This is a genomic window from Lactiplantibacillus fabifermentans DSM 21115 (genome assembly GCF_000498955.2).
In the GTDB taxonomy this organism is placed as follows: domain Bacteria; phylum Bacillota; class Bacilli; order Lactobacillales; family Lactobacillaceae; genus Lactiplantibacillus; species Lactiplantibacillus fabifermentans.
This window is the reverse complement of sequence record NZ_AYGX02000017.1, coordinates 1-57671: the sequence shown is the minus strand read 5'-3', so window position 1 is coordinate 57671 and position 57671 is coordinate 1. Positions and strand designations below refer to the sequence as shown.

The 57671-nt window shown below is 46.1% G+C and carries 48 protein-coding genes and 1 other annotated feature (1 of these 49 running past the window's edge); of the genes, 13 read left to right on the top strand and 35 right to left on the bottom strand.

All coding sequences use genetic code 11. From position 1 onward, the window contains the following. A protein-coding gene (locus DY78_RS01195; protein ID WP_024626040.1) for a homoserine O-acetyltransferase/O-succinyltransferase family protein crosses the window boundary here: on the bottom strand, window positions 1-477 show its 5' portion. The gene continues 393 nt to the left of window position 1, outside the view; the window shows 477 of its 870 coding nt (coding positions 1-477); the start codon lies at window positions 475-477; the stop codon falls past the left edge of the window. A 1292-nt stretch (window positions 478-1769) separates the two neighbouring features. Here DY78_RS01195 and trpX point away from each other — a divergent pair. The 5 genes from trpX (at window position 1770) to DY78_RS01170 (ending at window position 12744) form a co-directional block, all read left to right on the top strand. Further along, complete coding sequence (trpX, locus tag DY78_RS01190; RefSeq protein ID WP_024626041.1) at window positions 1770-2765, top strand: tryptophan ABC transporter substrate-binding protein; 996 nt, start codon at window positions 1770-1772, stop codon at window positions 2763-2765. Next, window positions 2762-3697: an ABC transporter permease gene (locus DY78_RS01185; protein WP_024626042.1), complete on the top strand. Its 936-nt coding sequence runs from the start codon at window positions 2762-2764 to the stop codon at window positions 3695-3697. Before trpX ends, DY78_RS01185 begins: the two co-directional genes overlap by 4 nt. Beyond that, complete coding sequence (locus tag DY78_RS01180) at window positions 3694-4461, top strand: ABC transporter ATP-binding protein (RefSeq protein WP_024626043.1); 768 nt, start codon at window positions 3694-3696, stop codon at window positions 4459-4461. The genes DY78_RS01185 and DY78_RS01180 overlap by 4 nt, the downstream gene beginning before the upstream one ends. Window positions 4462-4725: 264 nt before the next feature. Next, window positions 4726-11163 carry a BspA family leucine-rich repeat surface protein gene (locus tag DY78_RS01175; protein WP_024626044.1) on the top strand — a complete coding sequence of 2146 codons (6438 nt, stop codon included), beginning with the start codon at window positions 4726-4728 and terminating at the stop codon, window positions 11161-11163. A 225-nt stretch (window positions 11164-11388) separates the two neighbouring features. After that, complete coding sequence (locus tag DY78_RS01170; RefSeq protein WP_024626045.1) at window positions 11389-12744, top strand: FAD-dependent oxidoreductase; 1356 nt, start codon at window positions 11389-11391, stop codon at window positions 12742-12744. Window positions 12745-13002: 258 nt separating this feature from the next. Here DY78_RS01170 and DY78_RS01165 read toward each other — a convergent pair whose 3' ends face one another. After that, window positions 13003-13860 carry an NAD(P)-dependent oxidoreductase gene (locus tag DY78_RS01165; RefSeq protein WP_024626046.1) on the bottom strand — a complete coding sequence of 286 codons (858 nt, stop codon included), beginning with the start codon at window positions 13858-13860 and terminating at the stop codon, window positions 13003-13005. A gap of 1 nt (window position 13861) precedes the next feature. Continuing rightward, window positions 13862-14608, bottom strand: a complete 747-nt coding sequence (locus DY78_RS01160) for a TerC family protein (RefSeq protein ID WP_024626047.1) — start codon at window positions 14606-14608, stop codon at window positions 13862-13864. A gap of 130 nt (window positions 14609-14738) precedes the next feature. On the opposite strand from DY78_RS01160, the gene DY78_RS01155 reads away from it, so the two are divergent. Beyond that, window positions 14739-15095 (top strand): hypothetical protein, encoded by a 357-nt coding sequence (locus DY78_RS01155; protein WP_024626048.1) that lies wholly within the window; start codon window positions 14739-14741, stop codon window positions 15093-15095. 27 nt (window positions 15096-15122) lie between these two features. Here DY78_RS01155 and DY78_RS01150 read toward each other — a convergent pair whose 3' ends face one another. Then, on the bottom strand, window positions 15123-15677 hold the full coding sequence (locus DY78_RS01150) for a sugar O-acetyltransferase (protein WP_024626049.1): 555 nt from the start codon (window positions 15675-15677) through the stop codon (window positions 15123-15125). Window positions 15678-15806: 129 nt separating this feature from the next. Between DY78_RS01150 and DY78_RS01145 the strand changes: the two genes are divergently transcribed. Then, the gene (locus DY78_RS01145; protein WP_024626050.1) at window positions 15807-16454 is read left to right on the top strand and encodes a hypothetical protein; all 648 of its coding nucleotides are present in this window, start codon (window positions 15807-15809) and stop codon (window positions 16452-16454) included. An 82-nt stretch (window positions 16455-16536) separates the two neighbouring features. Here DY78_RS01145 and hisC read toward each other — a convergent pair whose 3' ends face one another. Genes hisC through hisZ form a run of 10 tightly spaced genes read right to left on the bottom strand, consistent with a single transcriptional unit; the run spans window position 16537 to window position 24026 of the window. Further along, the gene (gene hisC, locus DY78_RS01140) at window positions 16537-17607 is read right to left on the bottom strand and encodes a histidinol-phosphate transaminase (protein WP_024626051.1); all 1071 of its coding nucleotides are present in this window, start codon (window positions 17605-17607) and stop codon (window positions 16537-16539) included. 13 nt (window positions 17608-17620) lie between these two features. Then, window positions 17621-17941 carry a phosphoribosyl-ATP diphosphatase gene (hisE, locus tag DY78_RS01135; protein WP_024626052.1) on the bottom strand — a complete coding sequence of 107 codons (321 nt, stop codon included), beginning with the start codon at window positions 17939-17941 and terminating at the stop codon, window positions 17621-17623. Then, window positions 17941-18276, bottom strand: a complete 336-nt coding sequence (gene hisI, locus DY78_RS01130; protein WP_024626053.1) for a phosphoribosyl-AMP cyclohydrolase — start codon at window positions 18274-18276, stop codon at window positions 17941-17943. Before hisI ends, hisE begins: the two co-directional genes overlap by 1 nt. Next, window positions 18273-19031, bottom strand: a complete 759-nt coding sequence (hisF, locus tag DY78_RS01125) for an imidazole glycerol phosphate synthase subunit HisF (RefSeq protein ID WP_024626059.1) — start codon at window positions 19029-19031, stop codon at window positions 18273-18275. The genes hisI and hisF overlap by 4 nt, the downstream gene beginning before the upstream one ends. Window positions 19032-19034: 3 nt before the next feature. After that, the gene (hisA, locus tag DY78_RS01120) at window positions 19035-19745 is read right to left on the bottom strand and encodes a 1-(5-phosphoribosyl)-5-[(5-phosphoribosylamino)methylideneamino]imidazole-4-carboxamide isomerase (protein ID WP_029779145.1); all 711 of its coding nucleotides are present in this window, start codon (window positions 19743-19745) and stop codon (window positions 19035-19037) included. Continuing rightward, complete coding sequence (hisH, locus tag DY78_RS01115) at window positions 19726-20352, bottom strand: imidazole glycerol phosphate synthase subunit HisH (protein WP_024626054.1); 627 nt, start codon at window positions 20350-20352, stop codon at window positions 19726-19728. The genes hisA and hisH overlap by 20 nt, the downstream gene beginning before the upstream one ends. Beyond that, window positions 20352-20936 carry an imidazoleglycerol-phosphate dehydratase HisB gene (hisB, locus tag DY78_RS01110; protein WP_024626055.1) on the bottom strand — a complete coding sequence of 195 codons (585 nt, stop codon included), beginning with the start codon at window positions 20934-20936 and terminating at the stop codon, window positions 20352-20354. Before hisB ends, hisH begins: the two co-directional genes overlap by 1 nt. A gap of 12 nt (window positions 20937-20948) precedes the next feature. Continuing rightward, window positions 20949-22235: a histidinol dehydrogenase gene (gene hisD, locus DY78_RS01105; RefSeq protein ID WP_024626056.1), complete on the bottom strand. Its 1287-nt coding sequence runs from the start codon at window positions 22233-22235 to the stop codon at window positions 20949-20951. Further along, on the bottom strand, window positions 22232-22882 hold the full coding sequence (hisG, locus tag DY78_RS01100) for an ATP phosphoribosyltransferase (RefSeq protein ID WP_024626057.1): 651 nt from the start codon (window positions 22880-22882) through the stop codon (window positions 22232-22234). Before hisG ends, hisD begins: the two co-directional genes overlap by 4 nt. Continuing rightward, the gene (hisZ, locus tag DY78_RS01095; protein WP_024626058.1) at window positions 22872-24026 is read right to left on the bottom strand and encodes an ATP phosphoribosyltransferase regulatory subunit; all 1155 of its coding nucleotides are present in this window, start codon (window positions 24024-24026) and stop codon (window positions 22872-22874) included. Before hisZ ends, hisG begins: the two co-directional genes overlap by 11 nt. Window positions 24027-24092: 66 nt before the next feature. Beyond that, window positions 24093-24328 (bottom strand) — a binding site (T-box leader). 123 nt (window positions 24329-24451) lie between these two features. Between hisZ and DY78_RS01090 the strand changes: the two genes are divergently transcribed. After that, the gene (locus DY78_RS01090; protein WP_024626060.1) at window positions 24452-25372 is read left to right on the top strand and encodes an IS30 family transposase; all 921 of its coding nucleotides are present in this window, start codon (window positions 24452-24454) and stop codon (window positions 25370-25372) included. Between the two features lie 50 nt (window positions 25373-25422). Here DY78_RS01090 and hisJ read toward each other — a convergent pair whose 3' ends face one another. The 4 genes from hisJ to DY78_RS01070 form a co-directional block, all read right to left on the bottom strand. Next, window positions 25423-26259: a histidinol-phosphatase HisJ gene (gene hisJ / locus DY78_RS01085; protein WP_024626061.1), complete on the bottom strand. Its 837-nt coding sequence runs from the start codon at window positions 26257-26259 to the stop codon at window positions 25423-25425. A 475-nt stretch (window positions 26260-26734) separates the two neighbouring features. Continuing rightward, on the bottom strand, window positions 26735-27625 hold the full coding sequence (locus DY78_RS01080) for a polysaccharide deacetylase family protein (protein ID WP_024626062.1): 891 nt from the start codon (window positions 27623-27625) through the stop codon (window positions 26735-26737). After that, window positions 27622-27906, bottom strand: a complete 285-nt coding sequence (locus DY78_RS01075; protein WP_024626063.1) for a hypothetical protein — start codon at window positions 27904-27906, stop codon at window positions 27622-27624. The genes DY78_RS01080 and DY78_RS01075 overlap by 4 nt, the downstream gene beginning before the upstream one ends. Further along, window positions 27906-29108, bottom strand: a complete 1203-nt coding sequence (locus DY78_RS01070) for a glycosyltransferase family 2 protein (protein WP_338043873.1) — start codon at window positions 29106-29108, stop codon at window positions 27906-27908. Before DY78_RS01070 ends, DY78_RS01075 begins: the two co-directional genes overlap by 1 nt. Window positions 29109-29372: 264 nt before the next feature. On the opposite strand from DY78_RS01070, the gene DY78_RS01065 reads away from it, so the two are divergent. The 3 genes from DY78_RS01065 to DY78_RS01055 all read left to right on the top strand — a co-directional run bounded on the left by DY78_RS01065 (window position 29373) and on the right by DY78_RS01055 (window position 31878). Further along, window positions 29373-30536 carry a VanZ family protein gene (locus DY78_RS01065; RefSeq protein WP_024626065.1) on the top strand — a complete coding sequence of 388 codons (1164 nt, stop codon included), beginning with the start codon at window positions 29373-29375 and terminating at the stop codon, window positions 30534-30536. A gap of 70 nt (window positions 30537-30606) precedes the next feature. Further along, the gene (locus DY78_RS01060; RefSeq protein WP_024626066.1) at window positions 30607-31515 is read left to right on the top strand and encodes a magnesium transporter CorA family protein; all 909 of its coding nucleotides are present in this window, start codon (window positions 30607-30609) and stop codon (window positions 31513-31515) included. A 15-nt stretch (window positions 31516-31530) separates the two neighbouring features. Next, window positions 31531-31878 (top strand): iron chaperone, encoded by a 348-nt coding sequence (locus DY78_RS01055; RefSeq protein ID WP_024626067.1) that lies wholly within the window; start codon window positions 31531-31533, stop codon window positions 31876-31878. An 86-nt stretch (window positions 31879-31964) separates the two neighbouring features. Here the strand turns inward: DY78_RS01055 and DY78_RS01050 are convergent, their stop codons facing one another. The 11 genes from DY78_RS01050 to DY78_RS01000 all read right to left on the bottom strand — a co-directional run bounded on the left by DY78_RS01050 (window position 31965) and on the right by DY78_RS01000 (window position 46073). Beyond that, window positions 31965-32153, bottom strand: coding sequence for a hypothetical protein (locus DY78_RS01050; protein WP_024626068.1), 189 nt, complete (start codon window positions 32151-32153; stop codon window positions 31965-31967). A 91-nt stretch (window positions 32154-32244) separates the two neighbouring features. Then, on the bottom strand, window positions 32245-33261 hold the full coding sequence (locus tag DY78_RS01045; protein WP_024626069.1) for a LacI family DNA-binding transcriptional regulator: 1017 nt from the start codon (window positions 33259-33261) through the stop codon (window positions 32245-32247). A 193-nt stretch (window positions 33262-33454) separates the two neighbouring features. Further along, complete coding sequence (gene uxaC / locus DY78_RS01040) at window positions 33455-34885, bottom strand: glucuronate isomerase (RefSeq protein ID WP_024626070.1); 1431 nt, start codon at window positions 34883-34885, stop codon at window positions 33455-33457. A gap of 24 nt (window positions 34886-34909) precedes the next feature. Beyond that, on the bottom strand, window positions 34910-36475 hold the full coding sequence (locus DY78_RS01035) for a tagaturonate epimerase family protein (protein ID WP_024626071.1): 1566 nt from the start codon (window positions 36473-36475) through the stop codon (window positions 34910-34912). Between the two features lie 32 nt (window positions 36476-36507). Further along, window positions 36508-37959 carry a glycoside-pentoside-hexuronide (GPH):cation symporter gene (locus tag DY78_RS01030; protein ID WP_029779147.1) on the bottom strand — a complete coding sequence of 484 codons (1452 nt, stop codon included), beginning with the start codon at window positions 37957-37959 and terminating at the stop codon, window positions 36508-36510. A 108-nt stretch (window positions 37960-38067) separates the two neighbouring features. Then, window positions 38068-39294, bottom strand: coding sequence for a condensation domain-containing protein (locus tag DY78_RS01025; RefSeq protein WP_024626073.1), 1227 nt, complete (start codon window positions 39292-39294; stop codon window positions 38068-38070). A gap of 28 nt (window positions 39295-39322) precedes the next feature. Continuing rightward, window positions 39323-40222 (bottom strand): phosphogluconate dehydrogenase (NAD(+)-dependent, decarboxylating), encoded by a 900-nt coding sequence (gnd, locus tag DY78_RS01020; RefSeq protein WP_024626074.1) that lies wholly within the window; start codon window positions 40220-40222, stop codon window positions 39323-39325. 33 nt (window positions 40223-40255) lie between these two features. Continuing rightward, window positions 40256-41782, bottom strand: a complete 1527-nt coding sequence (gene gntK / locus DY78_RS01015; protein WP_029779148.1) for a gluconokinase — start codon at window positions 41780-41782, stop codon at window positions 40256-40258. 19 nt (window positions 41783-41801) lie between these two features. Beyond that, complete coding sequence (locus tag DY78_RS01010; protein WP_024626075.1) at window positions 41802-42791, bottom strand: D-isomer specific 2-hydroxyacid dehydrogenase family protein; 990 nt, start codon at window positions 42789-42791, stop codon at window positions 41802-41804. A gap of 24 nt (window positions 42792-42815) precedes the next feature. After that, a complete protein-coding gene (locus DY78_RS01005) occupies window positions 42816-44462 on the bottom strand; it encodes a mannitol dehydrogenase family protein (protein WP_024626076.1) in 1647 nt (548 codons plus the stop codon). A gap of 549 nt (window positions 44463-45011) precedes the next feature. Next, window positions 45012-46073: an aspartate-semialdehyde dehydrogenase gene (locus tag DY78_RS01000; protein WP_024626077.1), complete on the bottom strand. Its 1062-nt coding sequence runs from the start codon at window positions 46071-46073 to the stop codon at window positions 45012-45014. Window positions 46074-46461: 388 nt separating this feature from the next. Here DY78_RS01000 and DY78_RS00995 point away from each other — a divergent pair, with 388 nt between their 5' ends. Further along, complete coding sequence (locus tag DY78_RS00995; RefSeq protein WP_024626078.1) at window positions 46462-47415, top strand: linear amide C-N hydrolase; 954 nt, start codon at window positions 46462-46464, stop codon at window positions 47413-47415. Between the two features lie 171 nt (window positions 47416-47586). On the opposite strand, the gene DY78_RS00990 is transcribed toward DY78_RS00995, so the two are convergent. Then, on the bottom strand, window positions 47587-47808 hold the full coding sequence (locus tag DY78_RS00990) for a hypothetical protein (protein ID WP_024626079.1): 222 nt from the start codon (window positions 47806-47808) through the stop codon (window positions 47587-47589). After that, window positions 47805-48443: a TMEM175 family protein gene (locus tag DY78_RS00985; RefSeq protein ID WP_081754423.1), complete on the bottom strand. Its 639-nt coding sequence runs from the start codon at window positions 48441-48443 to the stop codon at window positions 47805-47807. The genes DY78_RS00990 and DY78_RS00985 overlap by 4 nt, the downstream gene beginning before the upstream one ends. A 135-nt stretch (window positions 48444-48578) precedes the next feature. Here DY78_RS00985 and DY78_RS00980 point away from each other — a divergent pair, with 135 nt between their 5' ends. After that, complete coding sequence (locus DY78_RS00980) at window positions 48579-51179, top strand: MMPL family transporter (protein WP_024626081.1); 2601 nt, start codon at window positions 48579-48581, stop codon at window positions 51177-51179. 230 nt (window positions 51180-51409) lie between these two features. On the opposite strand, the gene DY78_RS00975 is transcribed toward DY78_RS00980, so the two are convergent. The 4 genes from DY78_RS00975 to DY78_RS00960 all read right to left on the bottom strand — a co-directional run bounded on the left by DY78_RS00975 (window position 51410) and on the right by DY78_RS00960 (window position 57194). Next, on the bottom strand, window positions 51410-54445 hold the full coding sequence (locus DY78_RS00975; RefSeq protein ID WP_024626082.1) for a SpaA isopeptide-forming pilin-related protein: 3036 nt from the start codon (window positions 54443-54445) through the stop codon (window positions 51410-51412). A gap of 342 nt (window positions 54446-54787) precedes the next feature. Beyond that, on the bottom strand, window positions 54788-55900 hold the full coding sequence (locus DY78_RS00970; protein WP_024626083.1) for an NADH-dependent flavin oxidoreductase: 1113 nt from the start codon (window positions 55898-55900) through the stop codon (window positions 54788-54790). Between the two features lie 13 nt (window positions 55901-55913). After that, the gene (locus tag DY78_RS00965) at window positions 55914-56594 is read right to left on the bottom strand and encodes a type 1 glutamine amidotransferase domain-containing protein (protein ID WP_024626084.1); all 681 of its coding nucleotides are present in this window, start codon (window positions 56592-56594) and stop codon (window positions 55914-55916) included. A 66-nt stretch (window positions 56595-56660) separates the two neighbouring features. Continuing rightward, entirely contained in the window at window positions 56661-57194 is a 534-nt protein-coding gene (locus DY78_RS00960) for a MerR family transcriptional regulator (protein ID WP_024626085.1), read from the bottom strand. Window positions 57195-57671 lie beyond the last annotated feature (477 nt).

Here is a 57671-nt window from a genome sequence, read left to right as displayed (position 1 = left end):
GGTATAAATGCCAAACACTTTTTGTGACAAAACTTGTTTTTGAATATCAAATTGATAATATAACCCCGCTTGCGCCGCCCAGCATTCAAACAAGGTTTGCGTCGCATGGGTTTGCCCCCAGTCAACAATCTGTTCAAATTCTTGCCAGTAATCCACGGCCTCAAACGGTAAGCATTCCACCGGTGCCCCAGTAATAATCAAACCGTCAAAGTGTTGGTCATACACGTCGGCCAAGGTCACATAATGATCCGCGACGGTCTGCCGGTCGATGCCTTTGAAGTGATGGCTCGCCGGATACATAAATGTCACGTTCACCGCTTGTGAAACGGCGGCAAAGCGGTCCAAAAACTGCCGCTCCGTCACGGCTTTAGTGGGCATTAAGTTTAGAAGCAAAAGTTGCAACGGGTGGGCGTCACCCGTGGGATTGAGCCACTGTTGTTGGGCTTTCAATAAGCCATTCACTGCTGTCACTGTCATCGACAATCTTCCTTTCTTACGACAAAAAAGCTTTCGACCATTAGTCTCTTTACTAGAAACTAACGGACGAAAGCTTTCGCGTTACCACCGTGATTCGCAATGACCTCACAGTCATCGCCTCGACAAGTACCCCGCCAAATGGGGATACTCCGCAATATATCGGTTGCCACCGCATTCGTAGCCTTACGACCCGAATCATGACTCCAAGCTCATCTTCATCACACTCACAACTGCTTCTCGCACCAATTCGAAGCTCTCTGGGGAGTTACTCGTGGGACTACTCTTCTCTTCAACGTCTTAATCGTTTTTTTAATGTGATGCTAATTTAACACCTGTAATTTTTATTGTCAACAGCTGGCCGATAAACTTTATTTACTTAAGCTATTCGACCACCTTTTTGCGTGATTTCCCGCTAAAAAATTAACTAATTAAGGTTAATAGCCCATCAACGCGAATTGAAGCTAGTGCGGGCAGATTGCCATTAATTACTCATTCCAATGCCATTTAGTTAGTTTCAATGTAATTAGAAAAGTGCCTACGACAAAAACATATCGTCGCCGTGAAAGTGGCGTTCGTACTTTTAGCCGAGCTGACACGATTATCGTTCGACTGGATTCTTGCTTAAAGTCAATTGTTCCTCGAATCATCACGTCATAATAACAAACGCTCAGTCGTATTTCGTTTACTAATCGTTTTGACAATTAAACTAAATTTAGCAGTTGGCTGACCGTAATGGAATCGTCCTGAAGGTGGCGTTAACGGGCGTTGTTTGCCCGTTTACACCACGGACGCCTTTTGAGACCTGAACCTTGGGCTCAAAAGCGAGGTACAAGACCGCTCCTCAGGCTTGGACCGGTCCCAGGACGATGGAATTACGGTGAGCCAGCTGCAGCAACCACCAACATTTAACTAGAACCAAAATTTCCTCTTGACACGTTTTTTGAGTTTGCCTATACTGAACACATTACATAAACGAAAGCGAGGGACCAAGGAATGACAAAGTCTTTACAATCAAACTTGAATAGTTCATGGCAAAGCCGGCGATTCAGATTGTAATTCCGCCACACGGATACAATCTGGCAAACAGTTTGTATCTGTGCCGGCTAACTTTGACATTCAAAGAAGTCTGCATGGGTTTTAACACAGCAGGCTTCGGTTCCGTAAAGGGCAAACCAGAGCTTACTGGTTTGCCCTTTTTTTATGGCTTTTGGTCGCCACGTGTTAGGGCGTGACGGCGGGCCGCTTGCTTGCCCCGTAAAAAATATTGTTGAGGTGACCACACATTGAAACGGATGATTGCATTCATTACCGCGCTCGTAGTTTTTCTAGGCATTGCCTTTTTCAAAACTGGTTCGAGCACGACGAGCACTAAAAGTACTAATAAGATTCCCACTGTCGGCATCTTACAGTTACAAACCCACCCCGCTTTGGATGCCATCCATCGCGGCATCATCGCTGGGCTCAAAGAAAATGGTTACGTCCCAGGGAAAACGGTCAAAATTGACTATCAAAACGCCCAAGGTGACCAAAGTAATTTGAAGTCGATGAGCCAAAAGTTCATCAGCGAAGACGCCGATGAAACGATTGGGATTGCAACTCCAGCGGCGCAATCACTCGTTTCTGCCGCTGGTAAAACGACGCCCGTTATTTTGGCCGGCATCACTGACCCCGCTGGGAGCGGCTTAATTAAAAGCGATGCCCATCCGGGGGCTAACGTGACTGGGACATCCGGGGAATCACCACTCAAGTCACATTTAGACTTATTACGTAAACTCGTCCCTAAAGCGAAAACGATTGGGATCATCTACACGACTTCTGATCATGGTGGTGAATATAACGCCAAGAAATTTGCGAAGATTTGTAAACAAGAAGGCGTGAAGTACAAGATGTTCACCATCGCTAATACCAACGACATGCAAACAGTCGCCGAAAAGATGGCTAGTGAAGTTGATGCCGTCTACGCACCACAAGATAACGGCGTCGCTAGTGCGATGAAGACCTTAGTTTCGGTCACTAACAAAGCCAAAGTGCCCGTTATTCCAGCCGTTGATACCATGGTTAAAGCTGGTGGTTTAGCCACTTTATCCGTGGACCAATATCAATTAGGTAAGTTGACCGGTGAAATGGCCGCCAAAGTCTTAAAGGGCAAATCAACGTCCAATTACCCGATTAAAGTGATTTCTAAAGGTAAAATGACCATCAATTTATCGGAAGCGAAAAAACTCGGGATTACGTTCCCGAAGAGTGTCATTAAAGAAGCGAAAACGAAGGGAGTTATTTACAAATGAGTATGATTGTTTCGAGTGTCGGGCAAGGTTTGCTCTGGGCTTCCCTCGGGGTGGCGTTGTTCTTAACGTTTAGAATTTTAGATTTTGCTGATATGACCGTTGAAGGCACGTTCCCACTAGGTGCGGCCGTAGCCGTCACCGCCATTTCAAATGGGATGAACCCGTATTTAGCTTCCGGGTTAGCGTTTGTCGCTGGCGCGATCGCCGGGTTGGTCACCGCCCTGCTGTATACGAAAGGTAAAGTGCCCTTCTTATTAGCCGGGATCTTAGTCATGACCGCTTGCTCCTCGATTAACTTGCGCGTCATGGGTGGCAGCTCTAATATTTCATTACTTGGTAAGACGACGATTTTTTCGAGCCACTTTCTCGAATCATTACCAAAATATTTTGATAGTGTCTTCGTCGGCTTCGTCGTTATTGCCATCATTACTGGGCTATTAATTATTTTCTTACAAACGAATTTAGGCCAAGCGTTTATCGTCACCGGTGACAACCGCGTGATGGCGCGTTCGATTGGGATTAACACCGACAACATGACCATCATGGGCTTAATGGTTTCAAACGGCATCATCGGTCTGGGCGGCGCGCTCATTGCCCAAAACAACGGTTACGCCGATGTCAGCATGGGGATTGGGATTATCGTTATCGCCTTAGCCTCCATTATTATTGGGGAAGTCGTTTTCGGTGAATTGACGTTAAATCAACGCCTCGTCGCCGTGACGTTAGGGAGTATCATCTATCAATTCGTTCGCTTACTCGTCTTACAACTCGGTTTCAACACCAACGATATGAACCTCTTGTCGGCCTTGATTTTAGCGCTATGCTTAATGTTACCGCAGCTCAACAAAGGCGCTTCGCGATTGACGTCCCGCTTCGGCAATCTTATGCAACAATTGACCCATACTTTGAAGAAGGGAGTTGAAAAGCCATGACCCCACTATTATCACTGAAAGATATTGTCACCAAGGTTAACACGGGCACGCCCAATGAAGTCATGATCTTACAACATTTAAATTTAGATATTTATGACGGTGACTTCATTACGGTCTTAGGTTCTAACGGGGCTGGTAAGTCGACGCTATTCAATACGATTGGCGGCGGCTTACCCGTTGACGAAGGCCACATCACCTTGCACGGCAAAGACATTACCCATACTTCTGTTGAAAAGCGGACGGCCTTTCTCGCCCGAGTCTTCCAAGACCCGAAGATGGGCACCGCTCCCCGGATGACCGTGGCGGAAAACTTGCTGTTAGCGCTGCATCGTGGCAAACGCCGGACATTACGCTTACGCCGGTTAAAACAACAACTCCCCCACTTCAAAGCAATCACAACGACGATGCAAAATGGCTTGGAAACTCGGTTAAACACGGCTACCGAAAACTTATCTGGTGGGCAACGTCAGGCCCTCAGTTTCTTAATGGCCACGGAACAACGCCCCGACCTCTTATTATTAGATGAACATACGGCGGCCCTAGACCCGAAAACTAGTGCCGAACTGATGCATCAAACGAACGAACGTGTCACCCAAGAAAATTTAACTTGTCTCATGATCACCCACCATTTAGACGACGCCTTAAAATATGGGAATCGTTTGATCGTACTTGACCAAGGCAAAATCAAGTTTGATGTCCGCGGCGACGAAAAAAAGCAGCTAACTAAAGAAAAATTATTAAGTTTTTTCGATACGATTGAGTAATACTACTTTAGGCGACCTAGCAACGATTAACGTTGTTAGGTCGCCTTTTCTTGTTTTAGCGGTCGTCAAAAACCTACATTATATATAAGATAAATTTATATTATAGTTTTTTAACGATATATTTTTAATTATTCATAAATAATATCGCTTTAATACCCGCTCAAAATACTATAAAATGGCAATATTAAATAAGTTAAGCGGGGAAACTAAGGCCATCGTTAATCATTAATCCGGTCATTAGTACCATGTCGGGGGGACATGCATATGAATAATTCTAAAATGCACTATAAAATGTATAAAAAGGGCCGGTTCTGGGTATTTGCCGGCATCACTGCTATCAGTTGGCAGTTTTCTTCATTAAATATTCAAGCCGACACCGTCACCACTGCAGCGAACAGTGACAGTGCCGCCGAAACGAGTCAAACGACTGCTACTAATGCCACTAGCGGTCAAACCGTGACTTTGCGGACCAGCAGCTCAAGCACCGAAAACACCAGTACCGCATCGACAGCCGACGACACCACCAACAGCGCGACGACTACTGAAAGTTCCAGCGCAACGGCCACGAGTGCGGCGACAACGGAAAGTGCTAGCGCTACTAAGACAACTAATGCTGATGCCGGGTCAACGAGTACCACAGCCGCGACAACGACTAGTACAGCAAGTAGCTCTGACCAGCCAACGACCGATAGTTCTTCAGCAACGACTACTAGTAGCAACAGCCAAACTAATGTCACGGCAACAACTAGTGCCAGTGCTGTGACTGACGACACCACGGCGAATCACCAAACTGCAGACGCAGCAGTGACCACCACTGCTAACCAAAACACGACGTCAGCCACAACTACGGATGAGACCGGGACTAATACGGACACCTTAACGGCAACGACTGACAGCCAAACACCCGCTGCCACCACACCGGTGACGACTACCGAAAACGCCACTTTGAGTGATACCACGCAAGCTGCCACGGTGGCCACCGATTTAGACGCGACCGTCACGACCACCGCCCCAACTATCGCAGCGACCGCGGTCACTGCGACGCCAACGGCAACACCGGTCTTAACGCCCCGCTTGGCGCGGGCCAGTTTATTGCGGGCTGCCACCACGGACCCTTGGTATGTCGATACGACCGGCACTGAATTACATTTTTCAGCCGGGACAACGTTGACTTCGGCCGCCACTAATGGCGTGACTACCCAACCATGGTCAACGTATGCCAACACCATTACAACGATTGTATTTGATGGTGCCGTTACCGCTGGCAGTAGCCTCAACTATTTGTTTGCCAATTTACCCAAATTAACGAGCATCACCAATGCAAATCTATTCGATACTAGTGCCGCCACTACTATGCTACACATGTTTGAAAATGACACTAATCTGACCAGCTTAGACTTAAATACTTGGCAAACTCGTAATGTTAAGAACATGAACAATATGTTCGCAAATGATACTAGTTTAACGACCTTAAATATTGATCAATGGAATACTAGTGCAGTCACGGACATGTCATATATGTTCAACAACGCCAGTAGTCTGACCGCTTTGGACTTGAACACTTGGGACACCGGAAATGTGACCAACATGGCTGCCATTTTTTCGGGAGCAAGTTCTCTGACCCAGCTGGCTATCGATGGCTGGAACACTAGCAATGTTAATTCCATGCAAAGAATGTTCTACGATACAAACGCTTTAACCACGCTAGATTTAAATAGTTGGGACACAGGAAAAGTTCTGGATATGAGTAACATGTTTTCTATGTCCCTGACTGGGAAAAGCAAACTGAAAACACTAACTATTGACGCGTGGAATACGGCTAGTGTCACTACTATGAAAGGATTGTTTTCCCTTAGAGACAGTTTGACTAGTCTGGACTTAAACACTTGGAACACGAGTAAAGTGACTGACATGACTAACATGTTTTCCGCTGACAGCGCCCTCACCAGTCTGAACATCGCTGACTGGGATGTGAGCAACGTTACATCGATGGAACGGATGTTTAATAAATCTGGCCTATTAACGCTTGATATCCACGAGTGGACACCAATTAAGGTCACCAGTATGGTTGAAACCTTTAATGGCATGCCTAATTTGACAGTCCTATCAATCGGTAACTGGGACACCAGCAGTCTTACCAGCATGGGGGGCACTTTTGCAAGTATGACTGCCCTCACCAGCCTCGATGTCAGTGGTTGGGACACGAGTAACGTGACCAACATGGGGGGCTTATTTACTAGTGATAGTCAACTCACCACTTTAAATATCGGTAACTGGGATACCCATAATGTCACTAATATGTACAACATGTTTGCAAAAATGACCGCGCTCACCACGTTAGACCTCAGCGGTGATAACTGGGATATGACCAACGTGACTAATTTTCAAAATATGCTGCTCTCTTCAAAATTAGCGACCGGCTATCAGCTCACCAAATTAGTTTTAGGTAAAAATGTGACCCTGGGTTCCTTGGCCAAGCTGGGCTTAGCTAATTATTTATCCACGGCCCAATTAAAAACGTATACCGGCAACTGGATTAACGCTAGCCAACCCACTAAAGTCTACTCATCAGATGACTTATTAGCCGCCTACGCGCAACCAACGGGCACTGTCGAAACTTATATTTGGCAAGTTATCCCGACATTGAACGTTAACACGACGGGCGCGACCGTCAAATTAGGCACCACTTGGGATGCCACCACTGGCTTTATTAGCGGGACCGATGACTATGGCAAGGCCCTTTCAGCCAGTGATATCACCAATGACAGTGCGACGGCCGTTAATTACCAAAAACCGGGCGTCTATACGGTAACTTACACCTACACGTATCAAACGACCGGTGACACGACCGCGACCTTGACTGCGACCGCTCCCGTGACCGTTTATGGTATTTTGCTGAACGAAACGGAAAAACGGTTGGCAACCACCGCCGTCTGGGACCCGGCTAGCAATATCAATACCGCCGTCGACAATAGCGGTAAAACGGTCGCTAGCACGGATAACGCGATTACGATTACCATTACCAATGATCGCGATAATAGTGTCGTAACTGCGTTGAATCGCCCGGGCAACTACACCGTTACGTACACCTTAAATGACTATTCAACGACTGCGGCCATCACCGTCTTTTTCGATGCCGCTGTTGATGCCCAAAATTCCGCGGTTAAATTAAACGGCACTTGGGATTTGACGCAAGCCATCAAAGCTGTCAAAGATGAAAATGGCAATGTCATTACCGATTATTCCCGCGTCAGCCTCAATACACCGGTTGATACAAGCAAACTCGGCCCGCAAAACATCGTCTTAACCTACACGGACGCCGCCGGCAATGTCGCCACTTCGACGGCAGTTCAAGTCTATGTTTATGGTGTAACGCTTAACGAAACTAGCAAAACGTTATTCACGACGAATACTTGGCAACCAGCCGACAACGTTAAGGCGGCCGCCGACAATACCGGTAATTCGTTAACTGGCAATCAAGTCACGATTACTATGACTGATGCAAACGGCAATACCGTCAGTGCCTTGAATCGACCAGGCACTTATACTGTCGCCTACACCGTCAACGATTACACGACCACCGCGCAAATCACGGTCGTTTCCGATGCAAAAGTCACGGGTCAAGCCTCACACGTTAAACTGAATGGCACTTGGACGCTGGCGCAAGCTATCCAAGCGCTACAAGATGAGACTGGCACCACGATTACCGACTACTCCCGGGTCACGGTGGATCACGCGGTCGATACTAGTACCTTAGGAACGCAAACCATCACATTAACGTATACGGATGCCGCCGGTAATGTGACCACTTCCGACGCCGTACCGGTTTATGTTTACGGGATCACGTTAAAAGAACCGACTAAGTCCCTTTACACCACAGAGGCATGGCAACCGAGCTCAAATGTTCAAACGGCTTATGACAATGCTGGTCAACCGGTCGCAAATGAAGCGGTCACCATTACCATGACCGATGCCCAAGGTCAGCCGGTGACGGCCTTGAACCGGCCCGGTACTTATACCGTTAATTACACGGTCAATGATTACACGACCAGCGCTATCGTCACAGTTTATACGAAAGCAGCAGTCACGGGTCAAGACTCAAGTGTGAAATTAAACGGGACTTGGGACTTGGCTGAAGCGATTAAGGCGCTCGTCAATGAAGCCGGCACGACGATTACCGACTATACGCAAGTCACGAGCGACCACGCTGTCGACACTAGTAAGTTGGGGCCACAAACGATTACGTTGACTTATACCGACGCGGCGGGCAATTCAGTTACTTCGTTACCCGTTCAGGTTTACGTGTATGGAGTCACTTTAAATGAAACGACTAAGCAATTAACCACGACCAACAACTGGTCGGTTGCTGGTAACGTCAACACTGCTTTCGACAATACGGGGACCGCCTTAACCGGCAATGAAGTCACGATTGCCATGACTGACAGTCGCGGACAAGCAGTCACGGCCCTCAATCAGCTGGGCACGTACCAAATCACTTATACGGTCAATGACTATACCGCTACCGCCGTTGTGACCGTGGTTTCTAACGCCGCTATCAAGACCCAAACGGCCACGGTTAAAGTTGGCCAAACTTGGGATTATCGCACCGGGCTAGTCAGTGCTACCGATGAAAATGGCGCTGACTTAGACTTCAGTAATATTACCGTCGATCAAGCCATTGCGACCGCCCAGCCAGGAAGCTATACCGTTCAATATCGGTATACCGATGCGTCCGGCTACACGGTCACGAGTACGGGCACAGTGATTGTCTACGGCGTGACGCTCAAGGAAACCAGTAAAAAAGTCGTCACGACAAGTGGTTGGCAAGCCCAATCAAACGTCGCTACTGCTGGCGACAATACTGGTCAAACGCTGACCCCAGCCCAAGTGACCATCGCCGATGCCAGCGGCCACCCCGTCACTACTTTGACAACACCGGGCGTTTACCAAGTCAACTATACGGTCAATGACTTTACAACGACGGCTACTATTACCGTTTACAGTGATGCAAAGGTAACCGGTCAAAATACCGCCGTCAAATTAGGTGACACTTGGCATTACGAAGCGAACCTCGCCTCGGCGCAAGATGAAAACGGGCAACCGTTAGCCGCAAACCAAGTGGTCGTCAGCAACGGCACCGTTGATACGGCAACCGTTGGCACTTATCCGATTACGTTAGCTTACACCGATGCCGCTGGTAATACCGTCTACTCGCAAGTCGTCAATGTCTTTGTTTACGGCGTCACTTTAAATGATACCGAACTGACCAAGACCACGACGAGTCCATGGCAACCAAGTAACAACGTGCATACGGCGGTTGATAATAATGGCCAACCAGTTGCGCCAACTGATGTTGACATCGTGATTACTAACGACCATGGCCAAGTCGTAACTGACTTGACGACGCCGGGCCGTTACCAAGTCAGTTACACGGTCAATGACTACACTACTACAGCCACGGTCAACGTGATTTCTAAAGCCACGCTGGTTAGTCAAGGCACGGCGCTTAAATTAGGGTCGACTTGGCAATCAGCTACTGGAATCACGAGTGCCACCGATGAAAATGGCGATCCGCTTGATTTCAGCCAAATTCGGACAACGACTAATTTAGATGCCAACACCTTAGGCACTTATCAAGTGAGCTACTCATACACGGATGCCGCGGGTAACGTCACCACTAGTACTGCCCAAGTATTCGTTTATGGCTTGACGCTCAAGGAGACCACCAAGCACCTTTCGACCACGACTGCTTGGGACCCTAGTCAAAACGTGGCCACTGCGGTGACGCCGACTGGGACGACCGGGACCGCCGCCGATATCACGATGGTCATCACCAACGCTGACGGCCAAGTTGTCACGAGCCTGGGTCAAGTGGGCACCTACGATATTAGTTATACGATTGCGGATTACACGGCTCATGCCATCGTCACCGTCACCAGCCAAGCTGGTTTGAGCACACACGATACGACGGTGACCCAAGGCAGTACGTGGACACCCGACACCGGCTTTATTAGTGGGACCGACGAAAATGGTGATCCATTAACCGCTGACCAACTTACCGTTACTGGCAAAGTTGATACCAACACGCCAGGGACTTACGAGGTCACTTACACGTATACCGATACGGCCGGCAATCAAACTAGCCAAACGACGACCGTTACGGTGGTGGCTAACGACAACGGGAACAATTCCGGTGACAACGGTAATACTAATAACAACGAGAATAATTCCGGTAATAACGGTAATACTGATAACAACGAGAATAATTCTGGTGATAACGGTAATACTGATAACAACGGCAACAGTTCCGATGATAATGACGACAATGGTGATGACGATAATGATGGCTTCATTGACGATGACGACCATTACAAAGTCACTTCTAGTGATGATGAAATTACCCCGACACCCGTTGATGAACAGTCAGCAGCGCCTTCAACAAGTCATCGTAAATCGAATAAATTGCTAACTACTACTCAACCAAGTAAGCAAAAGGCCAACGCTGGGACTAGTCCTAACGTTGCAACGGCCGCCACTTTGGTCAAAGATGCGACTAAGACAACCGCCACCAACCAGGGGGCCAAACAGTTGCCACAAACTGATGAACAAACGAATCGAGCTAGTGTGGCTGGCGCAATCCTACTAGCGCTCAGCAGTACCCTACTTGGTTTAGGCACCGCCTTTAAGCGCCGCCATGACTAATTCATTTTAGTCCGGCTAAAACTGAATCAAGCGCGACATCAAAACAGTCGTCCTTTTAGTTTGGTAAGTCAAAAACCAAATTACTAGGACGGCTGTTTTGCCGTAAAAAAATGACCAGTATTAACTAATTAACTTTAAAAAATTAATCGCTTACACTTTTAATTGTGCACAATCTATGTTACTCTTTATTAGAACAGTTCTAAACTATCAATTGGAGGTTTTATCATGAAAGTTATCGTAGTAGGTTCATCACATGGTGGTTATGAAACGGTCCGCGGCATTTTAGCCGACCAACCGAACACCGAAATTCAATGGTATGAAAAAGGCGACTTCCTCTCCTTCCTGTCTTGCGGGATGCAATTGTACTTAGAAGGCACCGTTAAAGATGTTAACAGCGTGAGTTACGCAACGCCGGCGGGCATGTCGGCCCAAGGCGTACACGTCTTCGTCCAACAAGAAATCACAAGTGTTGACGCTGCTAACCAAACTGTCCACGTGGTCAATCACGCCGACGGAACCGAACGCGATGAAAATTATGATAAATTAGTGCTCAGTGTGGGCGCAGTTCCATTTGAATTACCCGTTCCTGGTCATGATTTACAAAACGTTTACGCGATGCGGGGACGCGACTGGGCCATCAAACTCAAAGCTAAGACGGTCGACCCAACTGTTAAAAATGTCGTCGTTATTGGTTCAGGATATATTGGCATTGAAGCCGCCGAAGTTTTCGCTAAGGCGGGGATGCACGTCACGGTGATTGACTTATTACCACGCCTATTGAGCTTATACTTAGACGAAGAATTCACCGACACTTTGACGCAAACGATGGCCGACCATGGTATCGAAGCGGCCACTGGTCAAAGCGTCCAATCTTTTGAAGGCGTTGACGGTAAAGTCAGTGCGGTTGTCACGGACCAAGGAACTTATCCCGCTGATTTAGTCGTTTCCGCAGCCGGTATTAAGGCCAATACTGCCATGCTTGACGGCGTCGTTGACTTAGACGATCACGGCTTAATTAAAATCAATGATTACTTACAAACTAGCAATGAAAACATTTACGCCGTTGGGGACGCGACGTTAGTCCCATTCGCGCCAACGGATGGTGTTAACCGGATTGCCCTCGCGACCAATGCCCGCCGCCAAGGTCGGATTGCGGCGAAGAACTTACTCGGCACCAAGATGGCGATGCCCGCCGTTTCAGGGTCTTCCGCCCTTTCCGTCTTTGACTATCACTTTGCGTCAACCGGTATCAAAGCTGGCACCAGTGAAAAACTCGGCGTTCAGAGTGCTTCCGTGATGGTCACCGATACGGCCCGGCCAAAATTCGTTCCTGAAAGTGCCGGCAACGCTAAAGTGTGGTTCAAGCTCACTTTTGACCCTACCGATGGCCGCATCTTAGGTGCGCAAATCATGTCGCAAGCCGACGTCACCGCTAACATCAACACGATTGCGTTAGCCGTCCAAGCGAAGTTAACCGTTTATGATTTAGCTTATACCGACTTCTTCTTCCAACCAGGCTTTGACCGGCCTTGGAACATCATGAACGTGGCAGCGCAAAAAGCGGTTAAGACCTTGGCTTAGTGGCTTTGAATTGGCAACTGGCTATTAGTAGGTCGAACTTATACTGATTGGTTTATAAAAATTTCAATATACTCAAATGGGCACCTGCTGAATTTCTCATTCATCAGGTGCCCATTCGTTCTATTTTTATGGCCGAAACGTGGAACTAGCAGCAGTTTGTTCCGCTTAACCCGATAAGCGCAATCATGCCCAAAGCCCGGGCATAATCGCACTTATCACGTTAATGCTCGCAAACTAACCGCTGCTAGTTCCACTCTGCTAATAAATATTAATCAACCCTTGCGTCCCTTGGTCACCAAGCCCTTTGACGTCCACCATGACTTCATACAAACGCTTGGCTTGCGCGGTGGCCACGAGGTCCAAGCCCATGGCATCGGCTTCGCTTAGCGCAATCCGTAAATCTTTTAAGAAATGCCGGGCAAAAAAGCCAGGCGTATAATCATCTTTTAAAATCCGGGGCACATAGTTGTCCATGCTCCAATTGTCGGCCCCACCACTCGATAAGGTGGCTAAGACCTTTTCCAAGTCCAAGTTAGCGGCTTTAGCATATAACAACATTTCCGTTAAGCCGGTCATCGTGCCCGCAATCATAATCTGGTTGGCCATTTTGGCATGTTGTCCGGTGCCGGGCCCCCCGAAGTGATTGACTTGATGGCCGATTGTTTCAAATAATGGTAAGACCGCCTGATACGTTGCCGTATCGCCACCAACCATCACGGTCAGCGTCGCATTCTTAGCACCAATGTCGCCGCCAGATACCGGCGCATCGAGGGCGTGAAACCCATGAGCCGTCGCGTAATCCGCGATTTTCACGGCTAAACTTGGCCGACTAGTCGTCATATCAACGACCGTCTTACCCGCCGATAAACCGCTAAAAATCCCATCGTCGCCAAAATAAACGTTGTCGACATCCGTGGGAAAACCGACCATCGTAAAGACCACGTCACTGTGTTTGGCAACGTCCGCTGGCGTGGCCGCCCAAGTAGCCCCATTGGCGACGAGCGCGTCGGTTTTACTTTTAGTGCGATTATAAACGGTCAACTGATGTCCAGCCGCCATTAAGTTTTGCGCGATGGCCGCGCCCATAACACCCGTTCCAACAAATCCAAGTTGCATTTTACTCACCTTTCTTCGTGGCCTTTTGCCGCATAAAATGAATCACCATCGTAATTACAAACGCAATTAACACAATGAAACCAAAGGCAGTGGCAGGAATATCCCAGCCAATCGCCGGAATCGAAACAAATAATTTAATCGCAATGATGACAATTAAACAATACGCCATCGTTTCCAATTCCGGAATCTTACGCATAAGCCGCATAATGACTTCGGCGATGCCCCGCATACAAGCAATCCCAATCATCCCACCAATCAAGACAATCACGGGATTATCAGAGATGGCTAATGATGCTAAGACTGAATCAATAGAAAAGATAATATCCATCATTTCAATCTGAATCACCACCGACCAAAACTTACTCAAACCAAACCAGCGACGTTGCTTTTTCGGTTCCGCGGTTGGTTCTGGATTTGGTGAAAAATAACGATAAACCAAATAAAATAAGTAACCGGCCCCGAGAACTTTGATTTCCCAAAAACTGATCAGATACGTTCCAATCCCAATAATTAAGAATCGAAACAAATACGCGCCCCATAAACCATAAAATAATGATTTCTCACGTTCTTGTAAATTGTCCAAACTTTGCGTTTGGGCTGCCAACACGACCGCATTATCAACTGACAATAAGCATTCGATAATCGCCAACGATAAAATAATTAACCAATCATTGGCGGACGTAATGACTTGGCCCCAGTTGGCGCCGCTAAAGAACGGACCGTAAAGTTGTTCGATAAAGTGTAGCACGCAGAAACCTCTTTCCATTCGTGAATAGTCACCTATATTTAGTATACCTGTTATACTGGAATTATTAATGGCCGATGTTTAATTTTCAAACATTAACCACAATTTCGCCAAATTTTTCGAGGTGGCACAGATGGAAATTGGACCTTTATCAGAATGGATTGCGGCCTTCGCTGAAATTATTGCCGTCATCGTTGCACTGTTCTTGCCGTACGTCACGGCCCGGCGCGAACGGGGGAAACGACTCCAACGGTTCAAAAAAATCGTTTCCCAATCGCTCAACAAAGCTGAACAAAACCAGCTCAATCAAGATTTTGACGACTTTCGGGCATTTATTCGGATTTCATCCTTACTGGAAACCGATGAAACGTTATTAGCGGTTCTGCAAGTTGGGCAAGAAATCGTCAATGTGGTGGGCACTAGTCAAACGTTAACCGCGACGCAAATTGCCGATTTAAAGGCATTAGAAACTCGTTTACAAACCTACTAAAAAGGATGCTTGGCGCATCCTTTTTTGCTAGGCTAACGTTTTAATCACTTTAGCCGGTACCCCGCCCACGAGCGTATTGTCGGGAATATCTTGGGTCACCACGGCCCCTGTCGCGACCACGACATTATCCCCAATCGTCACGCCCGGTGTAATCGTGACTTTGCCACCAATCCAGACATTATTCCCGATGGTAACTGGGGATCCTTGTGCTAACCATTGAATGCGGTCAGCAGCGACCAACGGATGATTAACCGTATAAATATCAACATTGGGCCCAATCATGACGTTATCACCAATCGTGACTGGGGCAATATCTAAAATCGTTAAATTATAATTGCTTAAAAAATTTTCGCCGACATGTATGTTCAACCCATTATCACAGTTGAAATTTGCTTGCACCGAGACGTGTTGCCCACAACTGCCTAAGATTTCACGAATCTTCGCCGTTTGGGCGGCTGGATCAGTCGCATCAATGGCATTAAATTCTTGGCATAATTTGGCGGCCCGTGCTTTACGCGCAGCGACTTCATCATCTAAAAAATGGTACCACTGACCCGCATCTAATTTGTCTAATTCACTCATGTCAAAACCTCCGTCATTTTGATAGCGCTAGTATACCCCTTCGACACAACTCTAAGTCAACTGGACTAGTCGTTTGCGATGGCATTTTGTATAATAAGGGTAACTTTTACATATTACTGGGGTGATGAAATGACCAAATATATTTTAATAACTAGTGAACATATCCAAGTCGGTAAAACGACCATTACGTATAACTTGGCCAATTGGCTCACCCAAACACTTGCCGCTAAAGTGGCAGTGCTCGATTTAAACGCGTTTAAAACTTTTGATGACCAATATCGCCACACCCACTATCAACCCAAAATCGGGATGACTTATTTACCGCGAATGCCGTTTACGACTGCTGATTTGGTCAACACCAATCACTATACAAGTATCGCTAAATACTATGAGCGTGACCAACTCGTCAGTCATTTAAAACACTATCCGGACTTTGAAAAATACGACTATGTGTTGATCAACTACTTTCCCAATTACCGCTTCGTGAGTCCCGAAAATTTGATTGCGGCTTACCATCCTTACGTCCTAGCCGTCAGCACACCCACCCCAGAATTTGTGGAATTGCAACATGTCATGATTATGTATCAAAGCCAACCGCGGCTAGCTTTGGCGAACGATGTTTGGCATCGGCCACATAACTTAACGCACCCAAAATTGGCGAAACTACTGCCCAATGAGACCGTCGCGCCCACCATCAAGCATCAGCGACGTCAGGGCGGCTTGCAGACACAGTTGGACTTACCGACTGCGGCACTAACTAAATTTTTACAGTCATAAGCCGCTAACACAAAAAAACTGTTTGATGAATTCACCATGTCATCAAACAGTTTTTTAGTTAAAATTTTCCGGCACAAATTCGTTAACTTCGATAAGCTAAAATCAATTGCTGAATCGCTGCATTATCTTCAGCCGTCCCAATCGTCAGTCGTAACCAATCTGGTCGCAAGCCAGTCCGCAACGCATAGCCGTGTTGTAATAAGTAGGTGGCTAACTGGTCAGCCTTAGGATACTTGAAGAAAATAAAGTTAGCGCCACTTTCGTCATATTGAATCTGATTATCGTCGAAAAACGTTTGCCACTTGGCGCGTTCAACCGCATTTTTTTGAACGGTGGCGTGGACAAAGTCCTGGTCATTCAAAGCCGCTAATGTCGCTACTTGGGTAAGTGAATTCACATTATAAGGCAAGCGCACGGCTTGCATCGTCGGTGCGTATTCCTTAGAGAAAACCGCGTAGCCACTGCGGAAGTTCGCTAACCCATAAGCTTTCGAAAAAGTCCGCATCACCACGACATTCGGATATTTCCCGGGCAATTGCATGGCCGTAATGGCCGCCGCATTCGGCGCAAAGTCCAAGTAGGCTTCATCAATCAAGACGACCGTTTCACTAGGCACTTGTTGAATGAAGGCTTCGATGTCCGTTAAGGATTCTACTGTCCCAGTCGGGTTATTTGGATTGCATAACCAGACCATCTTAACTGGCGGGGTCACGGCCGCCGCTAAGGCTGAAAAATCCACGTGGTCATTAGCTAAGGTCGGCACCGACACAAGCTGCGCGCCTTCGATTTCGGCATGGAGCCCGTACTCCGCAAAGGTGGGCGCTGATACGACGACTTGGTCACCGGGCGTTAAGAACGTCCGTGAAACCATGACGATCATTTCATCTAACCCGACGCTAAACACCAATTGGTCCTCATCGACATGTTCCCGCTTTGCCACCGCTGTGCGTAACGCGGCGGCGTCTGCATCGGGGTAGCGATTGCTCTGGGTAAAGTCCCAAGCTTTAACCGCGGCCGCCACGGCGGGGGAAGTGCCGTAAGGATTCTCATTGGCGGATAACCGCACTACGCGGTCTAATCCGAGCTCCTGTGCTAAAGTGGCTAACGGTTTCTCCGGCACATACGGTTGTAAATTTTGCACACTAGCCTTCATATATTAGCCCCCGTTATAAATTCTTGATTTCTGGCCGATCCTTAAAATCACTCATCTTACCTTCACGCTTCGCTAATTCAGCTTTGATCTGGTCAAAGCTAACACCGCGTTGCACGAGTAAAACTAACACGTGATAAAACAAGTCCGCGGTTTCATAGACCAGTTCCGAGTCGCCCGGGTTTTTGGCGGCCACAATTACTTCGGTCGATTCTTCCCCGACTTTTTTCAAGATTTTATCCAATCCTTCAGTAAATAAATAATCCGTATACGAGCCTTTTTTAGGATTCTTTTGCCGTTCAGCGATCATTTGATAAAGTTCTTCCATATTTTGCATTAGTCAAGATCCTCTCTATTCAATACTGGTTTAAAAAAACAACTGGCGTGACCGGTATGGCAAGCCGGGCCATGTGGATTAACTGCTATTAATAACGTATCGTTGTCGCAATCGAGCGCGATACTAACGACATCTTGCAAATTGCCGCTCGTGGCGCCTTTATGCCACAACTCTTGCCGCGAACGCGACCAAAACCACGTCTGACCCGATGCCAAGGTCCGGCGATAACTTTCTGCGTTCATCCAAGCGACCATTAATACCGCTTTGGTCGTGGCATCGGTGACGACCGTCGTCACCAAACCGTTGCCTTTATCAAAGTCTGGTTCATTAGTCATCGCACGACCACTCCTTTCGCCGCTAAGGCATGTTTAACCTCACTGATGGTGAGCTCGCCGTAGTGAAAGACCGAGGCCGCTAACGCTCCATCGACCGGCGATTGTTGAAAGACGGTCTCAAAGTCGGCTAAGTTGCCCGCCCCACCGGAAGCAATGATGGGCACGTTGACGGCGGCGCCTAAGGCTTGATACAAGTCAGTATCAAACCCAGCCTTCGTGCCATCGCGGTCCATACTGGTCACGAGTAGTTCGCCAGCACCACGCGCCACGACCGCTTTGGCCCAAGCAATGGCGTCTAAATCGGTGGCTTGTTGCCCACCATGCGTGTAGACCCGATACTGTTGCGCTTGGGCATCCCAAGCGGTATCAATTGCGACCACGATACATTGATTGCCAAACTTTTCGGCGCCCGCCGTAATCAAGGCCGGATTAGCGACCGCGGCTGAATTGATCGAAATTTTGTCGGCACCGGCTTTCAGCAAGCGTTGCATGTCGGTCACACTACTGATGCCCCCGCCAATCGTCAACGGCATAAAAACTTGTGCGGAGACTTGTTCCACAATATCAGCCATCGTTTGCCGATGTTCATTGGTCGCAAAAATATCCAGAAATACTAATTCATCGGCCCCTTGTTGCTGATACGCCGCGGCAATGGCGACTGGATCGCCGACATCCGTCAAGTTTACGAAGTTGACGCCTTTTTTTACCCGACCATCCGCGACATCTAAACATGGAATAATCCGTTTTGCTAACATTGCTTACACCTCCGCCAATTGTTCCAAGGTAACGGTCCCTTCATACAAAGCCTTACCGATGATGGCATCGTCAATTCCGGCAGCTTGTAAAGTCTGCAAGTCAGCCACATCGCGAATCCCGCCACTAGCCACTAAGTTTGCAGCTGGTAATTCGGTATGCAGCGTGGTCAACAGCGCCAGGTTCGGTCCTTGCATCGTGCCATCGCGCGCCACATCGGTCACGATAAAGTTTTGGGCCCCGGCGGCCATCATCGTGGCAATCAGACTACGCATACTCGTCTGCGATTGTTCCAGCCACCCGTTGATGGCAACTTGACCATTGTTCCCATCGACCCCAATCACAATCCGGGCCCCGCCAAATTCTTGGAGTAAGCGTTGGACTAAAGCGGGGTTAGTCAAGGCGGCCGAACCAATAATTAAGCGGTCAATGCCTAGCTGTAAGTAGCGGACCGCTAAATCATACGTGCGAATTCCGCCGCCCAGTTCTAATGTGCCATCAAAAGCTTGCCGAATAGCCGTGATAGTCGCCAAGTTTTCCGGTTGCCCGGACTTGGCGCCATCCAAATCGACTAGATGTAGCTGTTTTAAACCGGCGGCGTTAATTTGTTGGGCTTGTTGGACCGGATCGGCGTTGATTAACGTCGTTTGCTCATAATCACCTTGATACAAGCGGACACTTTGCCCACCTTTTAAATCAATTGCTGGAAAAATCATTTGCCATCACCATTTCCTTAAAGGTCGCTAATTGTTGTAACCCAACTTGCCCACTTTTTTCCGGGTGGAATTGCATCCCCACCACATTTTGCCGCTGCACAATACTGGGAATCGCGATGCCATGATCGACCGTCGCGACAATTTGGTCAGCGGGACTGACAGCATAATAGGAATGTACGAAGTAAGTGAACTGTCCATCAATGGCCGCAAAGGGACTGTTTAATTGCTGGACGTTATTTTGATTCCAACCCATCTGGGGGACTTTCACACCGAGATTGGTTGGAATCGCGGCGACTTGCCCTTTTAATAAACCTAACCCGGCATGGTCGCCGTACTCGGAACTACTTTGAAATAGCAATTGCATCCCTAAGCAAATGCCGAGCATTGGTTTACCAGCTTGGCCAAGTTGTTGTAAAACAGGGACAAGTTGCCGGTCATTTAACGCCTGCATCGCCGCCGCAAAGGCCCCCACGCCCGGTAAAATAACGGCGTCGGCTTGGTTCAAAACTTTCGGGTCCGCTGTTAACGTTGTCGGGACTTGTAAGTAATCAAACGCTTTTTTTAAGTTGCGGGTATTCCCCGTATCGTAATCGACAATTGCAAACATTAAATCACACCCTTTGTGGAGTTGACCCCTTTGATGTCGGGATTAATCGTGACAGCCGCTCGCATCGCCCGGCCTAACGCCTTAAATAAGCTTTCGACCTTGTGGTGAGTATTGCGGCCATATAAAATGCGGGCGTGTAAGTTCATCTCGGCGGCAAACGCGAACGCTTGGAAGAAATCTTCCACCGTTTCGGTGTCGAGGCCGCCTAAGCGGGGATTCGTCAATTCCGCATCAAACACTAAGTACGACCGGCCGCTCAAGTCCACACTCACTTGCCCCAGCGTTTCATCCATCGGCACAAACTCGGTTCCGTATCGTTCAACCCCAACTTTATCGCCGAGTGCTTGTTTGAAACATTCACCTAACACGATCCCCGTATCTTCGGTCGTGTGGTGCGGGTCAACGTCCAAGTCACCGTGACATTTGACGACTAAGCCAAAGCGACCGTGCTTGGCGAATAAGTTCAACATGTGATTCAAAAAACCAATCCCGGTATCAATGTCGATACCACTCTGTTCATCTAAGTTCAGGCTAATTTCAATTTGCGTTTCTTTAGTTTCACGTTTAATCGTAGCTTGTCGCATATCGGTGACCTCCTAGTCGTAATAAGTATCAAAGCGGGCTTCAATGGCGCGGGCGTGACCTTCTAAACCTTCAACGCGCGCTAACGTGGTAATAGCTTTAGCTTCCTTAGCTAAGGCCGGCGCAGTGTACTGGATAAAGGAAGTCCGTTTGACAAAGTCATACACGCCCAACGGTGATGAGAAACGCGCTGTCCCACTAGTTGGCAAGATGTGATTAGGACCGGCCACATAGTCACCGAGTGGTTCCGAAGCGTAGCGCCCTAAAAAGACGGAGCCAGCATTTTTAATGAGATTCAAGTATTGCGTTGGATTTTCCAATTGGATTTCCAAATGTTCGGGCGCAACCGTGTTCATCAACTCAAACATATCGGTCACCTGATCAACTACCGCAATAAAACCTTTATTGTTCACCGAAGCAGTTGCGATTTCGGTTCGTGGCAACACCTTTAACTGGGAATCGACGTTATCACTCACCGCTTGCGCCAAGCGCGAACTATCCGTAATCAAAATGGGGCGCGCTAACTTATCGTGTTCCGCTTGGCTCAATAAGTCCGCCGCGAGTTCGCGGGGATTGGCACTATCATCGGCGATAATCCCAATCTCAGACGGTCCCGCCACCATGTCGATGGCGACTTGCCCAAAGACTTGCTTTTTGGCAGTAGCGACAAAGACATTGCCGGGACCAATGATTTTATCCACTTGGGGAATCGACGCGGTCCCATAAGCTAACGCGGCAATGGCTTGCGCACCGCCGACTTGATAAATCGCATCGACGCCGGCAATTTTAGCGGCGGCTAAGACGGCCGGATTAATACCATCCTTTTGTGGCGGTGTTACCATAATGACTTCGTTTACGCCGGCGATTTTGGCTGGCAAAGCACTCATCAAAATAGTGGAAGGATACGCCGCGGTACCCCCAGGAACGTATAAGCCGACCCGGTTAAGTGGCAATAACTTTTGCCCCCGCAAGACGCCCGGTTGTTCGGCATCAATGAAGCCAGTCGCCTTTTCTTTTTCGTGGAAACTCGTAATGTTGCGCTTAGCAAGTAATAACGCCGCTTTGACATCCGCATCTAAATTGTCATACGCCGCGTCAATCGTGGCTTGGTCCAACTTGAATTGGTCAATAGTGACTTGATCAAATTGTTTTTCGTAATCTTGTAACGCTTGGTCGCCGTTTTTGATGACGTTAGCAATAATCACTTGCACGGCCGTAACGACCTTTTCATCAGTTAATTGTTGGGTCTTCGTTTGGATGAGTTGTTTTAAAGTAGCTAAATCTTCATTAATAATTTTCATTTTGCGGACTCCTTTGGGGCGACAACGGCTGCGAGCCGGTCGACCAAGTCATAAATGGCGGTTTGTTGTTGTTTTAAGGCTAAGCGGTTAACGACGAGGCGCGTCGAAACCGGTTGTAAGTAATCATAAATTTGTAAATTATTTTCACGTAAGGTCGTGCCGGTTTCGGTAATATCAACAATCGCATCAGCTAAACCGGTCAGTGGCGCTAATTCGACGGAACCTTCGATTTTAATAATTTCAACATCTTGGCCGAGGCGGTCAAAGTACCGTTTCGTAATCAACGGATACTTGGTGCCAATAATTTTACGTTGCGGGGCTTGGGGGTCAAAGTCCGGCGTCGAAGCCAAGACGAATTGACATTCACCGACCCCTAAGTCGAGTAATTCGTATTGGGTACTTTGGTGTTCCACCAAGATGTCACTGCCAACAATCCCGACATCCGCGGCGCCCCGTTCCAAAAACGTGGTAACGTCCGGGCCTTTCGCTAAAATAAATTCATACGGTTGCGTCGTTGAATCAAAAATCAACCGGCGCTGCTTGTTGCGGACGAGCTCGCAATCAATGCCCGCGGCTTCGAGTAACGGTAAAACTTGTTGTTCCACCCTCCCTTTGGTTAGGGCAATTTTCAAACGGTTATTTTTCATCATCAGCACCTTCTGTCAAATCAATTAAGGTCGCACCCAGTTGGTCCGCTTCAACGCGCGCCGCGGCTAAATCCGGCGCTAAGCTCAACATCGCTTGCGGTTGGCGCGCCAGATACGCCTCGGCTTGCGACCACTGCAGCGGGTCAAAATAAATCAGTGTTTGCGGTTGGGTGGTCGTTGTGGTGCCAGCTAATTCAGTTAGTAAATCCACATCTAAGCCCATCCCAACTGCGGGTTCTGGTTTAGCTTGGAAGTTAGCCAGCAGCTGGTCGTAACGCCCGCCGCTAAATAAGTAACCGGCGCCCGCTTGGGAATATCCCCGAAACGTTAGCCCCGTGTAATAACTCTGTGGCGCTTCACTGCTCAAATCCACCGAAACGGCTTGTTGCGGCATCGTCTGTTGCATCCACGCCACAACGGCCTTTAACCGGTCGATGCCGGTTTGCACGCTGGCCGGTAACGGTGCAGTCGCCAACTGAGCAAAAATCGTGGCTGGCGTGCCAAACAAACGCGGCCATCGTTGCAAAAAGTCGTATAGCGGCTCGTCTTGATACGCGGCAATCAGTGCTTGATATTGGGGAATCTGCTTATTGAACAAGGCTTGCTTAATGGCAGCTTGTTGCGTCGCATCTGCCGTCAAACTGGCAACAACTTGTTGGGCAAACTGGGCATCACCTAATTCAATCTCCACCGCGTCGTCGATTAATTCGGCACTCAAGCGATTCGCAAGCGTCAAACATTCTAATTCCGCTTTGATTGACGAGTAGCCAATCAATTCAACACCCGCCTGAGTAATTTGGTTGTACGCCCCGGATAACCGGCGGCCGACTCGGAAAATATCGCCCACATAACTGAACTTCTGGGGTAACGGGACTTTCGTGGCACTCAAGAACCGCGCCACCGGCAACGTCATGTCGGGCCGTAAGACTAACGTTTGCCCGTCTTGATCGAATAATTGATATAACTGATAATTGCCGATTTCATAAGGGGCAAAGACGGCTTGATTTTCGAGTAACGGCGTCGCAATTGACGCGAACCCGCGTTGCTTAAAATGGGCTTGAATCACCGAAATTAGTTGTTGCTTAATCGCCGCACGACTACCAAATTCGTCGCGGGTTCCTTGAGGTAATAAATTACTTAACACTTGCCAACGCCTCCTCGTTTTTTGTACTGATCAAAATATAAAAAAACGCCCTTTCAGCAAGACTGCTAAAAGGACGTTTGGACGTGATTCCACCTTATTTCATCGCCAGCTCACACTGACGACCTCATGTTGACTTAAAGTCAACTTGGATAACGAAACCATTCGGCCACGGCTAAAGACACCAAGGTTCACCGCGGCAGTTCATAGATGTGGGTTCGTTAGCAATATCTGCCCGGTTCGCAGCTACCCGGACTCTCTGGATGAGGAATTTGCTAATTACTTTTTCTAATCACTACTTTTATTAAAATTTGATTAGTTGTTTAATTTGGCAAATTCTATAATTAATCCGAACAGAAATTAAAAAGCCCAAAGCAATCACTTACAATGGTAGTAGTTAATTCCAACCAATATAAGGAGTGATTACTTTGGGTACTTCTACTTTATCACGTTTTCAACGTGGCGCACTAGCACAAATGGTCAATGATGGGAATAAAACTTACCAAGCAATGGCTGACGCCTTGGGCGTTGCCAAAGCTACCATTAGCTATGAATTGGATCGGGTCAAGCCCTATGATCCAGAACTAGCACAACAAGACGCAGATCACAAAAGACGGAATTGCGGTCGGCATTCACTGCTAACGACAGCATTAAAGACTTTAATTACCAACCACTTACGATTAACCTGGTCACCAGAAGCTATTGCGGCCGCTTTTAACCTGAACACTGCGTCAATTTATAATTGGCTTAATCATGGCTGGCTACCCTTTAAATTGACTGATCTCCCCAATCGGAATGTCCGCCAGCACCGATTTAATGAACATCGCGGGAAATTTACAAGCGGGACTTCGATAGAACAACGGCCAACCACTGTCAATCAACGGTTAGCTTTTGGTCATTGGGAAGTCGACACGGTGCTTTCTAGTCGAGGCGAATCACGATCATGTTTGGTTACTTTCATAGAACGCAAGACACGACTTCTATGGGCCATCAAAGCTCCTAATCGTACAGCTAAATCCTTAAACACCGCCTTTGGCAAATTCATGAGGGCCTTCGGTTCTCAGGTGAAGTCCATTACCGTTGATCATGGTAAAGAGTTTGCTAACTATCAGGCTTTAGAACAGGATTATCAGATCAAAGTCTATTTTTGCCATCCATATTCACCGTGGGAACGAGGTTCCAATGAATATTTCAATCGCCGGTTACGTTGGTTCTTCCCGAAAAAAACTAATTTTAGCCAAGTCACGACTGATGAAATCTTAGCAGCACTTGAATTAATTAATCAACGACCATTAAAAATACATCATCAACAGACTGCCATTGAAAGATTCCGGGCTTGTTCGGATTAAACTTGTAATTTGCCATTTAGAATTCATTTTAGTAACTAAATTCTCATTTGTCAACCGTTAATTAAGCGGTCCGCTAAATGAATCCCGTGACCGACACTCAAAATATCATGCGCATCTGAGCCATAAATCAGCGGAATATCACGTTTTCTCGCCATCTTGGTAATTTGCGGACCGGGATAAAAATCGTTACAAAAAGATTTATACAAACCGGCCACATTAAAATCAATCTCGCGATGTTGCGCGGCAATTTCATCCAAAATTTCACCCACGAGCGTGATATTTTGACGATCAAGGGGCGCCGTTAAATCAAATAAATCTTGGAACTTTCGAATCAAGCTCATATGCCCAATCCGCAGTGGTGTTGCCGGCCCTAAATCAGCTTGCACGGAGGCTAAGACCGTTTGATAATATTGCGCAAACAAAGCTTGCGGGTCAGCCAACCAAGCGCCAAAACCGGTTTGAAAATCAGCCGTCGTATCGTCCAGGCACCAATATTTATGTTGCGCCCCCCGCATAAAGTGCACGGATAAAATGCTCTCTTGAATTTGTGAGCTGTACTCATTTAAGAAGTCGCGCGTCCAAGCCACGTGGTCAGCCAAAAAGTCGACTTCAAAGCCAATCGTGATTAAAATTTGTGACTGATACTTTTGTTGCAACTTTTGCGCCAAGGCCAAATATTGCGGCACTTCATTCAAGGTCAATGAAGCTTCCGTATAGCCGGTTTCAACGCCCGCGTATTGCGCCCGAAAATCCGGTGGCAACGGGGCGTGCTCCGTAATACAATATTTTTTTATGCCGAGTTGAATCGCGCGTTGAATCATCTTCTCCGTAGCTTCCCCACTACCATGCGGGCATAATTCCGTATGGGTGTGACCGTCAATTAACATTTACTCAGCCCCTTTTAATAATTTGCCATTATTGAACCATACTTTGCGACTTACCGCAAATATCGGTTAATAAATCGCCAGCCTTGTATGAAAGCCGTTAGCATCACGATGAGGTACCCTAATTCCATTTCATTCACACCCCGACAACTCGTCGGACCTGGTAGCCAATTGACTAGTTAGCTGCAACCACCATTACTACTATTCTGCCAAATAAATTATCAAAAAAAAATAAGGTTTCACTACGAAAATCGCAGTGAAACCTTATTTATCTCAATCATCAATTTAGCTGCCGACTGCCCGTAATGAAGGCCGCTATGCGGGTGGCGTTAACGGCCGTTTGTTGGCCATTTACACCACGGACATCTTTTGAGACTCGATTTTCAGGCTCAAAAGTGAGGTTCAAGACGTTTCCCAGGCTTGGACCGGTCCCCGTAGCAGCTGGAATTACGGGCAGTTGGCAGCGGCAATTACCAAATTATTTAGACAACCATTTTTGGATGCTAGGCCAACTGTTGCTGTTGATAATCATCCGTGGTAAAGCATTCATATTGGTCTGATTGGTCACGACCCCGACCTTTAATAACATGATGCCTTGATTGAGATGCTGTCGCGTCAAGAATTGGTTGATACGTTTGGGACCCGCGCCATATGGATAAGCGAAGACTTGCCCGTAATGCCCTGTTTCTTGTTTCATCTTGGCTTGGCTCTTTTTAAAGTCTTTTACAAAGTTATGGTATTGGTTCGGTTGATCAAAAATTGGTTGGAACTTTTTGGTCAAATAATGCATGTCGTTAGTGTGCAAACCGAGGGTCATTAATGATCCCGCCGACTTTTTAGCCGACTTGATTTGTGACCAAGTCGCTAACTGCGTGCCTTCCCGGTAGCGCCCCGTATTACCCGTAATCACAAACGTCGTAAATGGGAACTTATATTTTTTCATAATCGGTAGCGCATTATCAATCGTTGTGCGGTCAATATCGTCAAAGGTCAGCACGGCATATTTACCTTTAATTGGTTGGCCACTAGCCTTCATTTTGGCCAGTTGGGCCGTGGAAATCACACGAATGTGCTGCCGCTTCAAAAAGGCCATTTGTTTGGCAAATTGATCGAGCGGTACATCAAAATCATGTAACTGCGAGTTGCTCGACAACAGCCGCGCCGTATCGACGCCGAGGGTGTTTCTTAAGACCCGGTGATAACAAAAGATAATGACCCCGTTTTTAGCTTTGGCGGCATCCGGCGTCAAGGCGTAATTTTCATTACTCCCCTTGTCAAACTGGAAATCTTTTTTTACCGTGAATCCCATACCAATCACAATCAGAATGGCGACCACCCAAATTAACAGTTTACGTGTCCGTCGATTCATGATTGCCGCCCCCGTAACTGACGTAGCCGCCACGCGCTATAGACCCAAATAACTAAGGCAATGACGACGATGCCGCCAATTACTAGGCCGTACAAATTATAATTTAAATTCAGTAACAAATAAAAACTAACGAGCGTATCACTATAAATATGCATAATAAAACTAATATTCGTGATGATGACAAAAAAGACGAATAACCACAATAGCGTCAGCAAGGTATTGCGTCCCAGTGAGCGCCATAACCCCGTTTTTTTACGAATCACTAATTCATGTTTCGACATTACTTCAACCCCCGGTCCGGACTCGTCCACGTCCCCACGTGGTCAGGATCTAATACAAATGAAATTATGGCGGCGATACAACTGATTAAATTAATCATCCAGTAATACAAAATGTAAACTGGAATCAGTAACAAGTCGCGCCATTGCAAATAAGCCGCCTGGCGTGACGCTTGAAACCCAATCGCGAATTGGGTAAAGCTGATGACTAATAAGATGAGCAAAATGTCGCCGTCCAGCTGTACCGAACGCACAAAAATTAAGTTAAGCACCCATGAGATTAAACTCAAGGCCGTGCATAACGCCCAAATATTACTAATAACCGTTTCGAGCAATAAGACCCGTTTGCCCCAAGTTCCATGTAATAACACATCCCAATTACCCGCCAACACTTCCAAGCCACCACGTGACCAGCGTTGCCGTTGGTGAATCAAATTACGAATACTTTCAGGTACTAAGATCCAACAAATTGCCCGCGGTTCATAGCGGACTAACCAGCCGTGGCGATACATCCGCCAGGTAATATCAATGTCTTCGGTCATGACCGCCGGATTCCAGCCACCGACCGAGTCCAGCGCTGAACGGCGAAACCCAACTAAAACACCGGAAACCGTTGTAATCCGGCCGGTTAAGAATGCTTGGGCTTTCTTGATAATATCGATAACCCCGATATATTCCAAAAGTTGTAGCCGGCCTAAAATCGTCGTCCGATTTCGCACGACCGGTTTGCCAGCGACGGCCCCAATACGCGGATTGGTATTTAAGGTCGTCACGATTTCATTTAAGGATTGATAATCCAAAATAGAGTCCGAATCGATTCCCATAATATATTCGCCAGCTGCGACTTTGAGACCTTGATTCAAGGCATTCGCTTTACCATGATTGACGGGAATTGCCACGATTTTAACCGTCAATTGCGAATATTTCTGTTGTAACGTGTGCATCATGGCCAGCGTGTTATCGTCCGACTTATCATCAATTAAAATAACTTCAAAGTTATGATAATGTAAGGCGGCAATCGAAGCCATCGCCCCTTGCAAGGTGGCTTCTTCATTGTGTGCCGGGACTAATATCGAGACTAATGGTGAATCAGCACTGGTCAAAGGTCCCCGCTTCAACCCCCGCTGATAGGCATTAAAGTACAAGCAACCAATAATCCAGATTGCCGCGACTAAAATAGGATACCCAATCACGAAGTCATTCATTATATTTATCAACCACATAAATTAGAAATACTCCTTAAATTCGATTACAATTATTAAGCAAATTATTTTAACATGTGCTAGTAAACCAATTAAAAAATCTAACATAAATCGTCAAAATATATTCATAATCGTCGAAATATTATAGTGTAAGCGGTTTTAATTTATACTGAATTATTGATATTCGCTAAAAAAAGATATCATAACCATCTTTCGGGCACACCTTTCACTTACAATAGAACTAATATCTACAAAGGGGGTCGTTATATGCATGAATTCATTACCAAACTCTATAATTTGGCGTTGTCCAGTCATATCGTCAGTACACTGCTGGAGCCCGTCCATATCATCATCTTGGCACTGCCGTTTGTCACCTTACTCGTGGCGATGATTATTTTAGCCGTTCAGCTGCGCACTAAAGACGCGTTGACCGAACGCAACTTAATTAGTACGTATTCGTTCATCTGGTATATCGCCGCGGCCTACCTACTCATTATTTTGCCGTTGCCTACCCGCAGTTCGGTGGCCAAGCTCACTACGGCCGAATATAATTTACAGCCCTTTTATTTTATCGAACAATTAAAACTACTGACGCCGTTTAAGGTTAGTGAACCGAGCACCTGGCTGGCGGCCTTTAAATCGTCAACCTTCTTCCAGCCATTTTTTAACGTTCTATTATTCATGCCGATTGGCGCCTACTTAAAATGGCGGCATCACTGGCCACTCTGGCTGATCACGCTAACCAGCTTTACGCTTTCGCTATTCTTTGAAACGACGCAACTGACCGGCCTATACGGTTACTATTCACGCGCTTATCGAATGTTCGATGTCGATGATTTGATGATGAATACGTTAGGGGGCATCGTCGGCGCATGGGCATTGATTTTCATTCCGAAAAAGTGGCGCAATACGGACCATTCAACCGTACTACAACATGCTGATCATCCGATTAATTGGCGCCGCGTCTTCGCGTTAGCCATCGATTGGATTGTGATTGCCGCCTTTGACGTCATCTACTTCGTCCTCGTTAAGCACTTCAATTGGCCATTAACGCATAATTACGTCTGGTTGTACGTCACCGACATCGTGCTATTTTTCTGGTTACCGGCCATTTGTTTACACGGCAAAACGCTGGGTGGCATTTTAATGAATAGTCAAATGGTGTCCACGGATGGGCGCCCGGCCAACCCGCTGCAGATCACGATTCACTATGCCGGGCTCTATCTCGTCAGTTTACCGCTCCTCTTTTTAGACTTGTGGTTATTCAACCGCCTCGGCAATATGCCCAGTGCTTCATTAAATCGCTTAGATGTTTACTTAGTCATCGTCTCGTTGATTTTACTCATCATCAGTTACGATTTATTATTAGCTTTCTTCAGTCGCCAACACCAGTTGTGGTGCGAGCGCCTGAGCCGAACGCTCGTTAAATAATTCAACCTTTACGTTCACTAGTGAAGCGTGTTACATTTGTCTTAAATCAAATTTCTGGAAGTTTAAAACAATGATAAAAGTACAAGCCTTAAGCGACGATTTTCGGTGGGTCGCGGTTAACAACTATACTGATAGTGATTATAGTCAACTCGTTAATGAAGAAGGCGTGACCGATGAAATGCTCGGTTATGCAACTGACCGTCATGAACGTGGGCGGCTGGAATATGATTCCAAAAGCTCAATCACGACGATTATTTTTGATGTGGTCACTAGTAACTCGGAAGAAGGCACTTACACCGCCCAAGTCAGTTTTATGCTCGTCGATCACACCCTGCTCACCTTTACAACGGATAACACTGCGTTTGTCGAAGATATGTTTGCGGACGTCGTCGATGCCGACTGGGAAAAAGTGGGCCATCCTTTCGATTATATTTTTGATGTGTTATACAAATTATCACGCCAATATTTTTCCGCTATTAATAAGATCAATAAAGAGCGCCAAAATATTCAGTTAAAAATGCGTAAAAAAATCGAACGCTCGGTCATCATTCAATTGATGGAGTTAGAAACCACGTTAGTTTACTTTTTGACTTCGCTCAAAAGTAATAACGACTTGTTGCAATCACTAAAACGGTTCGCCCCTATCAAATTTTCCACCTCACAAAAAGAACGCCTCGACGATATTATTGTCGAAGCGCAACAAGGGTTGGAAATGGCCAACATCGCTTCCGACATTATTGGGCGGGTTTCTAACGCCTATTCCAATATTTTGGATAACAGTTTGAATAATACGATGTGGCTGTTGACCGTTTTTTCAATTGTCTTAACGGTTCCCAACATTGTCTTTGGCTTCTTTGGCCAAAATGTTGATTTACCGTTTATGAAAAATCCATTTGGTTGGGAAATTACGATTGCCATCACGTTTGTCCTGTGTGTCCTAATCATCTGGTTACTACGTCGTAACTCGTTTCGTAAATGAAAGGAAGTCTAACTAATGCCTAGTCGTATCCCTGTAACTGACACTGCGGACTACATCAGTAAAGCCGCGCCAGCTGCTCAACCGATCTTGAGCACCTTAGCACAATTAATCACCACTGAATTACCAACGGCCACCCCAAAAATTAAGTGGAACTTGCCATTTTATGATTTAGATAAAAAATACGTTAGCATCGCGGCCTATAAAGCCCACGTTAGCTTGAGCATTTCGGCAGACTTGACGCCGGACGTCTTGGCTCAAGCTAAGGAAGCTGGTCTCACAACTGGTCAAAAACGCGTTAATATTCCGTTAGACCAAGCGGTTCCAACCGATGTCGTTAAAGCAGTCCTTGCTTTGATTAAATAGCTTTTTTAAACTAAAAACGAAAAGTCGCGCTAACTGCCCTACAATCAGGGTAGTTAGCGCGACTATTTTAATAGACTAATTGAATATTAACGTTGCGCAGTGACCGTGGTCAAAGCTTGCGCGAAATGGCTATTACTTGAAGTAGCGACACTGCCACCAGCAATCAAGCTCGCAGCAACAATCACAACCGTTAAACCGGCTGCTAAATAATTAACGACATTTTTCGGCTTGGGCACAGTCCGATTAACCTGCGCTGTAACAGTTTTGCTTACCATAAAAACCCTCCTATTGCTTCTTTCCATGGTCCATACTAGCACCTTATGAAAGAATGTCAATGATTTTCATCGATATAAGCGTTTTCTGTAATTAATTTTCATTTAGTGGTATTTTTTTCACAGAATCACGAATCATTAGCTTCGGTGCCAAGGTTTGATTTTCACTTGGTTGGGCTTCTCCATCCATCATATCGACTAGTGCGGTTACCCCCGCCTGGACAATGGCTGAAGTCGGCTTGCTGACTGTCGTTAACCGTGGTTCCAAATACTTGGCGTACTCCACATCATCATAACCAATAATCGAAATATCGGCTGGAACGTGCAATCCAAAGTCTAAGCACGCTCGGACAGCGCCAATCGCCATGTCATCATTTGAGATAAAGACACAAGTTGGGATACTGGGTAACATCAAAATTTGTTTCATCGCTTCATAACCACTATTTAACAAGTAGTTTCCCGCTTTTATCCAGTCTGGATTCAAGGTTAATTGATGTTCTTTCAAGATGCTTTCAAACGTACGTTGCCGCGCATCACTCGACACAAAAGACGCTTCCCCCTTGATCATCCCAAATTGACGATGGCCCATACGTAACGCGTAGCTCATCGCCATTTCAACGCCAAGATGGTCATCAGTTGTAACATTATAAATATCGCGCCGTTCAATCGGCCGATTCAAGACCACGACTGGCAAGTTTTTCGCGACAACTTGGTCGATAAAGTCATCATCGTGATAAGACTGACTAACAATAATGACGCCATCAAATCGCTCTTCCATTCCTGCCACTCCGCCTTGATAGTGACTAATACTATCAATAGCAAATGAATAGTCGTCTGGTAAGATTCGCTTGACTTGATTGATAACCTCAATCAAGAAACTCGGTGAGGTCCCGACATTTAAATCCGAGAAAAAGATGCCAATCAAATAAGTTCGCCGACTAACTAACCCCCGTGCCGCTACATTAGGCACATATCCTTGTTCCATCGCAATATCAAGAATCTTTTTACGCGTTTTTTCAGTGACGTGCTCACTATTATTTAGGGCGCGAGAAACGGTCGTGTGCGAGACATTGGCCATCTTCGCAATCGTTTTAATCGTTGCACGTTTCATCCCATTACTTCCTTCCACATCCGTTTAAAAGTTATTAATACTCTTATTATAGCCTGAACCTTAATAAATACGAAAGGACCGGCCTCATTTTCCAATAAAAAAACTAGGCCACTTGATAGCTGCTGTTTACCATCAAGTGACCTAGCACAATATATAAGGAGTGTAATTTTAGTGGTCGTTCGTAACCGACTAGCTAGTGCTTCGTATCTTCAAAGAAGCCAAAATACTGATAAGCGTTATTATAAGCAATATCTTGGATAACGGGACCTAATACTTGCGGATCATCTGGAACCCGCCCTTGTTCAGCCAATTCACCATAGAAGTTACATAAGACGCGCCGGAAATATTCGTGCCGTGGATATGATAAGAAGCTCCGCGAATCGGTTAACATGCCGACAAAGTTTGGTAAGAGACTTTCTTCAGCAAAGATTCGTAATTGCTCATGCATCCCTTCAGCAGTATCGTTGAACCACCAGCCTGCACCGAGTTGTAGGCGTTGTTGGCCCCCTTCTTGAAAGGCCCCCATCATGGTTGCCAACTGCATCCAGTCATTCGGGTTCAAAGAATAGAAGATGGTCTTAGGAATATTATTCGTATCACGCATCTTGGTATACAACTGTTGCAACTGACTGACAATATCTGGCTGAGTCCCAACGGCATCATATCCAGTATCGGCTCCCAGTTGATCATACATTGGATGATTCAAATCACGAATAGAATTAATATGAAATTGCATCGTCCAATCAAATTGTTTGTTGAGTTGCATCAAGTTTTCCAACAACATCGTTAAATATTGATCATGTTCCGTGGCAGATAATGGTTCCGCCCGAACTGCTTTCGCAACGATAGCGTCCAATTGTGCCGCGTCAGCTTCAATAAAGTGATAGGTTAACAATGAATGATCGGATAACCGACCGCCCATGCTAGCAAAGAATTCGAAGCGTTGTTTTAAAGCTGTGATAATATCCGCAAACGAGTTAATTTCAACATTAGCTTGTTGCCCTAATTCTTGCAAATACGCGGCAAAGCCCGGCTTTTCAATCTGAATTAAGCTATCTGGCCGCATCGCTGGTAAGGTTTTGAATCCGTCAACCGCAGCCGTCTTTTGCAATAATTGATGGTAATGCAAGTCAGAGGTCGGATCATCAGTCGTGCAAACCGCTTTAACGTTGGAATTTTTGATTAAGTTCCGTGGCTTGAAAGCTTCAGTCTGTAACAAGGCATTGGTCTGCTTCCAAATTGCCGGCGCACTTTGGCGATTAAACGCTTCATCAATATGGAAAAAGCGCCGTAATTCTAAATGGGTCCATTCATATAATGGATTTCCTAATGATTTTTCAATCGTTCCGGCCCACGCCAAAAACTTTTCGTATTCATCACCATCACCAGTGATCAATTCTTCGGGAACCCCATTGGCACGCATTAAGCGCCACTTATAATGGTCCCCATAATGCCCTTCATTCAGCCAAATACGCGTGATATTTGGATAATTCTTATTCTCATAAATTTCTTGTGGATTTAAATGGCAATGAAAATCAATGATTGGCATGCCTTCCGCATAGTCATGAAATAATGTTTTGGCGGTCGCATTTCCTAACAAGAAATCATCATTTAATAGCGTCATTACGACTTCCCCCTACTCACAAAATTAAGCGTTGATTTGTGGTTCGTACTTTGCTTGTACTTCGGCCTTAGTCTTGGCCAGCCCTTGTAACAAGTCCAGATGTTCAGCAATATGAATATTGAGGTATTTATCGTATTCGGCTTGATTGTCATGCAAAATCTTGAAAATCTTGTCGCGATAAACATATTCATAACTCTTTTGCGCATTTAAAATTGACCCATACATGGTATGCAAAATCTGACGCGTATCATCATTTTCGAGCAAGGTCATGACGTTACTTTCATTGATTTCAGCTGGTTTTGGTGCCGTACCATTACTTTGCGCATTGAAGACATAGAAGGAAGCAACATCATCCAAGTTATCATATGAGAATTTATAAAGATCTAACATTAATTTTGGATCTTCATGGGCAACTACCCGTAAGGCTTCCAACCAGTTCGTCCCGGCAGTCTTAACGTGCCAGCCATGTTCCTTGGACAAACGCCCAATAATTTCATAAACTGATAGCTTATCTGACCCAGAGTGAATACTCAATTTGTAACCAAAGTGTTCGGCAATGGCTTCATGAACCACGTATTCCCGTTCAAAGCGTTTAACATCACCGATATAATCAATGGCTTTTTGGAATTCGCCATAGAATTTTGGTGCTAACGTTTCGGGTGTAATATCACGCGCTGCCAATTCGTTACCGAAGAAGTAATGGTTGGCTGGTGTCGTTGGCACAATCGTTTCATCCATTGAAATTTCAAAATCTAAGTTAAATGGCACCACAAACTTGTGATAGATAAACGTCGCATATTCAACCGCATCAAAGAAGATTAACACGGATTGTTCAACGTCTTTTTTGTCAAAATGAACCGTTGTTTGACCCAAATCGAAAGTCTTATTCAAATACTTATCGTTAAAGTAAGTCGTGTATTTAGCATCTAATGCATTATACTTGGCATCCAATTCATCATCAGATAAATCTGCAATTTCGTTGTGAATCTTTTCTGTACAATCTAACGTAATCATGGAGCAACCGGTCTTAACGGCATAGTCAACTTCGTGAGGATTCTTAACGTGATCACCATCAGCACCCCAGCCATCAGTGTAGCCTTCTTCAAAGACTGACCAGCCAGCATCTAATAAAACATCAGTGAAGGTCCGGTTCGTCAATAACAATTCACGAATTGATTGTTGTGACAACACTGGCATGATGCCACGGCCTTTGAATAAACGCAGATGAGCATTCGAAGCTAACCCTAAGCGGTCACCTAAGCCAAATGTGTATTTGTAGCCGTGCCGTGAAGTTGGTTTGACCCAAGCAAAACGTTTTGTTAACGCGTGCCAGTTATTTTCAGATAAGTCGCCAACGAGTAACTTTTGGTTGCCATCAGTCATTGATTCATTACTTTCAAAATCGTTAACAGTCCGGGCGTCTTCAAAAACAACTAATTGTTTTTGCCCATCGGTGTGCAAGATGAAATAAACATTTTGACGATCAACTTGAATGGAAGGTGCGTATACTTGCGCATCACTTAAATGATCATATTGTCCATCAGCGGCTAAGATTTCTTTGACATCTGCTAAAACTGTTTGTAAATCCATGTTAAAACCCTCCAAAAAATATTATTGATTAATTATTTATCTAATTTTTGTTCGCCTAGTTTACCGTGTTCCCATTTGCCGTGATCCAAGTCATCAACGATTTCAGCAAACCGTTGATCATCCAACTTGAAGAACACGCCTAAAGCAACGGCGGCTAACAAAAGACAAACCCCTGGGTATAAAGTCATCGCGGCTTTAATCCCGTTTAAAGCTTCGGGCGTTTGTTTAGCATTGGCAACATAACCGGTCAATGCTAATACACCGGCACTTACTAAAGCGGCTAAGGATTGCGCAATCTTCCGTGAAAAATTAAAGGCTGCGTATGTAATGGCTTCTTTGCGCTTACCAGAACGCCATTCACCGTAATCAATCGCATTGGAAACCATGGCCCAAGTAATCCCATTTGGAATGGCTAAAGCCGTGTAACCAATCGTAACTAATACAATAAATGTCACGACATTCGATGGTAAGAAATAGTTCGCTAAGTTCGCAATCGCGCCAATAATGAAGCTCCAAAAGGCGGTCCGCTTTTGACCAAAACGCTTGGTTAATGCTGGAATCATAAAGACCCCAACAATCGAGCAACCCATCATAATCCCATTGATAATCGGTTGTAGGCCGATATTACCTAAATTATATTGAGCATAAAAAACCATCATCTGATTATTTGTATTCATGGCAGAAATTGTAAACAAGGTCATCAAGATAACGGCCCCCAGCGGACCATTTTTGAAAATGACGTGGAAATAGTCTTTGAAGCCTTCTTTTTCTTGACTTCCGTTATTCCGTTGTACTTTAACGTTTTCACGCGTTCCTAAATAACAAACCCCAAACATTAAGACGCCGATAATGGCAAAGATGGCGGCCGCAATGAAATAACCATGTTCTTGGCTACCACCGGCCATCATCCCCATTAATGGAATAAAAGCGACCCCGGCAATAAACTGTGCGCCAACTGAACCAACTTGACGAGTCATCGCCATAAAACTACGATCTTGAGAATTACGCGACATTACCGAGGCTAATGACCCATATGGATCATTAGTAAAGGAATAGACGACACCCCAAATCATGTACGCCGCATAGGCATAAATAATCTTTTGACTAGTTGATAACCCGGACGGCATCGTAAATGTCACCACGGTCATAATCCCTAGTAAGATTGCAGACACCATCATGACCGGTCGAAACTTGCCACGTTTACTAATATTTTTACGGTTATCCACAAATGACCCAGCAATCGGATCCATAAAGGCATCGAAAATCTTCGTAAAGGCAAACACACCCGCGACCGCGCCGGCGCCAATCCCACACGCATCAATCCAAAACTTAGTTAAATAGGCTTGTCCTAGGTCAAACATAAATCCATTGCCAAAGTCACCAAACCCGTACGCAATGCGTTCTCGTACTGGAATCCGTTTCGACGAATCATTCACTAAATCGTGATGTTCGGTCGCCGATTTTTTTGGTGCTTGGTGTTTCATGGTTACTTCACTCATCGGTAATACCTCCTAATGGCATCAATGTTAAAAATTACTGTCGGAAGCGCTTTCTTTTTCGAGCGAATGCATTTCCAGTTCTGTTAACATTCATTACTCACAAAACTGACGCATCAAGTCAGCGACCGAAGCGGTAATTGCCATCCCAAAATGATACTCATCTGGCGTGCCAATCATATTAAATGCGATGGTCAACTGTGATTTGAAGGTGCTCGCAGCAATTTGAAACATCGGTGCCGTCCGAAAACTACCTGTTAAAACGACCCGTTGAAGCGGACAGTGGTTGAACTGAATTTTATCTTCAGCCACAATGCCAAAATTAGTATAAGCAATTGGTCGTACATGGTAATTTTTCTCTACTAACTGCTGTAAATCGGTTAAATCTGTATGTTGTTGAACTTGGGTTAATAAGGCTGCAATCGAATCAAAAAACTGATAATGGGCTTTGGCTTCAGCCATCGCATTATGCATCAAATGAACAGTCTGATTAATCGAGTCCGTCACTGGTGAATTAATGGCAACATTGTAACGCGCCGTATGATTCGCAATGCGGACCACGCCTGTTGCTGGCGGCGCATACCGCCGAAGATCAGTTGGGCAAGCTAAGGCAATTGTCTTAACCGGACGAAAACGCTGAATTGCGCGCCCAAAGCAAGCCATAATAATATCATTCAATGTGACCCCACTCTGGTGAGCAGCTTGTAATAAGCGTTGGGTCACCGCCACTGATAAAGTTTGCTGCCCGACATAGCGTTGACGACTAGCTGTTTTTGCAGTCGCTAGTGCCGGTAAACTGAGCGGTTGACTAGGATGATCACGATTGTCAGTTGTCGTGGTATCGGGTTTGCCAACCCGGGCTTTCAAATCATACAGCCACCCCACATCTTGTCGATTCGCTATCATTAGTGGCTGTCCGTTATATGCTTGGGCAATTAATTGCAATAGTGCTTTAGCACCAGCACCATCCGTCAGAATATGACTGAGATAGATAATCAATTGACTGGTCGGCCCCGTTTGCAAGTAACAGCGAAGCTGTGGTCCTTTTTCCCAATCAAGCCCGGCAGCATCGGCATCCGGATTAGCAACATCAGTATAAATTAGCTCGGCGGCCGTTGCGGTCGTACTTTGCCAGCGATTGTGTGGCAAATCATATCGACATAATAATTGTGGGATAATTTTCGTCACTTGTGTCAATGCCCGAACTAATTGCAAAACATCTAATGGACCTTCAAAATCAAGCTGGCAGCGAATCACCGGATATAATTCCTTGAAACCGATAGTGTGCAAAATATTCAAAGGTTCACTGGTATACGTTGCCATATCATCGCCTTCTTTCAATTATTTTTGACTAGCATTTGTCCATGGCGTGCCCACCAAAACCATTGCGCAGGGCCGCTACAACCTTGCCATCAAACGTATCTGCTTGAAGTGACCGGTAACGAGCCATCACTGCTTCGGCGATAACTGGCGTCGCAATCCCATGATCCATCGCATCTTGCACAGTCCATTGACCTTCACCATTCGAATGCATCCGGCCTTTGATGTTATCCAAGTTGGCATCTTGATCAAAAGCATCTTCGGCCAATTCCATTAACCAGCTACGAACGACTGAACCATGATTCCAAACTTTAGCAACCGCGGCGTTATCGTAATCAAAATCTGATGCTTGTAATACTTCAAAGCCTTCACCGATGGCTTCCATCATCCCGTATTCAATACCGTTGTGAACCATCTTCAAATAGTGCCCCGAACCTGCTTTGCCGGTATATAAGTACCCGTCTTTTTGAGCGATACCTTCAAATAATGGCCGAATCGTTTCGAATACTTCAGCATCATCACCGCCAATCATAAAGTTACCGCCTTCCAAAGCACCACGCCAACCACCAGATGAACCACAGTCAAAGAAATGGACACCTTGTTCGGTTAATAAGCGATTATGGCGTAACGAATCTTTCCAAAAAGTATTGCCACCATCAATCACGATATCGTCCACTGCTAAGGCCTGGCTCAATTCAACAATCGTGGTATCCGTTGGCCGACCGGCTGGAACCATGACCCAAATGACGCGGGGTTGTGGCAATTGATTAACCAGATCTGCTAACGTCGTGGCTTTTTTGGCGCCATAAGTTGCTGCTTCGGCTACTAAGTCTTGATTCAAGTCAAAACCCACCACTTCGTTATCATTACGCAGCATATTTTGGGCTAAATGAATGCCCATTTTACCTAAACCAATCAATCCAATTTTCATGACACTCGACTCCTATTTCCTGTTTTTCAAATTTTACTGATGTTCGCGTTGGTAATCGGCGATGTTTTTGTATTCGCTTTCAAGTTTGCCCGTCAAACGCATGTATATCGGTACTAAAGCCCGATAGTTATCAAACGTCGTCGTGTCGGGTTGATAAACCTTGGTTTCACCAATGAACTTCTTAACCACACTCAAATCAGAAGCTAAACCTAAACTAATCTGAGCAATGGTCATCGCACCTAAACAACCGACTTCAAAGGCTTCAGGTATTGCCACTGGTTCTTCGAAAATATCAGCTAACAGCTGCCGCCAAAGTGGTGAGCGGGCAAATCCACCGGCCGCCATAATCTTCTTAGGCATCCCAATTGATTCTTGTAGCGCTAATTGGACGGTATACAAGTTATACACAATGCCTTCTAATGCAGCTCGGACCATGTGAGCTTTCGTGTGTTTGCGCGTCAAACCAACATATGAGGCCCGCGCGTTACCATCCCAGATAGGCGCCCGTTCGCCACCCAAGAATGGATGGAATAATAAGCCATCGGACCCAGCTGGTACTGATGCTGCCATTTGGGTTAGTAAATCATACTCATCGATGCCTAATTCTGTGGCGACCGCTTTTTCGGGCGCACATAAGTTATCACGAACCCAGCGGAACACAATGCCACCATTGTTTACTGGTCCACCAATAATCCATTTACCTGCCATGACCGGATAACAATAAATCCGACCTTTCGGGTCAATTCTCGGTTCGTCCACGAACGTCCGGACCGCTCCAGAAGTTCCAATGGTAACGGCCACCTCGCCATCATCAATCGCTCCTAGACCGATTTCAGACAAAGCCCCATCGGTCGCTCCGATAATGAATGGCGTCGTTGGTTCGAGACCAGTTAAGGTTGCCAAGGCCGGCTTTAACCCTTTCAGCTGATACGTGGTGTCGACTAATTCTGGTAATTGATCACGGGTAATGCCAGTCAGCTTGAGGGATTCTTCATCCCAATCCATCGTATGAATATTAAACAAGCCGGTGGCTGACGCCATTGAATAATCTTCTTTAAGTTCACCAAAGTACCGATATAACAAGTACTCTTTCAAACCGACCCAATAACGAGTTTGTTGATAAATATCTGGGTGGGCTTGGCGCAACCATAACAACTTATATACCGGACCCATTGGATGAGTTGGTAACCCAGTTCGCTTATACAGTGCCAGCCCGCGGCCATCGGCATCCATTTGAGCGGCAACTTTTTCGGCCCGATTATCGCCCCAAGTAATCACCTTAGTCGTTGGTTTAAAATCAGCATCCAAACCTAATAAACTATGTTGTTGTGTGGACCAAGCAACGCCTAAAATTCGGCCATTGGTTGCTTTTTTACTAACACCGGCTAACGCGTCGATTGTCGCTTTAAAAATCACATCCGGATCTTCTTCAGCGGTATCGGGGGTTGTTTGAATCAAAGGATATAATTTATTCTCATAACCAAAGATCTTACCGTCGGTGTTGTAGAGTACTGCTTTTGTACTCGTCGTCCCCACATCGATTCCAATAATATAATCCATCGCTTTGCTCCTATACTCGTTAAATCGTATGTGTTAATTCCCGTACTAATGGGGCATCATTAATGATGTTTTGAACATCACTCAAACATTTTTCGCCCATCCCACGGAGACATTCATAGGTATATGCTGACGTATGTGGTGTCAATAAAATCCGATCATTATTTAAGAATGGGTGACTTGCCCGAACCGGTTCAACTTCGACGGCATCAGCCGCATACCCTGCTAACGTCCCGGCATCAATCGCAGCCAACAAAGCATCTTCGTCAACCAACGCGCCCCGACCGTTATTGCAAATATAAGCACCAGGCTTGAGCAACGCGAACTTAGCAGCATCAATCATGTGATAACTGTTGTCATCTAATGATGCATTCAACGAAATATAATCACACTTGGCCAATAACGTATCCAAATCAACACGTTCGACGTTATTATTTTTGAACCATTCTGGTGACGACTTCGGGTTGGGGTCAGCCACATATACTGGACCGCCAAAGACACTGAACAATTCAGCCACCCGACTCCCAATGTTCCCACAGCCAACAACTCCAAAGGCTTTGCCACTAAATTCATTACCCATGAATTGGGCCCGATCTTCATAATGATCGTTCCGTTCGCTATTTGCCGCTGGGACCACTTGGCGAACCAAAGCTAACAAATTAACAAATTCATTTTCAGCAACGGCATTACGTTCAACTAATTGTGGTACGATGGTCACTTTTGTCCCGTGCGCTTTAGCAGCATTCAGATCAACATTATTGAAGCCGATTCCATGACGGGAAAGTAGTAACAATTCATCTTTGTTGGCAAAGAACTCAGCGTTAAACATGGGCGTAACCGATGCAATAATGACGTTATAGCCGTGTAACGTTTCAGCCAAAGTCTTGCCGTCAATATCGGTTGGAACCATAAACCGCTTAACTTCGCCTAATCTTTCCAATGCGGTCCAATGTTCCTTGAACACTTGACCAAAGCTACTTGAATTTACAACTGCAATTTTATATTCAGACATGTCTCAAATTCCTTTCCAAATTTCTTAAGCAACTGGTTGAGCGTCACTAGCTAAGACCGTTGCCAATGTTTTTGCGACCGCACCTTGACCAGTTAGCATTTGGGCCAAGTCATCTTCAATCTTTTTGCCCAAGCCCACCGCATATAAATCAACGCCAAAGATGCTTTCATTGCTGAGCAAGTTTTTGATGTTCACGTGAACATTTTGCGGTGAATTTTGACTGCCATAAGTTAAGCCTGCGACTTGTGTTTGCAAATAGTCCATCATGGGGTCCGGACTTGGCGTGAAGGCTTCCCCATCGTCATTGACACCTAATAAGTATCGTAACCAAGCCGCAATGGTTAACGGAATAAATGTTAACGTCACTGGGTCGCGGTTTTCATCAGCTAAATATTGCTTGATAGTCACGCCATAACGAATTGCCATCTTTTGTGACGTATCCGTTGCAATCCGTTGCGGGGTATCTGGCATAAATGGATTCGGTAAACGCTTAGTAATTAATTGATCAATGAATGCCTTAGGATTGATAACTTTAGGATCAGTAACTACTGGCAATCCTTCAACATACCCGATTTGTTTAATCAAAGCGACTAAGTCTTGGTTTTGCATTTCATCCGCAATTGAATGGTACCCTAGGACGCTACCAAAAATAGCTAAGGCGGTATGCAATGGATTCAAGCAAGTCGTGACTTTCATTTGATCCGCATCATTAACAGTCGCACGGTTAGTCATAATAACACCAGCCGTTTCAAAATGTGGGCGACCGTTCGGAAATTCATCTTCAACTACTAAGTAATGCGACGCTTCACTATTAGTAAAGGCTGCAATATTAGTATGTTTGGCAGTGTGAATAATATCGGCATCGTCAAAGCCACTCGCCTTTAATTGCGCCCCGACCTTTTCAGCTGGATTGGGCGTAATCCGGTCAATCATTGAAAGTGGGAAACTAATTTGATGCTTGTCTTGTAAGTAATCTAAGAAAGCTTGATCAACAAAACCGTTCTTTAACCACCCATTAGCAATCGTTAAGACACTATCTTTGAGTCGGTCACCATTTTGGGAGAAGTTGTCCGTACTTAGTAACGTTAATGGTTGCGCCCCATTTTTGAAACGCCCGAGTAACAAGGACACTAAACCGGCCATGTTGCCTACTGGTTTAGCAGGACCATTTTCAATATCATTTAAAGTTAATTGGTTCAAATCACCAGCCGGCGTCTTTAAGTTATAACCCTTTTCAGTAATTGAAAATGTCACCACTTGTAACGACGCTGCTTGGAAGATAGCTTGCATTTTCGCCCAATCTTCAGCAGCACTAGGATTAACAAAGTAAGCCGCGGCGACTGAAGCAATCAATTCTTTATCAAAGTCGCCGTTTTCCTTAGTAATCACGCGTAGAATACGATTATTGCGTGGCCGATAAACATCGGTAACGACTTGTTCGTCATACGTTTCACCAACGATAATGCCGCTATCCAGTTCACCAGCTTCAATTAATCGTTGTGCAATGGCCGCATGGAATGCCCGGAATAAATTCCCACCACCAAAGTGGACCCAGCGAGGGTGACTCGCAGTTGCTGTTTGCAATGCAGCTTGATCATAGGTTGGGACTTTAATGCCAATTTTTTCAAATTCAGTACTATTTTTTAAGTAATCCGTTGTTAATGTTGTCAACGTAATAACTCCCTTCAAGAGACGATTATTTGTGTTCTATGTTCACGTGAACATTTTTTTGATAATGTTCTGCGCCTTTCAACATGGACAGTGTACCCCTGTCGTGAAAGCGTTGTCAATAGGATTATTATAAATAATTGCAACGAGATTAATGCAACCAGTATATTAATATGCGCAAAAACACTAGTACTTTAGCACTTGTCTTATGTTCACGTGCACATTTTTATCATAACTATTTTTTTATACTGCTAACAGTATTGTGCTTGGTTGCCATCGCACTCAAGCTGGTATTCAACAGTGTTTTAACAACTATTATTGGATTTCAAATAAGTATCCGTTGTACGAAGCTACCGTAAACATTGCTATTTACTAATCTAAAAATAATCTTTGACCGCTAACCATTCACCGGTCATCACTATCACCCATGTCTAAGACAAACCAGGAAACAATTGGGTTAATTTCTTTTATAAATATTTCACTTATTTTGGTGATGATACTTTTGTTCAAAAAAAACAGGTCAATTTCGATTGAAATTGACCTGTTAATGTTTTATTGCATGTGTAATAATCCTAATTTGTGCATGTGTTCCGCAATTTGTACAGAGTTCCATGCGGCACCCTTTAACATATTGTCAGAAACATCCCACATTTGGAACGCTTGCGGCGTTTCTTGGTCCGGACGAACCCGACCGACGAACGTATCGCGAGACCCTTCAGCGTTATGCGCTTGAGGGTAAATTTGGTTATCGGGATCATCTTGTAACACGATGCCCGGTGCAGCTGCTAAAGCATCTTGAATGCCCTTAACCGTCGCTTTAGGATCTTCGACTTCAAAGTATACTGATTCGGAGTGACTTACTGGCACTGGAATCCGCACACAAGTAGCGGTTACTTTGATGTCGTCACTATCCATGTCGCCGCCACACATAATCTTCTTGGTTTCATGAATCATTTTCCATTCTTCATGCGTATAGCCGTCTTCTTCAAAGACGTCAATTTGTGGTAAGGCATTGAAGGCAATTGGATAATGCTTCTTGTCACCAGAAACCGGTAAAATATGCGCTTCCATATCTTTACCGTCCAAGTAAGCTTGGGTTTCGTCATGTAATTCTTGCAATGCCCGATTACCAGCACCAGAAACGGCTTGGTAAGTTGAAACGATGACCCGCTTTAACCCAAAGGCTTTGCGGATTGGTTCCAAGGCAACCACCATTTGGATGGTTGAACAGTTCGGGTTAGCCACGATTCCATGATGTTGATAAAGGGCGTCTTCATTCACTTCAGGAACGACTAATGGAATCTTAGGGTCCATCCGGAACGCACTCGTATTATCAACAACCACGGCACCACGTTTGACAGCTTCAGGGGCAAACTTCTTTGATACTGAGCCACCCGCTGAGAAAAGTGCTAAATCAATTCCTTCGAATGATTCAGGAACAGTTTCTTCGACGGTTAAGGCTTGACCATTGAATTGTAATTGTTTACCTGCTGACCGACTTGATGCTAAAAGTTTTACCGAGTTGACCGGTAAACTGGTTTGTTCCACCATTTTGATCATCCGCGCACCAACTGCGCCAGTAGCACCGACAATCGCGACGTTATATCCACTCACTATGAAGACCTCGCTTTGATAGTTATTGAAACTTTATTATAGCACAGTTTTAAAAATTAGAAACTCATGAGATTGACTTCATGAGTTTTTATTTAAAATATATTGACTATTGGTCACGATATAGTGCATTTAATAATATTTCACGACCAATTTAGTTGTATTAGCGGCACTATTCTTGCTTAAAGTGTTGACCTCTAGTAACAGTACACGTGTTTAAGATTCACTCAAATCTGGCTATTAATCCTTGAATAAATAATTTTCGCATCAAAAATTCGCCGGACACCTTCAGCCCGCCATTTCCGAGTATACATTTTCTTAGACCATTAGTATCATCTGACCAACACGCGTATACTGAGCTTAACGAACTCACTTGAATGGGGATGTCACGATGTGTACCAGCTTAACTTATGAAAATTTAGCTCACCAACACTTGCTGGCCCGCACAATGGACTTTCCAACTACGACGCCATGGCGACCAATCTTTTTACCGCGCCGATTCGAATGGCACACCGGATTAGCTACGACCATGGTAGCCCGCTATGCCTATCTTGGTGGTGGCCGACTACCCGTCAATTGGCCAGAACCTTTGATGGCCGATGGCGTCAATGAAACTGGCCTGACATGTGCCGAACTTTATTTACCACATGCCGCCCGCTACGCCGATCAGCCCGCGCCTAAAAAAATCAACTTAACCCCGCAAGACTTCATTAATTGGGTGTTAGCGCAACATCGCAACTTGGCCGAAGTTGTCGCCGATTTGCCCCACGTTCAACTGGTCGCCCAATCGTGGGCGGATGACGATTTTGTTTACCCTTTTCATTGGCTTTTGAGTGATAATACGGGCCAAACCTTGGTGATTGAGCCAACGGGCGAGCCCTTAAAGGCGCAAGTCAATCCCAGTGGTATTTTGACGAATACCCCCGTTTTAACAACCCACCTGCAAAACTTGGCGAAGTTGCTCGACCAACCATCGTCAAAATTCACGACTAATACCATCACGGCGGCACAAAATTGGCACGCCCAAAAGCGCCCGCTCCCTACCGGTGACGTTCCGACTGCCCGTTTTAATCGAATGGCCCTATTACGTTGGGGCAGTCCAACCGTATCAGCAGTAACGACTAACGCCATTATCATGAACTGGTTAGCCCAAGTTAGCTTGCCCTATGATGCGCATCGTCGCCATCAGCTTAGCCATAACTACACGCATTATCGGGCGGTGATTAATGCCACCACTCAAGAATATTTATTCTGGTCTCGAACAGCTGAACAACCACGACATTTGCGCTTAACGCCAGCCATGGCCGAAACTTGGACGGTGCCATTTATTTTTCCAATAAATTAAGTTGTGACAATAAAAAAACTCGTAACAACCGGAAAGAATGTCACCAGTTGTTACGAGTTTTTTGTTGTCAATTATTTCAGAAATATTTTCTTAATCACTCAACGTCAGTGATTCCAAGTCGCACTTCACGTGTGGCAACGGTGATTAAGCCCACTAACAAATCCACCGATATCAATGCCGGCGTTTCAAGAAATGTTCAAATTGTTCATTAATTACGGCCATCACTTTGGGGTCATCCAGGGCGCCTTTCGTTGCGTGATCGCCACCAGTGACTTCACTGACAACTTGTAAATAGCCAAACAAAACTTGGCTGGGGTCTAAATGATATTGGGTGCTCAAACGTACGGCAATGTCGTAACGGTCTGGGCCGAGTAATGCTGAATAATCGGTCATGCTGCACTTCCTTTCGCAATTGTTAGTTGGTTACTCATGCGTAAATACGCAATGAAGTGAAAAATTATACCACCGGCTAATAACAGGGCGCCTAGCCAAACAGACCAAAATGTCAGCACAATTGCTAGCGCATAAATACTCACACTGCGGACAGGGTCGAATTTGATGGCAGCGTAGAAGGCACTGCTAACCTGCGGATTTTTTAGTTCTTGATGCCGATGTAAATACAAATACATCCAATAAAAAGTCGCTGAAATAAAGAGTGCCACCACATCATACGTAATAAACGCCGTTTGCATATCGAAGCGATTTTGACTAGTTAACGCGTCCGCCACTAACGACATCGGATAGTCCAACAACGTGATGCTAAATAACATTAATAAATTTAACAAGTTCACGTTGCGGTCGATACGTTGCAACATACTAAAGTAGTCGTGATGAAATAGCCATAAGGTTCCAACGTAAAAATACGAAAATCCATACGATAAAAATAATGGCCACTGCCCCGCTAACGCCGCTAACAAATGCCCAGCACGATAATCAGGAATATGAAACTCCAATACTAGAATGGTAATTAGAATCGCAAAAATGCCATCACTGAATGCTTGAAAGCGATCGGTTTTCACCCCACTCATCTCCTCCCGATTTTCAAGGATAGCATACTTGTTTACTAAATTCCCGAACTAGCTTCGCCAGGACGTATGAACCGGACAATCCGGCAGTCACCATGCTAATATGGCAGTAAAAACGCATGGTGGGGGGCCGTGACGATGAAAAAATTGTTATCAGCACATATTTTATTTTTGATATTTTGGGGCTTCGTCGTATTAGCGAGTGTCGTTAGCTTGCCAGATCTTGCGGCATTGACCACCCCACTAACACCCGAAACCAAAGCCACTAGTACACCCGCGTGGGGCCGCGACTTAGACCATGCAACTAATGTCACTTTAGTCTTCACCAATCCGCATGGGCCCCTAACCAGCACCCAACGACAGCAAATTCAAAATAAGCTGACGGACTTACAAGCTAATCTTAATTATTATAATTTAGAACAACTTCAAACTGTGCAAACGAATGGCCACCAGACTAACCGTCAATTTCAAAGTAGTGACGGCGCCGCCATCCGGGCCCAAGCCGCCGTTGACTTGCAAGCTAATGACTTAACTACTAGTGCTACGCGACTACAGCAAGCAATCCGGCTGCCGGGGCTTCAAACCGCAGTCACTAGTCCGACCTTGATTCAACTTGGACGGCAACACGCGCAGCGCCAAATGTTATTACTGACATTAGGTCTCGGGAGCTTGTTGAGCGCACTACTGCTTGCCGGTATTTTCCGGTCATTACTCGTACCATTGATTAATTTATTAATGCAAACCATTGTTTTGCTCACTAGTACGAGTCTCGCTGCCAATAGCATCCGCGCTTGGCAATGGCCTTTTAGTCCTAATGCCCTGCCAATCTTGGGCGTGACTGCCGTTCTTTTGAGTACCTTACTCACTTGGACTTTTATGCACGACTACTGGGCTGTGACTAAGTTACAACCCGCTGGTCGTCCAGCGGCACTGGCGACCTTAATGATTCAATATAAACGCTGGTTGCCATTACTAAGTGCCCTGATATTCATCGCTGGTGGTTTGATGCTGACGTCCATTTTGACTTTAGCAACGAACTGGATCTTGATTTTAATTATCATCATGGCGCTATTGGCCGTACCACCATTGAACTATGCTTTGATGATTTTACTGGGCGACAGTGTCTATTGGCCAGGAACGCATGCTTGGCAACCCCGGACCCATAATTTATGGCTGACCCTTAGCCACTGGAGTAATCGACATCCGGCCGTCAGTTTGTGCGTGGTTGCGCTGATGCTAATTCCCGGCTGGTTGCTGGCCCGACCGATCGTTGCTTATCAACAATTCAGTCCGCTGAATTTGGCCCACATGACTAACGCCGAACGCGGTCAACAATTATTGACGGCCCACTTTGGCCCGGGCGCAGCCACCCCCGTCGTGCTGACTATCAGTAATCCACACCGGCTAACAACGCAAAGTGGCTTACAAACGATTGATAATTTGACCACCAAGCTACAGCATTTACCCAATGTCGCCCAAGTCACTTCAGTCACACAACCCGGCGGCACTAAAATAACTAATAATTATTTGGCGAGCCAATTTACAACGTTAAAAACTAATTTAATCAGTAATCAATTGGCACTAAACCTGGTTCAAAAACAATTAAAAACGACTTACCAAGCCACTAAGCAACCCGCTGATACCAAAATCTGGGCTAGGGCCCAAAAACAATTCGCTCAGTTGCAAGCCACTACGGATCAGTTAACCGAATTACTACCAAAATTGGGTCATCAACCCACGCGTCATACTTGGCAACGAGCGACTCAGTTAACAACGACCGCTGCCAACCTAACAACCGCCTTGACTGCTAAGCAAACTCAGTTGCGCGACAACGACCGCCAACGTACCCATCGTTTGACGCAAATTAGCCACCAAACCCAAGCCGTGCAACAAGCATTATTGGCGGTTACCCAAACGACGACCGCCACTTTGCAACTATTGCAAGGATGGCAGGCAAGTCAACTTAGTCAAAGCTTTTATTTACTACCAAATACGGCCAATAGTAATGATTTTCTGACTAGTCTGGTGACAAATACGAGTCGCGATGGTCGGCAAACGCAACTCGTGATTACTTTGAAAACACCAGCCACTCAAGCAACTAGCTTCAAGACCTATACCCACATTCAGCAAACCGTCACGGCCACCCTGCTCGCAACACCTTTGCAGACAGCACAACTTAGCTACACCGGTGACACCGCCCAACAAGCTCCTGTGCACCAGCGCTGGCAGCAACAGGCACTCATTTGGCTATTACTTGCGCTCGCAATCATCGCATTAATGGGCGGTCTAATTTGGCGGTCATTAACCATCACACTAATGACCACCGCTGGCCTACTAGGCGTTTATTGGTCAAGTTGGGGACTCGTTCAAACGGGGGCCCGGTTATTAACCAACCAAGCCCAACTGCCCTGGTTGGCGTTATTCATCAGCGGCTGGTTCATTGCATTACATTGGCTCGCGTTGAATAGTTTTGCTTTAAATTGGCAAACTTGGCGCGCCCCGTGGCAGCCCGATGCGATGGTCACGCATTTTTATTTCACCGGTCAACTCGTCGGCCCACTCACATTATTTGAACTTGGCTGGTTGCTACCACTTAGCTGGGGGCCGACCGCCACTTTACAAGCAATCAGTTGGCTAACGATTACTGGCATCTTAATGAGCAACCTCCTTTTGCCTTGCCTACTACCAGCAGTTCTCACTTGGAATGCGCAGCCACCACACTTCAAATTCAAAAAATAGTGGCGCCATCACATCTATGAAAAAACTTATGGTAGCTGACTTACCACTGATAACACCGATCATTTAAGCACGATCAAAAAGTCGTCACTAACAAATAGTGGCGACTCCTTGGTCGTGCTTATTCCGTCATTAAATGCTGACATTCCGGCACCCAATGCAAATGTGATCGTCAACATTGGCACCCTTTTAGCCGTGATTCAATGACTTTTTTGAATGATATTCTTACTGGACTACTTAGTGCGGAATCGCCGCCAACCAGCCCAAGCTAACAAACTCATAACGCCTAACAATAAGCCTAACCAAACTAACGATGAGCGCCGTTCACCGGTCGCCGGTAAATTGCCATTAGTCGAATTATTAGTAAGCGCTGATCCGGCTGATGGTCTTCCTGGTACGCCTGGTTGCCCCGTAGTTGTCGAATTAGTCGGCAGTGACGGCCAACTTGGTATTAGCTGCAATTGCGGACTAACGGGTGGTACCGGTTGTGGTTCATTGGGAACTACTGACGTACTTGGCGGCACGCTCGGTAACCCCGGTACGACTGGTTTAATTGGCGGTACTAGTGGCCCAGTTGGTGGCGTTACTGGCGGCACAATTGGTGGTAGCGGTGGTGTAATTGGTGGTAGCGGTGGCGTTACGGCAGTCGTCGTATCGATTGCCGCCACTTGTACCGGTGTCATTTCACCAACGGTAATCGTAAACGGTAACGGCGTCGGATTAAGGGTATAACCCGCCGGCGCTTTGGTTTCCACAAATTGATACTGCCCTGCCGCTAAACCTGTCACGGTTAACGTGCCGGAAGCGTCAGTGGTTAAATCGGTCTTAATCACTTGGCCGCTCACCGTTTGTAAGGCGTACTGCGCACCGGCTAACCGATGTTGCGTTTCGGCCGCCGTTTTAGCCAAAATAACTTGGCCCAGTGCTGGTAACGGGGTTGCCGCATCAACTTGGGTCATCGTCAGCTCGACCGCGGCGTCCGTTGCCGGAATCTCAAAGGTTAACGGTTGCAAGTTCAACTCGTAACCATGCGGAGCCTTAACTTCTATCAGCTGATAAGTTCCCACTGGTAATTCCTTAATGACCAGCTGGCCTTGCGCATTAGTCGTTAAATCACTTTGCAACACTTGGCCATTCAAGGTACGCAATTCATATACTGCCCCGGATAACGGTTGCTGCGAGTTGGCGGCGACTTTTGTTAACGTGACCATACCGGTTGGCGGCACCAATGGCTCATCATGCTGAGTAACCGTCACTGGTTTCGCAGTGGCCATCGCCGCGATGGTAAACTTTATCGGCGTCGCGTCAACTGCATAGCCATGCGGGGCCCGCGTTTCGACAAATTGATAATCACCCGGTGTTAACTCAGTGACCGTCAATTGTCCCGACGCATCCGTCGTCAAATTCGTTTTCAGCACTAAGCCGGTGGCAGTTTGTAACTCATAAGTGGCTCCAGCTAGCGTTTTAGCGGTATCGCTGGCAAGCTTAGTCAATGTAACCGCCCCTTTGACCAAGGTTGCGACATCACTTTGCTTAACTTGTACTGGCGTACTCGTCGCATTGGCGACAATCGTAAAAAGTACCGGGTCAGTATTTAAGTCATAACCATTGGGTGCCTTGGTTTCAACTAATTGATATTTACCGGGAGTTAAGTCCGACACTGTCAATTGACCGTTGGCATCCGTCGTTAACCCAGTTTGGAGGACTTGCCCATTTTCAGTCTGTAACTCATATTCCGCGCCAGCCAAGGTTTGCGTTGAATCTTGAACAAACTTCGTCAACGTCACAGCTCCTTTAGCCGGTTCTGGTTCATCACTCTGAGTCACCTGCACTGCCGTACTAGTCGTGCCAGCCGTAATCGTTACGGCGACCGGGGTGCCATTGAGCAGATACCCGGTTGGCGCTTTGGTTTCGACTAACTGGTAGTCCCCCGGCGTCAAATCGTGAACCGTCAATTGCCCAGCCGCATCAGTGGTCAGCCCAGTCTTTAAAGTTTGACCACTGGCATCACGTAACTCATATTCCGCGCCGGCCAAGGTCTGCGTTGAATCTTTCGCAAACTTCGTCAACGTTACCGATCCTTTAGCGACCGGTAGTGGCGGATCACTTTGGCTTAACTTGACTGGTGTCGTCACGCCGGATTCAATCGTAAACGGAATCGGTGTCGAATTTAACTCATAGCCATCGGGCGCTTTAACTTCAACGAATTGATACTTACCTGGAGCTAAATCGGCCACATAAATCCTGCCAGCACTCGTCGTTGACAAGGTCGGTTTAATGACGACCCCGTCTGAATCTTGCAACTCATACTCGGCGCCGTTCAAGGACTGGCCAGTATCGCCGGCGGTTTTCATTAAGATGACACTACCTAAATCACCAGCATCACCATCACCGGTCCCACTGCCGCCCCACGTAATGCGGCCGCCAACGGTAACACCATCTAACGTCGCATTGTTGCTCCAGGTGTCACCGTTATCACCAACCTTAGTCAACTTACTTTGATACGTCATATTGACCGCAGTTTGCACGTTATCAAACACAAATGTAATTTGGGAGCCATTAACGGTCACAGTTGGCTGCAACTTCGTCCCATCACCGATAAACATGCCAGCTTCGTTATAACTGCCAGCTTCAGCATTCACCGAAGTGGGAATAAAGGTCTGATTCGGTCCGAGTTGGTCAGTGACGACGACCCGGCCTAAATTTTTACCTTGTGGATTGAACGCCATGTTCCAAGTTAACGTCGTCGGATTACCATGGTCATCATACCCACCAATCCAGCCAACCTTATTCAGCTTCCAATCTAAGTTGACATTCGTATCGATTGCGGTCCCTCTAACATAAAATTGTAACGTCCCGTGTCGGTTAGTCCCGGATGATGCCAACTTGTCGTTAAATGTAATAACCCCACTGGTCTCACCGGCTTTGATGGTGAAGGTCCCAATCACAAAGCCATCCGAATCCTTCATTGGAAAGCTCAAATCATTGGCAGCCACCGCCCCATCTGGCAAATGAACCGTGGTCGTATCGCCATCAGCAATTGGTGTCCCATCTTCAATTGACCACTGATAATTAATATCGTAATCTTCCCATTTACTCAACGTACTTGGATCTTTAATTACATTGCCATAACGATCTGTAACCGTGGCTTCACTACCACTCAGACCAACACTATCAATTGCATCTGCACGAGCCGTCTTGGCGCCGGTCATGACTAGCAGTAAAACTGTCAACAGACCTAAGACGACTGCAAACAATTTTGACCGCATGGCATTCACCCCCTCGTATAACTAAAGCAACAGACAAGTGGTTCGGCAGTCATAAAATCCGACTGTTTAAGCCACTTGTACAATACTGCTAGTCACGGGTTCGAGCCTACTTTTTAGGTTCATTTGGAAAGTTTTTAAACCAAACTTGGCCTTGACAAAGTTTGGTATAAAACTCAAGCGCGAAAAAATACTGCATGCTAACGAAATTATCGTTGTTAGCGCGCAGTATTTTAGGTCATTATTAAGATAATCAGGCTTGCTAGTTAGCCAACAAGCATCAATCGCAGATGGTCACCCTCAGTATTACAAGGTTACGTCAACACACTATCGGTATCGCAATGGCTATATGTTCGGCGTTGATTGATAACGTGCCGCCAAAAAATCAGCTAGTGGTAAACTAAATTGATCACGTTGTTGCGCAAATAACTGTTCAAAAGTACCCGTCAAGACCTCCGCATCACGGCCCGTCATTAGTTTATTAGCAAAATCTGGGTCAAATAAAAGCTGTTCACCGACCGCCACTAAGTCGGCATGGGCCAACACATTCGTCACATCGGCGCGATTGCGGACTTGCCCGACGCCCATCACCGGTAACCGGCCATTAACATAATCCTTAACGTACGCCAAAATTGATTGCGCTTGATAGTCATCAGCGCGCGCCACGCGGTCATAGTTATTAAGGGACACGTGCAAATAATCCAAATCATACTGTGCTAATTCATCAATCAAATACAACGTGTCAGCAAAGCGAATCCCAGGGGTTTCAAACTCTTCCGGGGAGACCCGATATCCTACAATAAAAGGACGGTCGGCATATTGACGCACCGCCGCAAAGACACTATCTAACATGGCTTTAATGAAGTGCGTCCGTTTTTCACGGTCACCACCCCAATTGTCGGTCCGCCGATTGGAGTGCGGTGAAAAGAATTGTTGAATCAAATAAGTATTAGCACCATGCAGTTCAATCCCGTCAAAACCGGCTTGAATCGCCCGCCGCGTCGCTTCACCGAACGCGGTAATCGTCGCTTGGACTTCCGTATCCGTCATCGCACGAGGCGTTTCCGCATTCGGTCGAGCTGCCGGAATAGCACTCGCCGAAACCGTCTGAACGCCACTCAAGGTCGCCTGATCCGTCATCCGTCCAGCATGTACGATTTGCACGATAGCTTTAGCACCGGCACCTTGAATGGCGGTCGCCAACTCATGTAACCGCGGAATCATCGTATCATGCGCAATACTCAACTCACCGGGCCAGCCTTTACCACCATCTTGGACATTGGCAGCCCCGGTAATAATCGCCCCAACACCATGCGCCCGACGTTCATAATAGTTAATTTCATCAGTCGTCACTTGACCGTCAAAGAAACTTTGCCGCGTCGTCATCGGCGACATCATCAACCGATTCTTTAAAGTGACGCCGGATTTTAACGTTAACTCATCTGTAAATTCAGTCATGATTAAGACCTCCCTAGGCTTGTAACAACTTAACAACTGCATCCGCGACGCCTTTGGCCGATTGCGGATTTTGACCAGTCACTAACTTACCGTCCACCACAACGTGTTCGGTGTACGCTTGAGCACTCGTGTACTGACCACCAGCTTTAATCAGTGCATCTTCCGTCAAAAATGGCACCGCATCAGTCAATTGATTGATGGCTTCTTCTTCATTTGAAAAGCCCGCGACGTGTTTACCGGCAATTAATTCGGTACCGTCCGTGGCGTGTAAGCCTAATAGGCCGACAACCCCGTGGCAAACCGCCGCCGTAATCCCACCATTTTGATGAATGGCATCGGCCACTTTAGCTAAATCCGGATTGTTCGGAAAGTCCCATAACACCCCATGACCACCCGCAAAATAAATGGCGGCATAGTCGGCCGGATTAACATCGGCGGGCGCTAACGTTTTAGCCAAGTACTGATTCCGGAACTTTTCATCATCATAAAATTGCCAAGTCGTGTCATCCATGTCCGCTAAACTACCGGGGTCTAACGGCACATAACCGCCGCGCGGGCTCATATAGTCGACGTCGATTTGATGGGCGGCCATCACCGCGTGGAAATGTACACTTTCACTTAACCATAAGCCCGTGGCGCGTTTTTGATCGCCGAAGCGATGATTATTAGTTACAACTACTAATACTTTTGTCATCATAAATTGCTCCCTTAAAGTTGATAGTTTTAAGGTAGCACCTAAAGGCGGGTTGAGGTCAAAAATTTAGTTCTCAGCCACTAGCAATGTGTCCAAATCAACCGCACACAACCCAGCGGGATACTTAGCTAAGACCGCCGTTAACGTCTCTCGCGCCGCCGTTTGACCCGTCTGCGTCAAATAATGCCCAAACCGTTGCGTCAGTTCTGGCTGGGTCTCATCGAGATGTTCAACACCACCGACCGCTTCGGCTTGGTCGTAATACCATTGCTTGTATTGCACATAAACTTGCGTGATATGTAGCCGTTCCACTTGCGCCTGTAAGGCATCGGCCCGTTGCGCAAAGAAAGCCGCCCGCGCTGGCAAAGTTGCCGAACCGGCCGTATACAAGTCCAAAAAATGCGCGATTTCATCCAACGACGCATCCGCCCGTTTCAAGTTCACAATTTGTAAAACCAGTTCTAAGTCATGGTCACTGAATTGTCGGCGACCCGCGGCATCGCGCGCAATCGCCGGCAGTAAGCCTTCTTTTTCATAAAAGCGCAACGTCGGCACCGTCACCCCACATTTTTCCGCCACTTCACCAATTGAATACGTCATGGTCATCGTCCTTTCTACTAACTAATTGTTAGTATTACTCTACCGCATTCGCCGACTTTTTTCGGGGTTTTAGTTCGGTTATATAAAAATTTAAATAACCGTTTGGCATTATCATGACTGTAAAAAAAGGACCTCCAGATGAGAAGTCCTTACTTTCCGTTCATATTGCTATTTATTAAACTTTGTGAGACGGCTAGGGTTGTTGATAATATTATCGCTACTCACATCTTATTTTCGCCAATGTCGGCGATGGTGCTTCTTCTTATCGTCATCATCAGCAAATAATCGGTCGATGGGCATTCCGAACAACTTAAATATCCAACTAACCAAAAAGGTCGATAAAAGATATACCGGCGTTTGTTGCCACCAACTAAAACTGTCAAACGGCATGAATAAATTCATCGACTTCACTAATAATAATATTGGTAGATTGCAAATTTAATCCGAATTTTTGGACAAATTGTTCAGCATAACCTG

Coding starts and splice junctions, on each gene's coding strand:
- trpX (WP_024626041.1), top strand. CDS start 1,770: ATGATTGCATTCATTACCGCGCTCGTAGTTTTTCTAGGCATTGCCTTT.
- DY78_RS01185 (WP_024626042.1), top strand. CDS start 2,762: ATGAGTATGATTGTTTCGAGTGTCGGGCAAGGTTTGCTCTGGGCTTCC.
- DY78_RS01180 (WP_024626043.1), top strand. CDS start 3,694: ATGACCCCACTATTATCACTGAAAGATATTGTCACCAAGGTTAACACG.
- DY78_RS01175 (WP_024626044.1), top strand. CDS start 4,726: ATGAATAATTCTAAAATGCACTATAAAATGTATAAAAAGGGCCGGTTC.
- DY78_RS01170 (WP_024626045.1), top strand. CDS start 11,389: ATGAAAGTTATCGTAGTAGGTTCATCACATGGTGGTTATGAAACGGTC.
- DY78_RS01165 (WP_024626046.1), bottom strand. CDS start 13,860: ATGCAACTTGGATTTGTTGGAACGGGTGTTATGGGCGCGGCCATCGCG.
- DY78_RS01155 (WP_024626048.1), top strand. CDS start 14,739: ATGGAAATTGGACCTTTATCAGAATGGATTGCGGCCTTCGCTGAAATT.
- DY78_RS01150 (WP_024626049.1), bottom strand. CDS start 15,677: ATGAGTGAATTAGACAAATTAGATGCGGGTCAGTGGTACCATTTTTTA.
- DY78_RS01145 (WP_024626050.1), top strand. CDS start 15,807: ATGACCAAATATATTTTAATAACTAGTGAACATATCCAAGTCGGTAAA.
- hisC (WP_024626051.1), bottom strand. CDS start 17,607: ATGAAGGCTAGTGTGCAAAATTTACAACCGTATGTGCCGGAGAAACCG.
- hisE (WP_024626052.1), bottom strand. CDS start 17,941: ATGCAAAATATGGAAGAACTTTATCAAATGATCGCTGAACGGCAAAAG.
- hisI (WP_024626053.1), bottom strand. CDS start 18,276: ATGACTAATGAACCAGACTTTGATAAAGGCAACGGTTTGGTGACGACG.
- hisF (WP_024626059.1), bottom strand. CDS start 19,031: ATGTTAGCAAAACGGATTATTCCATGTTTAGATGTCGCGGATGGTCGG.
- hisA (WP_029779145.1), bottom strand. CDS start 19,745: ATGATTTTTCCAGCAATTGATTTAAAAGGTGGGCAAAGTGTCCGCTTG.
- hisH (WP_024626054.1), bottom strand. CDS start 20,352: ATGTTTGCAATTGTCGATTACGATACGGGGAATACCCGCAACTTAAAA.
- hisB (WP_024626055.1), bottom strand. CDS start 20,936: ATGCGACAAGCTACGATTAAACGTGAAACTAAAGAAACGCAAATTGAA.
- hisD (WP_024626056.1), bottom strand. CDS start 22,235: ATGAAAATTATTAATGAAGATTTAGCTACTTTAAAACAACTCATCCAA.
- hisG (WP_024626057.1), bottom strand. CDS start 22,882: ATGAAAAATAACCGTTTGAAAATTGCCCTAACCAAAGGGAGGGTGGAA.
- hisJ (WP_024626061.1), bottom strand. CDS start 26,259: ATGTTAATTGACGGTCACACCCATACGGAATTATGCCCGCATGGTAGT.
- DY78_RS01080 (WP_024626062.1), bottom strand. CDS start 27,625: ATGAATCGACGGACACGTAAACTGTTAATTTGGGTGGTCGCCATTCTG.
- DY78_RS01075 (WP_024626063.1), bottom strand. CDS start 27,906: ATGTCGAAACATGAATTAGTGATTCGTAAAAAAACGGGGTTATGGCGC.
- DY78_RS01070 (WP_338043873.1), bottom strand. CDS start 29,108: ATGAATGACTTCGTGATTGGGTATCCTATTTTAGTCGCGGCAATCTGG.
- DY78_RS01065 (WP_024626065.1), top strand. CDS start 29,373: ATGCATGAATTCATTACCAAACTCTATAATTTGGCGTTGTCCAGTCAT.
- DY78_RS01060 (WP_024626066.1), top strand. CDS start 30,607: ATGATAAAAGTACAAGCCTTAAGCGACGATTTTCGGTGGGTCGCGGTT.
- DY78_RS01055 (WP_024626067.1), top strand. CDS start 31,531: ATGCCTAGTCGTATCCCTGTAACTGACACTGCGGACTACATCAGTAAA.
- DY78_RS01050 (WP_024626068.1), bottom strand. CDS start 32,153: ATGGTAAGCAAAACTGTTACAGCGCAGGTTAATCGGACTGTGCCCAAG.
- DY78_RS01045 (WP_024626069.1), bottom strand. CDS start 33,261: ATGAAACGTGCAACGATTAAAACGATTGCGAAGATGGCCAATGTCTCG.
- uxaC (WP_024626070.1), bottom strand. CDS start 34,885: ATGACGCTATTAAATGATGATTTCTTGTTAGGAAATGCGACCGCCAAA.
- DY78_RS01035 (WP_024626071.1), bottom strand. CDS start 36,475: ATGGATTTACAAACAGTTTTAGCAGATGTCAAAGAAATCTTAGCCGCT.
- DY78_RS01030 (WP_029779147.1), bottom strand. CDS start 37,959: ATGAAACACCAAGCACCAAAAAAATCGGCGACCGAACATCACGATTTA.
- DY78_RS01025 (WP_024626073.1), bottom strand. CDS start 39,294: ATGGCAACGTATACCAGTGAACCTTTGAATATTTTGCACACTATCGGT.
- gnd (WP_024626074.1), bottom strand. CDS start 40,222: ATGAAAATTGGATTGATTGGTTTAGGTAAAATGGGCATTCATTTAGCC.
- gntK (WP_029779148.1), bottom strand. CDS start 41,782: ATGGATTATATTATTGGAATCGATGTGGGGACGACGAGTACAAAAGCA.
- DY78_RS01010 (WP_024626075.1), bottom strand. CDS start 42,791: ATGTCTGAATATAAAATTGCAGTTGTAAATTCAAGTAGCTTTGGTCAA.
- DY78_RS00995 (WP_024626078.1), top strand. CDS start 46,462: ATGTGTACCAGCTTAACTTATGAAAATTTAGCTCACCAACACTTGCTG.
- DY78_RS00990 (WP_024626079.1), bottom strand. CDS start 47,808: ATGACCGATTATTCAGCATTACTCGGCCCAGACCGTTACGACATTGCC.
- DY78_RS00985 (WP_081754423.1), bottom strand. CDS start 48,443: ATGAGTGGGGTGAAAACCGATCGCTTTCAAGCATTCAGTGATGGCATT.
- DY78_RS00980 (WP_024626081.1), top strand. CDS start 48,579: ATGAAAAAATTGTTATCAGCACATATTTTATTTTTGATATTTTGGGGC.
- DY78_RS00975 (WP_024626082.1), bottom strand. CDS start 54,445: ATGCGGTCAAAATTGTTTGCAGTCGTCTTAGGTCTGTTGACAGTTTTA.
- DY78_RS00970 (WP_024626083.1), bottom strand. CDS start 55,900: ATGACTGAATTTACAGATGAGTTAACGTTAAAATCCGGCGTCACTTTA.
- DY78_RS00965 (WP_024626084.1), bottom strand. CDS start 56,594: ATGACAAAAGTATTAGTAGTTGTAACTAATAATCATCGCTTCGGCGAT.
- DY78_RS00960 (WP_024626085.1), bottom strand. CDS start 57,194: ATGACGTATTCAATTGGTGAAGTGGCGGAAAAATGTGGGGTGACGGTG.